Here is a 56419-nt window from a genome sequence, read left to right as displayed (position 1 = left end):
CGCCGAAGGTGAGCGGTTTCAGGTGGCCGATGGTCTCGCGTAAGGTGCTATCCAGTGCCAGCCCGCCGAGTGAAACCCGGGTAATAATCTGGGGGTAGAGATTTTTCCAGACCATGCCAAAGCTCTGTTGCGGCAGACGTTCGCTCAGCAGGCTCACCCTCATCAGCTCTTCAGTGGGCAAAGTGGATAGTGAATCTTCCCACGTCAGCGGCACACCGTGCAGGGCAGAAGCAGCCTCAATGACAAAGGCACGCAGCTCGGCGCCCGTGGTGACCCGAGCCAGGGGAGCTTTAAACTTCTCTAAGAGGTCCATTTCGCTCTCGGTGGGTTGCGGGGGCTTCACCTGAATGAAGCGACCACTGCGCGAGAAGGGCATCATGGTGGCAGGTTCAAAACCGCTGGGCTCATAGGTTGCTCCGGAGAAGTTGCCGCCCCTGCCCAGCGTCAAAGCCAGCACCGTATCAATACAAGAAAGTGCTGCCCCGCGCAGGGCCACACTGGAGCCGGCAGCTACCGCACTCAAGTCGCCGTATGATCTCAGCACCCCGTCACTGCTAGGCAGGGGGTTATGTCCGGTGACCGACAGCACCGCATCATAATCAGCCAGTTGGCCGATATCGGTAACGCGCTGTTGCACATGGCGCACGGTGAACCCGGTCGGCAGATTTGCCAGAAGATGCTGCCAGGAGAAGTGGAAAAAAAGCCCCACGGTGCGGCGCGGCGGGAAGGTGGTAAGCGGGTCTGTCTCACCCAGCACCTGACGCCGAAATTCATTCAGCAGACCCCAACCGGTAGCAACCCGGCCAGCCTCCACGTTCAGCAGGTAGTAGGCGGGCTGGTCCAGGCTGTAGGCGGCGCCCCTGCCCAACTGTTGAGGGTCAAAGATCGTCACCTCACAACTGAGGTTCTGCGCACGTGCAACGCGAGCAAGCTCTTCAACTGCCCATAGACCACGCGGGCCGCCGCCCACGATTGCAACCCGCACAACCCTGCTCACGGGGTTACTTTTGAGCCGAAGTCAAAGTGACCAGCACGGCTTCAGGCGGGCAGAAGAGGCGTACCTGCGCATACCTGCTGGTGCCCAAACCGGCTGAAACCTGTACCGGAACACCTCCCTGTAGAGAAACGCCCTTGGCACGTTCCGGGGGCAAATCGCAGTTAGAGACCAGCGCATGACCGCCGGGAAGGCAGACCTGACCACCGTGAGTGTGACCCGCAAAAATTGCCTGTGCGCCATCATCCACAAAGCGCCCCAGAGTGCGCATGTAGGGAGCGTGGCAGACACCTAGCCGGACGCTAGGGGCTGGCTCAGCCTCAAAAGCTGTGGGGGCAAAGCCAGGGTGCTGATCGTAATTCAGGTGCGGATCATCCACACCAGAAAATTCTAGCCTCAAACCATTGATGGTCAGGGTGTCATGGCGGTTAATAAGACCTACCCAACCTCGGGCATCGAAGGCATCGTGCATGTCTTGAGTAGGGAGTAGGTCGCGCGGTTCAGTGCCAGCCTCATCCCCGGTATTCTTCTTCCAGAGATAGCGGGCGGGGTTCTTAGAAACGGGGGCAAAGTAGCAGTTAGAGCCGGGTACGTAGACACCGGGGAAATTAAAGAGCGGGCCCAGAGCCTCTAAAAGAGCGGGAAGACCGCTCATGTGGGAGAGGTTATCACCGGTATTGATAACTAAATCAGGCTGCAACTCCGCTAGGGAATGCATGAAAGCTGTCTTCTGCTTCTGCCCCGGGATCATGTGCATATCTGAAATGTGCAACACCCTAAAGTCGGGGCTGCCAGCGGGAAGAACGGGCAGAATTTCTTGCCGAACCCCAAAATTGTTGAGCTCGTAAAAACGTGCATAAGCTGCCGTAGCGGCTCCCGCAACCGCACCTGCAGCTAGAACCGCCGAAACAGTCTTAGAAGCGGAGCGGATCGAAGCTGCTACATCGAAAGAACTTAAAGAAGTCATAGTGTAACCCTTACTGGCTCGTGCCGAGAACAGAAGCTGAGGGATTCTCAAACCTGTCCGTATTGTAGTTTGTAGCCTCAGCCTGCATGTAACGCTGCCACTGCAGGCCCGCGTAGGTCGCGCCGTCCACGTAGTCCAACGACCTACCGTTGATGGAGAGGCCATTGAGTGAACGTGAACCCCAGTTCATGGAGCCTACCCAGGATGCAGTTGACAGGCCGCGGGTATAGCCCACGGTCCAAGTCTGGGTTGAATTATCGGTGGTACCGGTTTTAGCTGCCGAAGCATCGGTAAGACCAATGCCTCGCTGGTAACCGGAGCCATCAACCAGAACCTGTTTCAGCACGTAGTTAACACCGTTAGCGACGTCCTCTTCGAGAACACGTTCACAGCTAGCCTCGTAGGTTTTGACTTCCTCGCCGGTCTTACCGCTTTCCACCTTGTTCAGAGATTTGGGCTCACAGTACATACCGCCGCTCGCAAAGACAGCGTAGGCAGAAGCCATAATCAGGGGAGTGGTACCGTTACGCCAACCACCGATGTAGGCCGAGGGCTGATTGAGGCCGTAAGGCTCATCATTGCCAGCACCGTCGGTGATATGCATGGCTGAACGCAGGTCGTTGAGGGCACAGGCATCGGTCACGGACGCCATCTTCATGGTGTAGGAGTTGATGGAGTTCTTCATGCCGTAGGCTACGGTGCCCCAGGTCTGGGCTCCACCCTCAGCGTTTTGGAACTTATAGCCTTCGGTGTCAGGGGTCTGGGTGAAACCGCCTTCAACACAGGACGCAGGCCAACGGAAGGACTGGGGGTAGTGCAGGGAGGTGCCATCAATGTAGGCGTTGACACCCTTACCATCCTTAATCCACTGGGCAAGCAGAACGGGTTTGAAGGTAGAACCCGGCTGGTAACCGGCTGTACCACCGTGGGAGGTGCCGGCGTTAAAGTTGTAGTAGGAGCTCTGGTTGGTCTCGTCTTGCTCACCGTACGCGGAGTTCTGAGCCATAGCCACGATGTTGCCGTTGGAAGGCTCCACCGATACCAGAGATGCGTTGACGTCATCAACGTTGTTGCTGGACGGCTGAGTTGCTTCAACCTGCTTCTTGGCTTCTGCCTGCGCGCCGGGATCAAGAGTGGTAACAATCTTGTAGCCGCCACGGTAAAGAGCGTTGGCACGGTCGTCCTCGGTTGCTCCGAAGGTTTCATCATTCAAGAAGTCAGTGACCGCGTAGTAGCAGAAGTGCGCTGAATCGCCAGCAGTAGAGCAGCCCATGGGCGTGTTATGAATATCCAGCTCAATGTCTTCGTTCAGAGCGTCAGAGTATTCTTCCTCAGTAATTTTTCCGTCACGGAACATAGTGCCTAGCACAATATCCCGGCGCTCTTTAGAAAGCTCAGGGTTTACGTCTGGGCGGTAGATATTAGGTGAAACAACCATGCCCGCCAAAATAGCTGACTGAGAAATATCAAGCTCTTTAGCGGAGATACCCCAGTAATAGTAGGCTGCTGCCTCTACACCGTAGTTGGAGCCGCCGAGGTTGATGATGTTAAGGTAGCCCTCCAGAATGTCATCCTTGGAGAGGTTCTGCTCCATCGAGATCGCAAGTTTAATCTCTTTGATCTTGTCGAGGTAATCCTTGTTGGCGCCCAAAGTGCCGGCTTCTGCACCGCTTTGCTCTGCCGCGTCGATCAACAGGTTATTGACGTACTGCTGGGTGAGGGTTGAAGCGCCCTGGCGTGCACCGGGGTTAACGATGTTATTGACCACCGCGCGTGCAATACCCAGGGGAGACACCGCACCGTGCTCATAGAACTTGCGGTCCTCAGACGAAAGAATGGCATCCTTCATGTGCTGAGACATGTCATCGAGAGTAATCTCGGTGCGGTTCTGCGAGTAGTAGGAGGCGAGCTCGGTCTTGCCGTCCTTGGCATAAATGACCGAAGGCTCAGATAGGGGCCCTTCGCTGAGGGTATCGGGCAAGCCCTTGAACCAGTTCAGCGACGCACTGGCGGTAGCGCTCAAGGCGGTAGTCGGAGGCACAAGAATAAGAGCCGTCACAAAGCCAGCGATGATGCTGAGTGCAATGAACTGCAGAAAATCGCCGGGTGTGCGGTGTCTCTTGCGAAGATTCTTAGATGAAGCCATTGCATCAGTTTATCGGCTGATGGGCAAAAGTACATGGGCTTGCCCCCGTTGACACCGCAGAAGTGTGGCGACAGCTGGTTAGAAAGACCACATAGCAACGGTTTATCTACGGTATGTGTAGCTTACCCAGAACTTTCGGAGCTGATCCTTTCACCGTTTACCCAGCTTTAGTGAGCCCTCCGGCACATAGCTAGTTGCCCTCGTTGTTCGTCTTTTAGGGCGGGGTGGTCTAGGCTGGAGCTATGGAAAAATGGGAATACGCAACTGTGCCCCTGATGATTCACGCAACCAAGCAGATCCTCGATACGTGGGGTGAAGATGGTTGGGAGCTCGTCACTGTTCTTCCCGGCGCTGCACCTTCTGGTGCAACTCCTGCCGGCAATATGGTGGCACCGACTCAGGGTAATCCGATCGCCTACTTCAAGCGTAAGAAGTCAAACTAGCGATTTGGTTGAAAGCCGGGTTTGCAGCCTGCACTGTGCAGCGCTTGCAGACCCGGTTTAATGCTTTTTATCCATACGGTGGCTCAACCAGCAACCTTTTTAGTTTTAGGGGTTGTTGAGTGCATGCTACCCAGTGAAAGGTGATGCGATGTCAACGATTGAAGACCGCATTAGAGAACTCGGCTACAACCTACCCGAGCTAGCAGCTCCTGTGGCTGCTTACGTCCCGGCCGTCACCAGCGGCAACTACGTCTACACATCTGGCCAGTTGCCCTTCGTTAAGGGTGAGCTACCTGCTTGCGGCAAAGTCTCCGCCAGCGGGGACGCCGCTTACGTGAGCTCCGAGAAGGCTCAGGAGCTTGCAGCTCTTAGCCTGCTCAACGCTTTGGCCGCGGTTAAGTCTGTCATCGGCGATCTTGATCGGGTCACCAAAGTCGTCAAGGTCGTCGGTTTCGTCGCCTCTGAACCAAACTTCACAGCTCAGCCTGCCGTTATCAACGGCGCCTCTTTACTGCTGGGTGAAATCTTTGGTGAAGCGGGCCAACACGCGCGCTCGGCGGTAGGGGTGCCAGTGCTTCCCCTTGACTCGCCGGTCGAAATTGAAATTATCGTTGAGTATGCCTAACCAGGGAATGTACACCGGGGCACTCAAAACCGTGCCTCGCTCAGGTGCCCCCACACCTAGCGCCAGCGTGCCTGCCGCGCGCTACTTCAGGGTGCCACGCGCCCTGCAATCGGCGGCACGCTCTTTTATAGAGACCGGCGCGGTAGCGGGGCGAAGCCTGCGGCAGGCAGCCTCAGTTGTCTTTGTTCGTGATGGCGCAAACGGGCTTGAGGTACTGCTCACCTACCGAACCGGTGTATCCCCCCTGGGTGTTGTAACTTTCCCCGGTGGTCTCATTACCCCTGCGGACGCCGAGCCGTTGCCCTGGGTTGGCCCATCACCAGCACAGTGGCAAGCCGTTCTGCAAGCAGAGGACGCCGGAGCAGCTCATGCTGCTGTTACCGGGGCTATCCGTGAAGCTTTTGAGGAAACCGGGATTCTGCTGGCAGGGTCTGACTCAATGAGCGTCACCGAGCACTCAGACGGGTTAGAACAGATGGATGCCCGTGAAATGATTGCTGCCGGTGATAAAACCATGGCGGAATACCTGGGCAAACGCGGCTTGAAACTTCGCACCGACCTACTGCGCCCCCTGGCACGCTGGCAGTCCCCAGACTTTAGACACCAGCGGTACGATATCCACTACTTCGCCTGTGCGGTACCGGTGGGGCAAAAGTTTAGTTTACTGGCGAGCAAAGGCTCCTGGGGTGAATGGCTCAACGTGAGAGAGCTGCTGGCAACCTCAGGTCAGACCTGGCTGGGGGATCGCATCGGGGCTGACAGCACCCGTTCCCTGCCGCTGGAAGAGCTCCTTACCCCTGGCGTCCTCTGCATCTTGGAGAGCCTAGCGCGGTCCTCCAACGCTGTTGCCTTCTTAGCGCAGAAGCGCAAGGTCGAAATAAAGAAGGCAGAGATTGTGCAGGTCGACGGTGAATACATGCTTGCCTTTACCTCGCCTACTGCACCCGGAACCTGGGAAAAGTGCTCAAGCCAGCTTTACCGTTCAACGAGCACCTAAAGCCTAGCCACGAGTGACGACAAAAAGGTGGGCACCCCAGCTGGGGTGCCCACCTTTTTTGACCGGTAACGGTTGAAGTGTTTAGCGTGAACGCTGACGCAGACGCTGCAGATCAAGGATGACCACTGCGCGTGCTTCGAGGCGGATCCAACCGCGTGAAACGAACTCAGCAAGAGCCTTGTTCACGGTTTCGCGGGAAGCGCCAACCAGCTGTGCCAGTTCTTCCTGGGTGAGCTCGTGAGCAACCAGGACGCCGTCGGTGGCGGGGCGACCGAAACGGTCAGCCAAATCAAGCAGTGCCTTAGCCACGCGACCGGGAACATCTGAGAAAACCAGGTCAGCCAGGTTCTCATTGGTGCGACGCAGGCGGCGGGCTAGAGCCTGCAGCACCTGAGCTGAGATGTTGGGTGACTTCTCCATTGCCTTGCGCAGGGACTCGTGCTTAACACCTGCCAGTCGGGTTTCAGACACAGCGGTTGCACTGGTGGAACGGGGTGAGGGATCAAAGAGCGCCATCTCGCCGAAGATTTCACCCGGGCCCATGATGGCTACCAAGTTTTCACGGCCGTCAGATGCGGTGCGTCCCAGCTTCATCTTGCCTGAGATGACAAAGTAAAGCTGGTCGCCCTGATCGCCTTCGTAGAAAAGGGTAGCGCCACGGGACAGGTCAACTTCGGTGATGTCCTCGGTCAGGGCTGCAAAAGCTTCATCATCGAGTGATGCAAAGAGGGGAGCGCGGCGTAGTACTTCAATATCCATAGTTCAAAAACTCCTAGAACAGTTCTAAAGTGGAGAGCAAAAGTGCGAGAAGCAACTTGTATGGTGCTACCGGGCAGAGTACTAAGCATAGTATGAGCTGTTTCAATGCGCGTCACATTTGCTTGTGACATATTCAACTACTAAAGAGACTACATGATATTGGGTGCTTTCAAAACCTTTTTTGGAGTATGCGGGGAGTTCCCAGGGATTTTTGGCGCCTGTTTACTCGCTGTTCTCCCAGGTTCAGACGGTAACCTTTATTCTTCCGCATCGGGGCACTACCCCCGCTGTTTAGATACATGACCTATCCGAGGGATGGGTGCAGAAACGGAGAAGGCGATGAGCGCTGCGACCGTCCTTGATATTGCGGTTCTGGCCGTCATTGGGCTGTATTTTCTGACAGGTCTACGTCAGGGCCTTTTCGTTGCCCTGGGCACACTGGTTGGCTTTGTGATGGGTGCTGCTGCGGCGGTCTATGCCACCCCCTGGATGATTGACCAGGTGGGATCACAATGGCACCTGCTGGTGGCGCTGGGTACCGTTATTGTGTGCCTGGTACTGGGGCAGACCATCGGGATGGCCTTGGGGCGCTCCTTGCGCCGTATCACGGATGCCACTCCTTTACGCGGCCTAGAACGTCTAGCTGGTGGTGTGCTGAACCTGTTGCTCAGCGCTCTGGTAATCGTGACTATTGTGCTGTTGGTTCGCCCGCTGGGTCTCCCAGCCGTTACGGCTGCTACCACTGAATCAAGGGTCATTTCCTGGATGATGTCGGTAACTCCGGCTACCCTGCAAGATAAAGTCACCGAAATTCGCGGGCAGGTCATTGATGCGGCAGCGCTGCCCGAAGTGACCAACCTGATCTTCCCTGAGCAGGCTGCCCCCTCTGAGCCACTGTCAAACCCCGTTCTAGAAAACGCGAGCTCCTCAGTAGTGCAGGTAGTGGGTGCCGCCCAAGCGTGTAATTACACTTCGGAAGGCTCTGGCTTCGCTGTGGACGGCGGGCTGGTCGTGACAAATGCTCACGTCCTTGCCGGCGTCACTACCCCCACTCTGCTGGCGCGGGGCGGAGAGGCAGCAACCGGTGAAGTCATCTACTTTGATGAAGCTCTCGATATTGCCATCATCGCAGCCCCCGATTTGGCAGTGAACCCCCTGCCCATCGATGGCACCGAAATAGCGGCGGGCACTACCGTCTCCTTTATGGGCTACCCCGGTGGTGGAGGTTTCCAGAGCAAACCTGCCACGGTACAGGGGCTGGGAATCACACAGACCGTTGACGCTCAGACCGGCCAGACCAACCCCTCCCGCCTGGTGTACCAGCTGGCCGCTGACGTTCAGCAGGGTAACTCCGGTGGCCCTGTACTGACCGAAGATGGCACGGTGATGGCCATGATTTTTGCTAAAGCTACCCAGGGGCAAAGCGGCTACGCTGTGCCAGCATCAAGCATTATTGACGCGCTGAATCAGGTAGAGAACGGGGCGCAGACTGTAGCTACCGGGGCCTGTGCCGCCTAACTTCTAACCGGCTCCTGAGTCTGCCGCCGCGCTAAGAGCAGATAGTAGAGCAACCCGAAGGCTAGCAATACTAGACCGCCGATAAGGGAGGCGAGTGGCAGCGTCCAGACCACAATGAAACAGCCTGCTGCACCGGTGACCTGGAGCCAGCGAGGGTAGCGGCGGTGTGCTGCACCCTGCGTAAAAGCGGCGCAGTTAGCCAGGAAGTAGTAGAGCAGGATGCCGAAGGACGAAAAGCCGATCGCCCCGCGCACATCAAAGAGCAGGATGAGAAGGCAGACAGCTACCGCTACCGTCATTTCGAGGCGGTGGGGCACCCCAAAACGGGGGTGTAGAGGAGCAAAAACTGCTGGGAGGTGTTTGCCTACCGCCATAGCGTGACCGGTGCGGCCGATACCTGTAATGAGCGCTAACAGTGCGCCCAAGGCTGCCAGGCTAGCGGCTAGGGAGAGCACCCCGCTGGCAAAAGCTGACCCTCCAACGGCATCAGCCAGGGGCGCTGCGCTGCTGGCTAGCTGTGCCGGACTGAACTGTGACAGTACAACAAGGGCAACTGCCAGGTAGAGCAAGCCCACTAAGCTCAGCGCCCAGAGAATAGCCTGCGGGATAGTGCGTTCCGGCTGTTTAACCTCACCGCCCATGGTGGCGATGCGTGCGTACCCGGCGAAGGCAAAGAAGAGCAGACCGGCACCCTGTAGAACCCCGTAGATACCAGGGGTTGCTGAGTCAATCGCTTCTAAGGGCGCTGGTGAAGTACCGGTCAAGATCGCAAGAAAGAAGACCGCTAAACCGGCTAACACCAGGGTTACCAAAAGTTTAGTCAGGGCAGCGGTGCGGGTAATACCCCGGTAGTTGACGGCGGTAAGGGCGAGAACCGCACCAATAGCCAGAGGCTTTTGCCAGGACGGCGCGGCGTAGGCGGCGAAGGTCATAGCCATAGCAGCGCAGGAGGCTGTCTTGCCGACCACGAAGCACCAGCCGGCGAGAAAGCCCCAAATATCACCCAGCTGTTTCTTGCCGTAGATATAGGTGCCACCAGACTGCGGGTGCTGGGCGGCTAGCTGGGCGCTGGAGGTGGCATTAGCAAAGGCAAGAAAAGCGGCGATTGCCAGTGATACCAGCAGGTATTCACCGGCTGCCCGTGCTGCGGGGGCAAAGGCTGCAAAGAGCCCTGCGCCAATCATAGAGCCAGCCCCAATGAAGACTGCATCGGCCAAGGTTAGCTTGCGCTGGGGTGTGGTGCTCATACCGTATGACCTCGTGAGATGTAGGACGCTAGCTTGGGTTTAACGGGCTGGTTGAAGCTGGCGAGCAAGATAGGACAGCGCCAGCTCGTAGCCCTGAGCCCCAGCTCCGGCAATCACGGCGGTTGCCTGCAGAGACACGTAGGAGTGGTGGCGGAAGCTCTCGCGGCGGTGCACATTAGAGAGATGCACTTCAACGATGGGCAGCTCGGCGGCCTCTAGGGCGTCGTGGATTGCGACCGAGGTGTGCGTGTAGGCAGCGGGATTAATGATGATTGCCGAGCCTTCGGTGCGGGCCCGCTGAATTTCGTCGATGAGGGCACCCTCGTGGTTGGACTGCATGAATTCGATGTCCAGACCCAGCTCGGCTGCTTGGGCGTGCAGGCTCGCCTCGATATCTGCCAGGGTGATGTGCCCGTAGATGTCGGGTTTGCGGGTGCCCAGCAGGTTAAGGTTGGGCCCGTTGAGAACAAAGATGGGTTTAGGTGCAGTCGCGGTAGTTGCCATAGCTCCTAGTTTTTCACAGTAAAGAGCCCGCCTCCAGTTTTCTGCGGAAACGTGAGAAAACTGGAGGCGGACTGCGGAAACCGGCTAGTGACGCATTTCTTGCCCTTAGCCCTGCTTGAAGTTAGCCTCGATCGACTGCATAACGGTGGGGTCAGCCAGAGTGGTGGTGTCGCCGACCGGTCGGTCTTCTGCGACGTCCTTGAGCAGGCGGCGCATGATCTTGCCGGAGCGGGTCTTGGGCAGGTCGTCCACAATCAGCACACGCTTGGGCTTGGCGATGGGTGAGATTTCCACACCGACGTGGGCGCGAATCTGCTCTGCCAGTTCGGCAGGGTCATGGTCTTCTGCTTTGGCGCTGTCATTGAGGATGACGAAGGCCATGACTGCCTGGCCGGTGGTTTCGTCGGCAGCACCAACTACTGCGGCTTCTGCTACGGCGGGGTGTGAGACCAGGGCGGATTCGATTTCCGGGGTGGAGAGGCGGTGGCCGGAGACGTTCATGACGTCGTCCACACGACCCAGGACCCAGAGGTCCCCGTCGGCGTCGCGCTTGGCGCCGTCGCCTGCGAAGTACATCTTGTCGAAGCGTGACCAGTAGGTGTCGACGAAGCGGTCGTCGTCGCCCCAGATGGTGCGCAACATGGAGGGCCAGGGCTCGCGGATGGTGAGGAAACCGGACTGCTCGTTGGGCAGGGAGTCGCCCAAGTCATCGACCACGTCGATGGTGATGCCGGGGATGGGCTGCTGGGCGGAGCCTGGCTTGGCGTGGGTGATGCCGGGTAGCTGGGAGACCATGATGGCGCCGGTTTCGGTCTGCCACCAGGTGTCCACGATGGGGCACCTGCCGCCACCGATGACGCGGTGGAACCAGCGCCAGGCTTCGGGGTTGATGGCTTCACCCACGGTGCCCAGGACGCGCAGACTGGTGAGGTCGAACTTGGCGGGAATGTCCTCGCCCCACTTCATCATGGTGCGGATGGCGGTGGGGGAGGTGTACATGATGGTCACCCCGTACTTTTCTACGATTTCCCAGAAGCGTCCGCGGTGCGGGGCGTCGGGGGTGCCTTCGTAGATGACCTGGGTGGAGCCGTTGACCAGGGGGCCGTAGGCGACGTAGGAGTGGCCGGTGACCCAGCCGACGTCGGCGGTGCACCAGTAGACATCGGTCTCGGGCTTGAGGTCAAAGATGTTCTTGTGGGTGAAGGCGCCCTGGGTGAGGTAGCCGCCGGTGGTGTGCAGGATGCCCTTGGGCTTGCCGGTGGTGCCTGAGGTGTAGAGGATGAACAGGGGGTCTTCGGCGTTCTGCGCTGAGGGGGTGTGGTCGGTGGACTGTTCTGCGGTGAGCTCGTGCCACCAGACGTCACGGCCTTCAACCCAGTTGACCTCTTCGCCGTTGCGCTTGACGACCAGCACCTTCTGGATGGTCTCAGCGCCCTTTTCTAGGGCGGCATCAACGGCGGGCTTGAGCATGGAGGGCTTACCGCGGCGGTAGGAACCGTCAGCGGTGATGACCAGCTTGGCTTCGCCGTCCTCAATGCGGGAGCGCAGTGCGTCGGCTGAGAAGCCGCCGAAGACTACTGAGTGAACGGCCCCTACGCGGGCGCAGGCCAGCATAGCGATGACGGCTTCAGCGATCATGGGCATGTAAATGGCAACGCGGTCGCCCTTGGTGACGCCCAGGGACTCGATGCCGTTGGCGACGCGGGAAACTTCGTCCTTGAGCTCGGCGTAGGTATAGGAGGCGGTGTCGCCGGGTTCGCCTTCAAAGAGGATGGCGGTGCGGTCGCCGTTGCCGGCCTCAACGTGGCGGTCTACTGCGTTGTAGCAGGCGTTGAGTTCACCGTCTGCAAACCACTTGGCGAAGGGAGGGTTAGACCAGTCCAGGGTTTCGGTGAAAGGCTTGCACCAGGTCAGCAGCTCACGAGCCTGCTCTGCCCAGAACTCGACCCCTTTTTCTTTGGCTTCTTCGTAGATGCCGGGCTGGGCATTAGCTTGGGCTGAGAATTCTGCGCTGGGAGCAAAGACGTTGGTTTCGGTCATGGGCTCTGCCTTTCCTATGTGAAAGTTCATGGCGTGGCTCATTGATGTGAGTCACACGAATATTTATCTAACACCATAGTGCACCGTGTAGCGGCTGTCACAAAATCACTGTTCGTGTTGCGTGAAATGTGACGGTATACCCGGTGTGGCTATGACTGGAACTGCCGGTGCGCTATGCTCTGACAACCGCTTTTGGGTAGGCTCATTCCTATGGTTGAATCACCCTCATCGATAGAGCTAACCCCTGATAAACGTTCTCTGCTTGAAATCCGTACTGTGCCTGCCCCGGTGGCAGAGGCAGCAGCTCGCAAACGCTCCCGCGCCGCGGCTAAAGGGGAGAGCGAAAGCCCACTTGCCCTGGTGCGTCGTGCCCGAAAAATCAACCGAATTTTGGGGGAAACCTACCCCTACGCCGTAGCTGAACTCGATTTTGCCAACCCCTACCAGCTCTTGGTGGCAACCGTGCTCTCAGCCCAAACCACCGACGTCCGCGTCAACGCCACCACCCCCGAGCTCTTTGCCCGCTACCCGGACGCCGCGGCCCTGGCTACAGCGCGTATTGAAGAGGTCGAAGAAATCGTGAGGCCGCTGGGCTTCTACCGCTCCAAGGCAAAGGCAATTGTGGGGCTTGCCGAGCGGCTGGTCGCTGATCACGGTGGGGAAGTGCCGGGAAAACTAGAGCAACTGGTCAAACTCCCCGGCGTAGGCCGTAAAACTGCCTTTGTGGTGCTGGGTAACGCCTTTGGGCGCCCCGGCATCACCGTGGACACCCACTTTGGGCGCATGGCCCGCCGCTTCGGCTTTACCGACTTAGAAGACCCCGTCAAGGTGGAACACGCCGTCGCCGCTCTCTTTGAGCCCAAGGACTGGACCAATCTCTCCCACCGGCTGGTCTACCACGGCCGGCGTATCTGCCACGCCCAAAAACCGGCCTGCGGGGTCTGCCCCGTTGCTGACCTCTGCCCCTCCTATGGCACCGGCGAAACCGACGAAGACAAGGCCCGGGCACTGATGAAATACGAGATGGCGCCCGGGCGCGAACACCTGCACCTGCGCTTTCTACAGGGAGCCACCCGCCAAGAACTCCGAGCAGAAGGGCACGGCCTCAATGCCTGAGAATATTTCGCACAGCCACCCCACACGCACCCAGCTCCTTGAACTACTGGAACGTAACCCATCGGCGATAGAAGGCGCAGATACCTGGCGCATTGGCCGCATCGACCCCGAAAAAGCCCGCGATGCTGCCGTGCTCATCCTCTTTGGTGTGCTCGATGACAGCCCCTCGGAGAGCCACTGCGGAGCGGTAGGGGATGACATAGACCTGCTGATACTGGTGCGCTCTGACCGGTTGCGTCACCATGCCGGTCAGCCTGCCTTCCCCGGCGGACGGGTAGACCCAGAAGACCACGACGAGGCAGCTCGACTAGGCGTCCCCGTTGCCCAAGTGGCTGCCCTGCGCGAAGCGGTTGAGGAAACCGGGCTGGATGCCAGCGGGGTAGAGATACTAGGCCAGCTAGAACCCGTTGCCCTACCGGTCAGTAACTTTATGGTGACCCCGGTGATTGCCTGGTGGACGCTGCCCACCCCCGTCGCTGCAGTGGATACCGACGAATCCACTCTGGTAGTGCGCGTGCCGGTAGCAGACCTGCTAGACCCGCAAAACCGCCACACCGCCGCCGTCAACAGCGCCTATAAGGTGCACAAGTCACCCGCCTTCGATGTGCACGGAGACCACGAAACCTTCACCATTTGGGGCTTTACCGGCTTCATTCTCTCCAACCTCTTCAAAGAACTCGGCTGGGAGCTACCCTGGGACCCCAAAAAGATGCGGGATATCGGAGTCTAGAGAAATGTCGTTAAGCTGACTAGGTGGTTGAGCAGGTGGGAGCTGTAAGGGCCTGCTGACCCTCTCGCCCGGTTCGCTAGCGCTCACAAGGCGATTCACGCCCAGCCTCACAGGTTCGGCTGATTCCGCAATTTTTTCATTCCTCGCGCGCTCGGAAAAATTTGCTTCATCGACCAGCATGCCCTTACAGCTCCCACCTGCGTGACCGCACACATCACGCGCCCCTTACTTGGCCTGGGAGTAGTCGTCGGTCGTTACTGCCGTGACCGGGAACTCTACGTCGGTAGGGCCAAAGATGAGTTCAGCGGCGGTCTGAGCGCTTTCCCTTACAATCTTGGCGCACAGTGCCGCCTCGTTCTGCGGGCCGTAGATCATGATTTCGTCGTGTAAAAAGTAGACCAGGCGGGACCGTAGACGGTGGCCGAAGCGCCGTTCGGTGCGCAGGCGGCGGCGGATCTGCGCCATCCAAATCACCGCCCATTCAGCGGCGGTGCCCTGAATAACGAAGTTACGGGTGAAGCGGCTGTGGGAGCGCGCTGCCGTTGCAGCAGCTCGCTCTTTTTCTGCTGAGGATCGGTCGCGCTGAGCCTCAAACCAGGCGTGGGAGGGGGCGGGGGACGTCCTACCTAAGAAGGTCGTGACCTGACCGCCGCGCAAACCGATTTCTGCTGCCTTTTCGGTGAAAGCGATGGCTTGGGGAAAGAGCTTTTTGAGGTGGGGCATGAGCTGCCCTCCCTCACCGGTGGTGGCACCGTACATGGCAGCTAGCAGAGCAATCTTGGCGTGGGAGCGGTCTGCCAGAGCGCTGCCAGTACGTTTGCCGATTTCTGCGATACCCAGGTAGAGGTCGGTGTCGCGGCCCGCTACAGCTAGAGCTCGGTCCCCACTCATAACCGCCAGAATACGGGGTTCGATTTGGGCGGCATCTGCCACGGTAAGCAACATACCTTCTTCGGCGTGCACGGCGGCGCGGACGTCCTTGGGGATCTGCATGGCACCGCCCCCGTGGGCACCCCACCTGCCAGTAGCGGCGCTCGCCACCTCATAAGCAGGATGAAAGCGGTTGTCCGTTACCCAGGCGTCCAGCCATGCCCAGCCGTTAGCGGTATAGAGCCTTGCCAGACGTTTGTACTCCAGCAGGGGGCGTACCACCTGCCAGCGGGATTCGCGCAGGTGCGGGGCGGAGTTCGCCCATTCGGTGAGCTCCCACTTGCGAGTGCTGGTGACCGAGAAGCCCGCGGACTGAAGTGCTCGCAATACCTCATGAGGGGAATCCGGGTTGAGGTTGGGTGCCCCCAATTCTTGGCGCAGACGGGCAGCTAACTGTTCGAGCTTGTAGGGGCGCTGATAGCCTGCCGGGCGGGCACCAAGCTGGTGCTCTAAAATCTTTTCGTGGATAGCCCGGTTCCAGGGCATCCCGTAGTGCTTCATTTCTGCGGCAATAATGGCACCCTGGGATTCGGTGGCTGCCAGCAGGGCTAACCTCTCCGGGTGAGGAGCCGTTTTGATGGTGGAGAGCTGGGCCTGCAATTCCTCGAGAAGTAGGGATGCCGTAGGGGCAGGTGCCTGTTCGTCACGGCTGGCTGTTGCCTGCGGGGCATCGAAGAGAGACTCCTGGCCCTCAATCTGGCGGCGGGCCGGCAGGGCTCCGGCTGGCTGAGCTTCCTTACTGAGATCCAGTACCGGGGTGAAGCTGATGCCGTTTTGGGCTCTGGATGCGGCGGTCACCAAGAGGCGCTGAACCAGGCGCAGGTCGTGGCAGCTGCTGGGGCTGGCACCGGCCTGCAAGAGCATGGGCATCATTGTGCGGGCATCTGCCCATGCCCAACGGATTGTGCGGTGGGTGTTGTGCTTTTCCACCGTTTGAACAAAGTCCGCTATTTTTCCCAGAGGAAAGGTGCGGTGGGTACCAGAGCCGGTGTCATTGAGTGTGATGGCCTCCCAGAGCGCATCACCTGCCCCACCGAGGTTCTCCCCGGTGGAGGTGTCTGCGGGCCCGAGCACAATATACATTCTTCTATTATTCCTGTTTTTCTAGCCGCAGGTGTAGACAGGGCACAATTCCTGTGGCATAAAGAGGGGCAGAAAAGGAATTCGCCCGGGGCGCTTAAGGATAGCCATGCGCCATGCAAGCCAATCACCTGCCACTGAGCTGGACGCTGACGATCAGTTAATTGATACCGATCAGCTACCGCAGCTCTACCAACTGGCACGGAAAGGCACGCCGAAACTGGGCAGAGCAAGGGAACCGGGCTCTTCGAGTGAAGGCCCTTCCCATCAGCACGCCGTTGACCAGCCCCCAAACGTAGACCGTATTGAACTATCAGTGCGCAAGGCCCGCAGCCGCTTCTTTGAGCTGCCACCCGAAGAGGTAGGAGCCAGCGCTGAGCAGCCCACCCTGCCCGCACCGGCTCCAGCCCCGCGTCCCCACACCGTGGCTGCTCTTGCCGGTACTATCACTGATTTTCGGCCCCTAAAGGTAGAGACAAAAGAGCCTGCTGTGCCCGCGTCTGACTCAGCGCACCTGGGTGCAGGGCCGCAAACTCAGAAACCTAGGACGCCAGAGAGCAGACGTAGCAAGGCGCCGGAAGCTCGCCTGCTCAACCCCACAGACCCGGTAAACTTACGCGGCCTTTTGGACGCTGTTGACGTCTCTTTGACTCCGGTAGAAGAAGACGCTGCCCAGAGCCGTCTCAGAGCAGAGTTAACCGGGCTGGGCCCCCTTGACCCCCTGCTGGGGATCCCTCAGCTGACCGATATTTTTGTCAATGGAACCGAGGTTTGGTACGAGGCCACGGGGCTGCTGCAGCGCTCAGATATTTCCCTTACCGATGAAGAAGAAGCTCGTGCTCTAGCTACCCGTCTGCTGAGCGCTGCCGGTGGCAGGCTGGATGATTCCCACCCCATCGCTGATGTCCAAACCGACAACGGGCTGCGTGTGCACGCCGTGTTACCACCCCTCAGTCGCGGTGGCACTCTGCTCTCTATTCGCCTGCGTGCCACCGGTGCCCCCACCCTGGCTGACCTGCAAGAACGGGGTATGTTGACCGAGGAAACCGTCCGCGTACTCACCCACCTGGTGCGGCAGCGCGCTAACTTTCTGATTAGCGGTGGCACCGGCAGCGGGAAAACCACTCTGCTCTCTGCCCTGCTGGCAACCTGCGGAGCGGACGAGCGGCTACTGCTGGTCGAGGACACCTCCGAACTCGCCCCAGACCACCCGCATACCGTCAGTCTGCAGGCGCGTGAGGCGAACACCGAGGGCAGGGGAGAAGTTACCCTTTCAGAGCTGATCCGGGCAGCCTTGCGGATGCGCCCCACCCGCCTCATCGTGGGGGAGTGCCGCGGCGCGGAAATCGCAGATATGCTCTCGGCCATGAATACCGGCCACTCGGGCACCGGCGGCACCGTGCACGCTAACTCCACTGAGGCGGTGCCTGCCCGCCTCTACGCTATGGGTGCGCTCGCCGGGCTGAGTGAAGCGGCACTAACTCTGCAAGCGGCGACCGCCCTGGACTACATCATTCACATCGATAGGGGCAGTGGTCAGCGTCAGGTGCGGGAGATTGCTCGGCTGACCCAGCAATCCGGGGCGTTGGTCGTCAGACCGGTGTGCCGGGTCGAGACAGGGCGCCGGGGCAGCTATCTTGCCTGGCTACCGGCGGGGGAAGAACTGCGCCAAGCAGTTCAGAGCGCTGCGGGTGAGAGCTCGTGAAACTGTTGCCTACCCGCCCTGCTGCCCGGCCGGGGATTGATGAACTCGAACTGTGGCCAGATCTCATGTGGCACCTGGCTGCACTGCTCAAAGCAGGGGTAAGCCCAGCTTTTGCCCTGGCAAAAGCCGCTGAAGAAGCAGCAGCGCGCCAGCGCCACCTTGAACGGCAACCGCAGGGCTTACTGGCTCGCTGGGATAGGGAGGCGACCGGGCTGCTCGCCGCAGTCGAAGACCTGCACCGCCTTCTGAGTACCTGCCTCATCGCTGCAGAAAGAGGGACGCCGGTCTCGCAGGCCTGTTTACACAGCGTCCAAACCATGGTGCGCCCCACCTCCCTTGAACGAACTCGGAGCTTGGCGGCCTGCTGGCAGGTCAGCGAGCGCACCGGTGCGCCCCTCGCTGAGGTGTTGGAACGGTTTGCCCGCTATTTGGAGAACGATATAGACCTCCTGCAGATGAGGGAGGCTGCCATGGGCGGCCCCAAAGCGACAGGTCGCATCCTCTCCTGGTTGCCCCTGTTGGGGCTGGGCTTGGGGTTGGTGATGGGGACGGACCCGCTAGGCGTCCTCTTCGGTTCGGTATTGGGCGCTCTAATCTGCTGTGTTGGTCTGACCCTTGCACTGGTGGGTAGCCGCTGGACAGCTCGCCTGATTTGCCGCGCTGAGAAAGGGGAGCTCTAGTGGAGGTGCTGATACTAGCAGTTAGCTCTTTTGCGTTGGTTGCGTCCTTTCTGCTGTGGCTCTTGAAGCGCAGGGATGCTCGCCGGGCTCAGGCGCAAGAACCTACCGCCGGTGCTAGTTCAGCGTCTGACGTTGCCCCTGGGGACACTTTGGACGCTGCCCTCTACCTGGATTTAGCTGCTTCTATGCTGGCTGCCGGGTTACCCGTACGTGCTCTACTACATCACTTGGGGCAGTTGGATGGCGGGCGCTACCATCTCTTTCTGGGCGGGGTGGTGATCAAGCTGGACGCCGGTGCCACCTGGTCCCAGGCCTGGGGTGAGACCGTGCCTAGATCTTTGACCGGTGTTCACTCAGCCCTGGGGCTGAGCCTGGAAACCGGTGCCCCCAGCGCTGATTTTCTGCGTATTCTGGCCGACCGGCAGCGTCGGCACCGGCAACGCTCCCTAGAAAAAGCTGCTGCCAAGCTGGGCGTAAAGTTGGTGGTGCCCCTGGGGCTCTGTTCCCTGCCTGCCTTCATCTGCCTGGGCGTGGTGCCGGTCCTTATCGCTATGATTCCCTCCCTGCTCTAAAAGGCGTGTACACAGGCTCGAAACCCAGCAAATCTTTCTGTCACAGTTGCTTCACACTTTCACCCATTACCGGGTAGCCGCACCGGGGCGAGGGGTGTAGTCTCAGCAAATTTTCCACAGCTTCCCTCAACCCTGGTAACCATCGATGACCTGCACGAAACTGGCAGTAGCCCGCTGAGGTGGTGAATTCCTTTTCCACCCTTTTCCTCTTACCCTTTCGCCCCGCAGCGGGCTAACACTCACCCTTTGACCTGAAAGGACGGCACCATGTCGCACCCTATACCAACGCCTTCTCACTCACTATCTTCTGCTGAAGAGCAGGACGGGAAACCCCTCACCGATCAAGCTCTTACCGGGGAGCTAGTGACCTCTTTGGATGACCCAGAAGCCGGTGCAACCACCGCTGAATACGGCATCGTCATGCTGGCAGCAGTTGGCTTTGCCGGTTTGTTGGTAGTGATCTTGAAGTCTGATGAGGTGCGCGAGCTCCTGCTAGGGATTGTGCGTAATGCGCTCTCGACCGGCGCCTAAAACTCACCCACGGCCTCTCGCCTGTGGCATCTGCCCCTGCGCTCTTCTGGAGCGGAGGAGCGGGTGCCGCCAGCGCGGGTCTGTCACCGCTGAATTTGCGGTTACCCTACCCGCCGTGGTGTTTGTTCTGGGGTTGGTTCTGGGTGCCGCTGCCCTGGGAATCGTGCAACTGCGTCTTGAAGAGGGCGCCCGTCTAGGGGCCCGAGCCGCTGCTCGCGGCGAGGGCGCAGAGACCGTTACCCGCATCGTCCAGGAAATTGAGCCTCGGGTAGCCGTATCGGTGAGTACCAGCGGGGAATTCACCCGGGTTGAAGCTAGCCGCACTGCGCCGGGTCTAATTGGTCAGCTCACCGGCTGGCAACTTGTCGCTGACGCCCAGGCGCTCACCGAAAGCGGTGGGCAGTGAGCCTTCGGCAGTCAAGCTTCTACCTTCCCCGTGAGGACGCCGAGCGGGGCAGTAATACCGTGGCATCTTTGGGGTTGATTTGCGTGCTACTGGTTCTGGGGCTTACCCTGGCAGGGCTGGTCGGTGTCGTGAGCGCCAACCACCGGGCCGCTACCGCTGCTGACCTAGCAGCCCTAGCCGGTGCCGATGCCGCCCGAGGGCTAACCAGCGGGCACCCCTGCTCCGTGGCAGCTGATGTGGCGGGGCGCAATGGGGCTAGTCTGGCTGGCTGTGCCCTCCCCTCGGATTTGAGCGGAACGGTGGATGTCCGCGTAACAATTCCTATAGAAGGGCCGTTCGCTTTCTTGGGGTCGGCTGAAGGTCTTTCACGTGCTGGGCCTCCCTCCGTGACGGTGAACAAGGGTTCCTAGCTCACCTAAGATCAAAGCCGCCTACCCTGGCTAGCTCTCCCAGCTTGGCCGTGAGAAAGCCGGAGGGCTAGAAAGGTGCCTCATTACTGTGCTGACCGGTCAGCGCTTCAACCGCTGAAACCACCGGCTGCGGTGCTCGCCCTGCATCGGCCTCCCTCTGAATCAGGGGTTTGAGGTGCGCCCTATTTTCATCCTCCGTCACCGCACCGGCATGGACCAAGAGAGCTCCCAGTAGTCGGGCCGCGGCGTCCTTCTCTAGAGGCTCGTTGCGATTGCCGCATTTGGGGCTCTGGACGCAGGAGGGGCAGCCGCGCTCGCATTCGCAAGCCAGAATGGTGTCAAGGGTGGCTCGCAGCCAGTGCTCGGCGGCTTCGAAACCGCGCTCGGCAAAACCTGCTCCGCCCGGGTGTCCGTCGTAGACAAAGATGGTGGGTTGCTCGGTATCAACGTGCAGGGCAGTAGAAAGCCCGCCGATATCCCAGCGGTCGCAGGTAGCGGTGAGGGGCAACAGACCGATGGCGGCGTGTTCTGCGGCGTGCAGGGCACCTGGCACCTCGCGTTCGTGGATTCCGGCTGCGTGCAGGACGGTGGCGGGGATGGTCCACCAGATAGCGCGGGTGTTGAGGCTCTGAGGCTCTAAGTCCAGAGGCTCGTCGCCCAGTACCTGCTGGCCAATCAGCGACTTGCGCTGATAGCCCACCACCTGGGAGCGCACCCGCACCGACCCAAAGTTCATGGTCACCGGCCCCTGTTCCACCGTCTGATCGGTGGCCAGCACGGTTACTTCGGTGATGTCCCGTGCTTGCGTGTAGTAGTCGGGGGTGGCTCGGCTTACGGCAATGACCCGGTTTTCCTCATCGAGGTCTTCCACCAAGAAAGTTTCACCCTGGTGGGTGTAGATCGCTCCGGGGTGCCCTTGTGCGTGGGCTGAACCGCCGTCCATGGTGCCCACCACTGCGCCGGTTTCTACCTCAATAATCTGCAGCGGTGAACTGCCACCGCGCAGTGAGACCAGGGCGGACGCTGATTCTGGGTGGGTCCAAAACCAGCCGGTGGGGCGGCGGCGTAGGTAGCCTTGCTCTACTAACTTCTCGAGAAGTCTGGGGGCGGTGGCTCCGAAAACAATCAGCTCTTCTGGGCGCAGGGGCAGCTCAGCGGCGGCTGCACAGAGGTGAGGGCTAAGAACGTAGGGGTTTTCAGGGTCAAAGACCGTCTTTTCAACTCCGGTCTCAAAGATGTCAGCCGGGTGGTGTACCAGATAGGTATCCAGCGGGTCCTCGCTAGCCACCAGCACCGCGAAACTGTCCTGCCCAGCGCGGCCGGCACGTCCAATCTGCTGAAAGAAGGAGGACCGGGTGCCAGGCCAACCGGCCACCAGCACGGCGTCCAGCCCAGCAATATCGATGCCCAGTTCTAGGGCAGATGTTGATGCCACCCCCAGCATCTGGCCGCTACGCAGGGTGCGTTCTAGCTCCCGGCGTTCTTCTGGCAAATAACCTGCACGGTAGGCACTCACCCTGGATGATAGACCGGGCTCGACCTCATCCAGGAAGCGCCCGGCGGTCTGGGCAATAGCTTCTGCCCCACGTCTCGACTTGATGAAGGCGATAGTGCGGGTTCGGTCAATCACCAGGTCTGTCAGCATTTCGGCGGTTTGAGTGATGACAGACTTACGGACGGGCGCTCCATTCTCACCAGGCCCGTTTTTACGGCCTCCGCTTCCTCCGGGGGCTTGGCTTGCACCCTGACCTGCAGATAGCCGGTCAGTCACCTGCTGGCTCTGGTCAAACTCAGGTTCCCAGAGCACCACATGGGTGGCACCCCGCGGTGCCGTGCTTTCGGTAACGGCGGTGACTGCCTCCGGCCGAGAACCAATTAAGCGGCTGAAGGAGGCGGCTGGCTCAGCACTGGTGGCTGAGGCGCCAATAAAGACCGGGGTGACACCGTAGTGCCGGCAGATTCTGCGAAGGCGCCGCAGGAGCACCGCCACGTGGGCACCGAATACGCCGCGGTAGCTATGAGCCTCGTCGATAATCACGTAGCGCAGCTTGCGCAGAAAAACGGACCAGTGACCGTGGTTGGGCAAGATAGCGTGGTGTAGCATGTCTGGGTTACAGAGCACCAGGTTGGCGCGTTCACGAATAAAGCGGCGGTCAGCGGCAGGGGTGTCGCCGTCGTAGGTTTCGGGCACCAGGCCAGGCAGATTGAGGGAGCGAAGTGATGCTAGCTGGTCGGCAGCTAGAGCTTTGGTGGGGGAGAGGTAGAGAGCTGTTGCCCTGCCAGAAATAAAGCCTGCCCCGCCCTCGCCGATTTCCCCTCGGTAGATAGCGTCCAGCGCCGGTAGCTGGTAGCCAAGCGATTTACCCGAAGCTGTGCCGGTGGCAAGAATAACGTGCCTGTTGCCAGGTGAGCTGTGGGCGGCATCTGCGGCCTCAACCTGGTGCCGGTAGGGCTGGTCCACACCCAAAAATTGGTAGGCTTCTACGACTCGGGGGTGTGCCCACTCGGGCCAGGGGGAGGTCACAGCTTCTTGGGCTGCTAAGGTCTGCACATGCGTGATTTGAGGTGGATGGCTGCCGTACCCCAGTCTCTGCAGCATCTCCCGCAATGCAACCGGGGCTGCGTCCACGGGGTGAGTGCCGGACGCCGGGCTAGGGGCTACTGGCGATTCACCGGGTGCGGGAGTTGGAACAGACATACCTCCCATTATCACCCCTGACCGCAGAGCACCCGTGCTGTTACCTGAGAATCAACCCCTTCTCCAGCAAACTTATACCGAGCTATGTGCCTAAGTCGCCGAAATAAAGTGCCACCTCTGTGACTTAGGCAATAGGGTGCGTGATAATGGAGGTATGAGTATTCCAATGAACATTCAAGACCAAAATCAGCCCGCTGAAAAGGAACCGGCGATCACAGTGCTCGACGATGAGCAGGTATGGGAGCTCATTAAGAGCACCAGGTTTGCCCGTCTGGGGACGCTAGGCGAGGACGGTTTTGTGCACATCACCCCTCTCAACATCGTGACTGACGGGGAAAAGATTTATTTCCGCACAGCAGCCGGCTCTAAACTAACTCAGCTGATTCTTGAAGAGAAAGTTACGGTGCAGTTTGATCGCGCCGAAGGTCATCATGCTCACTCAGTCAATGTTTTTGCTACCGCCCGCCTTCTCACAGGCTCCCAAGAAATTGATGAGGTGAAGAAGCTCAATCTGGCGCCGTGGCTGGATACCGAAAAGCTGGAATTCGTGGAACTAACCCCGCAGAAGTTAACCGGCCGACGCTTCCGTCTGGGGTACTAGAGTGCCCCATGCCAGTTAGTCTTTAGGGTGGGATAGGGCTACTCTTGCGCGCACGGTGCGGGTTTCCTTATCCCACCGGGTGAGGGCTACCAGGGCTGAGAGAGCAAGAGAGATGGCTACCATTTCGAGGTACTCTTCAGCGTGGGTAACCAGCACATAGGCAACCGGGTTGGTGGCGGTGTCTCCGTCCATAAAGAGACCTGAAATTGCTTCCAGAAAAAGCACTGCGGTCAGAAATATCAGCCCAGCTATGATCAGTGTTTTGCTGACGGCTGTGGGCAGAGAGCGCAAAAGAGGAACGGTAATCAGCACGACGGCCAGCGCTACGGGTGCCCCAAAAAATACCCAGGGCCAGGTGCTCACCGTTAGCCCCCAACGGTCAGCGAGCGCCCAGCCAACATGGTTGAAACTTTCATGGATTGATGCGGTTTCATCCATTGATGCTAGAAACCCGACCGCTGATAGGACGAACATGCGCCTGTCACCTAAAAGTACGCCTAACCCGGTTGCGGTAAGACCCAGAACCAGCCAGAGGCCGGCAGTGAACCAGACAATCAGGTTGCCTTCTCCATTAACGTCCAAGAGTCGGTGCAGCTCTCCTGAATGAAGCCAGGTCATCTCTGGTGCAATACGGTAGAGCAGGTGGCGTGCTCCCGAGAGAGCAGCGAGGATGGTGGCGGCAACTAGGAGGTAGGGGAAGAGAGCTAGTACAGGGTATTTGCCCTCCCTGTAGCTAGGGCGACCGGTAGACCTGCCCGGGGGCTCAGGTGCGCTATGCGAGCTTGCTGTATTCATGGAGTTTCTCCTTTTTCTGATGATGTTCCCTTATAGAGGTGGGCATCGTCGGGGTTACAACGACGTTCTAGGGACTCCCAGATAAAGCGGCCACCGATACATAACAGCATATGGGTCAAAGATTAAAATCACGTGAGTCATTCAAATATGTAATTATCGTGAGGCTGGGGACTGGGTGCTGGTGCCAAAGGAGCCTTTGGAGTTTGTGCCTCGGGTAAGCCCATATCGCGGTGAGACTGCCCTAGTTTTCAGGAGCTACGGGGGCAGGGGAGTAGAATGGGTGCGTGGCTCAAGAACGAATTATTCTCTATTACTGCTTTGCACCCGTGACCGATCCCAAGGCGGTCATGCTCTGGCAACGTGCCCTGTGTGAAAAACTGGGGCTGACCGGTCGCATCATCATCTCTAAGCACGGTATCAACGGCACCCTGGGCGGTGACATCAACGCGCTCAAACAGTACGGCAAGACCACCCGCCAGTACCCTGGCTTTGAAAAGCTGGAACTCAAATGGTCTGACGGCGGCGCGGCTGACTTCCCCCGGCTGTCCGTTAAGGCACGCGATGAAATCGTAGCTTTCGGCACCCCTGATGAACTGGTCGTTGATGAAAACGGTGTTGTGGGCGGCGGCGTCCACCTCAAGCCCGAAGAAGTCAACCAGCTGGTTGAAGAACGCGGCGATGAAGTGGTTTTCTTTGACGGGCGCAACGCTTTTGAAGCGAAGATCGGCAAGTTTAAGAACGCTATTGTTCCCGATGTTCGCACCACCCACGATTTCATCGAAGAAATCGAATCGGGCAAGTACGATGACCTCAAAGACAAGCCCGTGGTCACCTACTGCACCGGTGGCATCCGTTGCGAGATTCTCTCTGCTCTGATGAAGAACCGCGGCTTCAAAGAGATTTACCAGATTGACGGCGGCATCGTTCGTTACGGCGAAAAATTTGGGGATAAGGGCCTCTGGGAAGGCTCCATGTACATCTTCGATAAGCGCATGCACGTGGAATTCTCACCGGACACCGTCACCATCGGCCAGTGCGAGCACTGCGGTGCCCCTTCTAACAAGTTTGAGAACTTGGATGTAGACGGCAAGCGCGATTTGGTGTTGCTCTGCGGCGACTGCGCCAAGAAGGCACTAGCCGAGAGGGACGCGGTCAGCGCCTAGTACCCTTAGCGGCAACTGCCAGAAAGCCCACCTGCTCTAATGAAAGGTGGGCTTTTCTGTATTTGAAGCGCCCCTGGGCTAGAGTGGATGTCTATGAATAGCCCTGCCTCTACCTTTGAAACAGCCCTGATTGAGTACGGCACCTTTATGGTTGCCGGCGTGGCCGCACCTGCCAGCGAGCAGAGCGTCTTTAGTGACCGGTGGCAGGAGCTTTACGAAAAACTAGAGCAGGGCGAGAACGGCGCCGCAAAGCTGGCTGCGGTTGAAAAACTGCAGCGAGTGGGCGTCATCATGCCCGACGCTGATGATGCCGGAGTCACCTACACCGCTGGTTTCATCGTGCCCGGTGGAATCAAGGACGTCGCTGCCCTGGGACTAACCGGGGTAATGGTGCCTGCCGCCATGTATGCCACGGTTCTGGTTCAAGGAGCTGTACTGCCCGGTGAGAACCCCCAGCACATCAAAGAAGGCTTTGAACACCTGCATACCGAGTTTCTGCCCTCAAAAAACCTGGTGCCTACCGGCGTCCACCTGGAGGTGTACGGGCCTGGTGAGATGACCAGTGAGAATTACCGCATGTACCTGTGGACAGCCACTACTTCTGCATAAATAAAGGTATGGCCCCTACACCAGTCGGTGCAGGGGCCCTTTGAGCGGTGTATCCCTCAGACGCTGAGGGTTACTTGGTCTGTGGTAGTTTCTCCCAGGGCTCTATGCCTCCGGCAACCTCATAGAAGAGGGGGTGCAGGCGCTGTGCCGGTGGATTGGAGAAATGGTCCAGGCGCGGGTGGTTTTTTACCCCTTGGTGAGGCCCTGCAGAACTTTCTGCGCCAGCAGCGTTTCACGCCAGCAGGCGACCAAGCCCTTGGCATCCAGCAGGGAGGGGTGCACTGACCAGATACGCACTTAGGAAGCCTCGGACCTACGGGCAAGAGCAGCTTCAAGACGCTCAACTTTTCCCGTGAGCTCGCCTGAGTCATGGCCGGGGCGAATGTCAGCTTTGAGCACCAACGACACGCGACTACCGTGCTTACCGACTGCTTCGGTGGCTGCCTTGATGACGGCCATGCACTCATCCCAGTCACCTTCAATGGTGGTAAACATGGAGTCAGTCTGGTGGGGCAGACCGGAGTTACGGACGATTTCCACGGCCTCTGCGACGGCGTCGTGCACTGAACCGCTGGGATCGCCCCCGCCGGTGGGGGCTACTGAGAAAGCAAACAACATAGGAATTAGCCTAGTGCAGTCTGCCGCAGCCGTACAGGACCACCTACCACCGTTCACTTCCTGCGGTTCAGTGAGCCTGGAGGTGCGAAGATAAGCGCCCTCCGGGAACAAACCTGACTGCTTCCTGAGATAATGGGGGTGTGACTGATTTTTCTCGTATTGATAACGCCCCTGTTAGTGCCGATCCTGCCGCGCTCGCAACCCTTAACGCTGCTCTGAAAGCGGTGAACTACACCTATGACGGTGTTCAGGAGCTACTGGGCGATGGTCCTTTTGATGCCATGGCCAGGGACCAGGTGGTTCCCGGTGTGTACCGCATTGGCCAGGTGCTGGGGCGGGAAGCTACATCTGAGAGTTTCACCGCGGCTGACCGCGCTCTTGCTACCGTGGTTAGCCTCTTTTTGCTGGCTCAAGAATGCGAGGTAGCTGATCTTGAAGCTGCCCTTGGTACGGGCTCTGCGCAACTCCTCGCTGAGCTGGGCTTGGCAGTCAGGACGGCGGGTGGCGCTCTTGCCACGGTAGACCTGCGCCCTCATGCGGCCGATGATGGCACCGAAATTTATGTGGCCAGTGATTTGGGCGCTCATCAGCGTGAGGGTGTGCTGCGCCGTGACCATGTGCTGGGCATTGGGCATGCTTCGCTGACTCTGGCGCAATTGACCGAGCGCACCCCGGTAAATCGCGCTCTTGACCTGGGGACCGGGTGCGGTATTCAGGTCTTTCACCTGCTCGCCCACGCCCAGCATGTAACCGCGACCGATATTTCTGAGCGGGCACTCGCTTTTACTCGTTTTAACCTGCTGCTCAACGCTGAAGCGCTACAGATTGATCCCCGCAACATGGAGGCTCGCGTGAGCCTACGACTAGGGTCCCTGCTGGAGCCGGTGGCTGGCGAAACTTTTGACCTGGTGGTCTCCAACCCTCCCTTTGTGATTACTCCACGCCGTGAGGGCGAAGTGGTCGCTGATCAGTACACGTACCGTGATGGTGGTATGGCTGGTGACGGTATCGTTTCCACTCTGGTAGAACAGCTCCCCAGGGTGCTTACCCCCGGCGGGCGTGCCCAGATGCTGGGTAACTGGGAAATACCGGTTGCTACTGCCGAGCAAGAGAGTGACTGGTCAGCGCGTCCCCGTGCCTGGGTAGGGGAGCAGACTGAGGCCTGGTTTATTCAGCGTGAGGTGCTGACCCCTGAGCAGTACGCAGAAACCTGGTTACGCGATTCTAGTGAGAACCGCGATGCGGCTGCTTATACCGAGAGCTACACGGCTTACTTGCGAGACTTCGCGGCGCGCGGTGTGGAGTCGGTGGGTTTTGGCATGATCTGGTTGCGCAAGCCTGCTGCGGCTGCCACCGGCGAGCGCCTGCATCGTTTTGAAGAAATTACTTACCCCATCCAGCAACCTATTGCCTCTTTCATCACCGAGGCAGTCGCCCATTATGATGCGGTCACGGCCATGACCGATGAACAACTGCTGGCACAGCATCTGGTGGTAGCGGGGGATGTAACTGAGGAGCGACACGCTACACCGGGTTCAGAGCACCCCTCCGTCATTTTGTTGAGGGCGGGCGCCGGGCTGCGTCGCACGATTTTGGAGACCACTGAAACCAGCGGCTTCGTCTCAGCATGTGATGGTGATTTGTCCGCTGGTCAGATTGTGAGTGCACTTGAAGCCTTGCTGGCTTGGGAGGACGACCAGCCACGTCGCGTATTAATAAGTAATATTCGGGAACTCTGTGAGAAAAGTTTTCTGCGGATTGACAGCTGAGATTTAGACTGGGGCAATGAACGAGAACCCCATTAAAACTCTGGATGAAGACCGCTGCTGGGAACTGTTGAACCAGCATAAAGTAGGCAGGCTAGCCCTGGCAGCTGGCGGTGAGATTGATATCTACCCTGTAAATTTTGTGGTGCACGAGCGCAAAATTTATTTCCGCACTGCGGCTGGCCAGAAACTCTCTGAAGTGGTCATTAGCCGCAAGGCAGCTTTTGAGATCGATGAGATCGTTGATGGGGTGGCACGGTCGGTCGTGGTGCGCGGAAACGCCAACTGGTTGACCAGCGAAGCCGATATCAGCGCCGTTGAATCGCTGGGGCTCAAAGCCTACGCGCCAACCTACAAAACCAACTGGGTTGAGATCGAACCTACCGGGGTTTCTGGCCGTGAATTTGAGATTGGGGACGAGCCAGATCACGATGAGCTTATCGTTGGCTAAGATTCCTCGCCTGCCCACCGTTCGGCGAGTAACAAGCTAACCTCACAGTGGGTACTGTGTAGGCGGCGGTGGGCAAGTGAGTTATTGTTGTGGGTATACGCGCAAAAACGGCGCTAGGACTGTCTGAACACTAATCCAAGGAGCACAGTTGCCCACTAAGGCTACCTCTGAACACGGCAGGTCACTGCTGATTGTGGAATCCCCCTCAAAGGTAAAAACGATTAGCGGCTACCTTGGTGATGCCTTTATCGTTGAGTCTTCCATGGGGCACATCCGCGATCTGCCTCAGCCTTCAGAACTGCCGGATGAGCTCAAAAAGAGCCCGGTGGGTAAGTTCGCCGTTAACATTGATGAGGGTTTTACGCCCTATTACGTGGTGAATTCAGACAAGAAGAAGAAGGTCACCGAGCTTAAGCGCCTGCTTAAAGAGTCTGATGCTCTTTATCTGGCAACTGATGGGGACCGCGAAGGTGAAGCTATCGCCTGGCACCTTCTTGAGGTGCTTAAGCCCAAGGTCCCGGTTTATCGCCTCACCTTTCCTGAAATCACCAAAGAGGCCATCGAGCGCGGTTTTGAGAACCTGCGTGAAATCGACAGTGACCTGGTGGATGCCCAGGAAACCCGCCGTGTACTCGACCGTATTTACGGCTATGAGCTTTCTCCGGTGCTTTGGCGCAAGGTATCCCGCGGCCTCTCTGCGGGCCGTGTGCAGTCGGTGGCAACCCGCTTGGTAGTTGAGCGCGAGCGTGAGCGTATGGCCTTCCGTTCCGCAACCTACTGGGACCTGACCGGTACTTTTGCCACCTCAGACAATCAAGCTTTTACCGCCAAACTTTCAGCGGTTGATGGCGCTCGTGTTGCAACCGGCAAGGATTTTGCTGATAGTGGCGAATTGAAGCCGGCTTCAGCTGGTAAGGTCGCCCACCTGGATGAGGCCGCCGCCAGTTCATTGGCAACCGCCCTGGATAAGGCAGCCTTTAGCGTCCGCTCGGTTGAAACCAAGCCCTACACCCGCCGCCCTGCCGCGCCTTTTACCACGTCGACCCTGCAGCAGGAAGCGGCGCGTAAGCTGCGTTTCTCTTCCCGCTCCACCATGCAGGTAGCTCAGCGGCTCTACGAAAACGGTTACATCACCTACATGCGAACCGACTCGGTAGCCTTGTCTGACCAGGCCACCAAGGCAGCACGCAAGCAGGCAACCGAGCTCTACGGTGCTGACTTTGTGCCCGCGTCCCCTCGCGTTTACAGCTCAAAATCAAAGAACGCCCAGGAGGCACACGAAGCAATCCGCCCTGCAGGCGATTCCTTCCGCACACCAGATGCCGTCAAAAATGCTCTAAGCATTGATGAGTTCCGCCTCTATGAGCTGATTTGGAAGCGCACTGTGGCCTCCCAGATGGCCGACGCTAAGGGCTCCACCGCCTCCATTCGCCTGGGCGCAACCGCAACTGATGGGCGTGACGCTGAGTTCTCTGCATCCGGCACCGTCATCACTTTCCGCGGCTTCTTGGCCGCCTATGAAGAAGGTAAGGACGTAGCCCGCGGCGAAGAAGGAAACGCCAAGGACGGTAAAGAAGATAAACGCCTGCCCAACCTGGCAGAAGGTCAGGGTCTGACCGGTAGCGACATCGCAGCCGCCAAACATGACACGTCACCGCCTCCGCGTTATACCGAAGCCTCTCTGGTCAAGGCGATGGACGAGCTGGGTATCGGCCGCCCCTCCACTTACGCGGCAGTTATCTCAACCATCATGGACCGCGGTTACGTTAATAACCGTGGCGGCGCCTTGGTGCCCTCCTGGGTTGCTTTCTCAGTGGTGCGCCTGCTCGAAGAGCACTTTGCTAAGTACGTAGATTACGAGTTCACTGCAGAGATGGAAGAGGACCTGGACCGCATTGCTCGCGGCGAAGAGGCCCGCACCACCTGGCTGAGCAACTTCTACTTTGGTGGTGATGCCAAGCGCGGTCTCAAGCCCATCGTAGATAACCTGGGCGACATTGATGCCCGCGCTATCAACTCCATCGAGGTGGCTCCCGGCATCAACCTGCGTGTGGGTAAGTTCGGCCCCTATCTTGAAGCCGGTGGTGAAGTTGATACCGAAACTGGCGAAATCAAAGACCCCGTGCGCGCTAATGTGCCTGCTGACCTTGCCCCCGATGAGCTGACCGAAGAAAAGGTCGCTGAGCTCATGGAACAGGGTAAGAACGATGGCCGCGAACTGGGTGTAGACCCCGAAACCGGACGCACCGTGGTAGCGCGCGATGGCCGTTATGGCCCCTACGTCACTGAGGTCATTCCCGAGATGACCGAAGAGGAAATCGCTGCCTGGATGGAAGCGCAGCCCACCGAGTACTACAAGAACGGCCGCGCTAAGCCGAAGAAGAAGCCCAAGGCGGAAAAGCCTCGCACCGGCTCCCTCTTCAAGTCCATGGACCTTGCTACCGTCACTCTTGAAGATGCCCTCAAGCTCATGAGCCTGCCCCGCGTGGTCGGTACTGATGCTGAAGGTGTTGAAATTACCGCGCAGAACGGCCGCTTTGGCCCCTACATGAAGAAGGGAACTGACTCCCGCTCACTGGAGACCGAGGACCAGATCTTCAGCATTACCCTGGAACAGGCGCTAGAGATTTACTCCCAGCCTAAGCAGCGTGGCCGTGGCACCGCTAAGCCACCCCTGGCTGAGCTGGGTGTTGACCCGGTTTCTGAGAAGAAGATTGTGGTGAAGGACGGACGCTTTGGCCCCTACATCACTGACGGCGTCACCAACATAACGGTACCCCGCAGCGAGACCATCGAGTCACTGACCCACACCCGCGCGGTTGAACTGCTAGCTGAGAAGCGCGCCAAGGGGCCGGTAAAGCGCAAGACTGCGGCTAAGAAGCCTGTTGCCAAGAAACCGGCAGCTAAGAAGACAACCGCCAAGAAGGCTCCTGCAAAGAAAAAATAATATTCATCTGACTCATGAGAGAGGAACACACAAGAGCACGCTGCAGACCCTCTTGCCCCGGCTCGCAAGGGCAATTCACGCCCAGCCTCGCATGCTCGGCTGATTCCGCACACTTTTTGTTTCCTCGCGTGCTCGGAAAAGTGTGCTCCCTCGAACCAGTAGCGTTCTCTTGTGTGTTCCTCCTCTGGTAGACGTCTGATGGTACTTGCAGGAATAATACGTCCCGCGGGTACCAGACCAGTCACCCCAACCGGCAGCAGGGCAGTAGACTAGTCCTAGCTTTTTTCACTCACTACTGGGGGTTGCCATGCGCTTGGGCGTACTAGACGTTGGATCCAATACTGTTCACCTGCTGTTATTGGACGGTAGCGCGGGGAGCCGCCCTGAGCCTTATGCCTCCCACAAGATGGGGTTGCAGCTGGTTCGCTATATTGATGCGGACGGCAATATCAGCGATGAGGGGCGTGATAAGCTTACCGAGTTTGTGGGTAGCGCCCTTGATTTCGCGATTGAGAACAACGCTGAGGATCTGCTGGCTTTCGCCACCAGTGCTATTCGTGAGTCCACTAACGGAGCTGCTGTTTTGCAGCACGTGCAGAATAAAACCGGAGTGACCCTCACCGAGATTTCCGGTGATCAGGAAGCTGCGATTACCTACCACGCTGTGCGTCACTGGCAGGGCTGGGGCGCTGGCCGCATCCTGAACTTTGATATTGGCGGTGGCTCTTTTGAGTTCTCTACCGGTGTGGACGCCTTCCCCGATGACGCTATTTCAGTGCCGCTGGGCGCAACCCGCCTGACCGGTGACTGGTTCAGCGGCGAAATGCCCACTCCTAAAGAAGTGAAGAAACTGCGCAAGTACACCCGCGAGGTGCTGGAACCCGTTGCTGAAGATCTGCTGGCCTACGGGCAGCCCCATATGACGGTGGGAACGTCCAAGACCTTCCGCTCTCTGGCGCGTATTTGCGGCGCTGCTCCCTATTCTGCCGGCCCCCACGTCAAGCGTGAGATGCGTTTGGAAGACCTGCGCCTGTGGGCCCGCCGTATGGAGGCCATGTCACCGGCTGATCGGGTTGATCTACCCGGAGTCTCTGAGATGCGCTCACGTCAGATTCTTGCCGGTGCTATTGCTGCGGAAGCCGCTATGGAGGTCTTTGGTATTGAGGTGATGCGTGTGAGCCCCTGGGCACTGCGTGAGGGGCTCATCCTGCGCCGCCTTAACCATTTCGCTACCCAGGGCACCGCTAATATGATTAGCCCTAAATCGATCGCTGAGGGTGCCCGCCGCTAGCCGGGGGCTCTCCCTATCTCACGGTGGTTGGCCCATGCTGATAAGCGGAGGGACCGGTCAGTGCCCTTGCCCATCGGTGAGAAGTTCTAGAATGGGTACAGACACCGTCACCGGGAGGTAACCATGACCGAGCAGAACAGCGCCGATCTGCAGGCAGTAGAGCAGAGCCAAGCTGGAGAGAGCACACGCCAGCAGGTTCCAGTGGCTCTCTCTACCTCTTGCCTCTTTCCTCTGGGTGTGCCAGAGACCTTCCAGACTGCGCTGGAACTGGGTTATGACAGCGTCGAGGTCATGATTACCCACAACGTGCTGAGCCAGGAGCCTCACGACCTGCTGGATTTGATTCAGAAGTATCAGTTACCTATCTCAGCGATCCACGCCCCCACTCTGTTGCTGACCCAGCAGGTTTGGGGCAGGGCTTGGAACAAGATGCAGATGGCCGCCAAGATGACCAAGGCAGTGGGGGCTGATGTGGTGGTAGCTCACCCGCCCTTCCGCTGGCAGAAAACCTACGCTAAGAACTTTGTGGCGGGGGTCCGCGAGATTTCCCAGCTAGAGGGCGTCAAAATTGCGGTGGAGAACATGTACCCCTGGTCAGTGAAGGGTAAGGCCGTAGAGATGTACGCCCCGCACTGGGACCCCTCCAAGTTTGATTATGACTGGATGACATGGGATTTCTCCCACGCTGCCGCCGCTAATGATGATTCGCTAGAAGCCGTCAAACGTATTGGTTCCCGGCTAGGTCACGTGCACCTGACGGATGGATCCGGTGACAAGGTCATGGACGAGCATCTGGTGCCGGGTCACGGTTCTCAGCCGGTTGCTGAGACTCTGCAGTACATTGCAGCCAGCGATTTTGACGGCGTAGTGTGTGCAGAAATTTCTACTAGTAAGGCTAAGGGCACGGCTGCGCGCGATGAGATGCTGGCAGAGACACTTGCCTTCGCCCGCAAACATTTAGCGCGCTAGATTCATTCTTCGACAGGACGGCGGGTCGCGGCTGAGAGCTGAAATCAAACAAGGTCACCCCGTGGCATGAAAAAATGAAACCTGAGTCACACTAAGGAGATGAGGTTCTAATGACCACGGTAGCTTTTATCGGTACAGGTTCTATGAACGGTGCCATTGCGTCTGGCCTTCTGGCGTCCGGCTTTGACCCTGCTAAGATGCGTGCCACGGTGGGTTCTCATGCCAGCATTGAGAAATTGCGTGCCCGCCTGGGGGAAGGGTCTGAATCTGTCACGGTTCTGGCGGGTGAAGACGATCCCCAAGCTAATCTGAGCGCAGCCCGCGGTGGAGATATTATTCTGCTGGGCGTCAAACCCTACGATATTTTGGAGCGTGCCCGCGAGATCGCGCCGGTGCTTTCCCCCAACGCAGTCGTTGTTTCGGTGGCGGCTGGCATAACGCTTGAAGCATTAGAGAAGGCTCTGCCTGAGGGACAGCCTGCCGTGCGCTGCATGCCCAACACGCCCTCGCAGGTGGGCAGCGGCGTTCTGGCTGTTTCGATAGGGCAGGCGGTTACTGAAGACCAGCAGGAGGCTGTAAAACAGGTGCTGGGGTCGGCCGGTACGGTGGTTGAAGTGGCTGAAGAGCAGATGGGTGCTGTCACTGCGGTGTCTGGCTCAGGGCCTGCCTATGCCTTTCTGCTAGCGGAGACCATGGCTGCTGCCGGGGTCAAGCTAGGGCTGGATGAAAAAACTGCTACCGAGCTCGCTGCAGCAACGGTTGCTGGAGCTGGTTATCTCTTGGAAGCTGACCCCAACCCCCAAAAGCTGCGCAAAGCGGTGACGAGCCCTCAGGGGACCACCGACCGCGCTATCAGCACTTTTATAGACCGTGGAATCTTTGAGCTAACAGAATCTGCTATGCGAGCCTGCGCTGAGCGTAATGAAGAGATGACAGCGGAGTTTAGCCGGTAAACCGGTTCATCAAAGCTGAGTGAGCATTAGGTGTGGAGCCTAAATGATTAAACGCTGAAGGCCAAGCCGTAGGGAATCGGCTTGGCCTTCAGATTCCTGTTTCTGAAGAAATCAGAAGCAGGAAGTGCTCTCCGCTGAGGCTAGACGGCATTAGGGGGAACCGTCAGTGAGCCAAAGCTTCGAGCTACTTGAACGGGTTCGCGGACCGTTCAGTAATCACTCGCACCTTTAGAGGTAGTTATAACTATATGTCATATATGGCAAAAGCGCACACTGGCCTGCAAAAAAATGCTCAACAACTTAACATAGGTAAATATTTTAATTTCTAAGCTGTGCAGGGAATGGTGGGTTATCATTCCGCTACTTGGTATATAGAGTTCAATTAGGGTCTTGCTGCAAAGCGCTCAATCAGATCAACCTGACCGGAAACAATCAACAAATCCCTTGATGAGACGCGGGTTTCGGGGGTTGCGTAGGTAATTTCTTCACCGGGAGATTTGACCCCCACAATGGTCACACCGTACATAGAACGTACATCAGATTCAGCCAGGGTGAACCCGTGGGTCTCCTTGGGTGGGTACATTTTGACAATGGCAAAATCATCATCCAATTCAATGAAATCTAACAGCCTTCCCGAGAGAAGGTGGGCTACACGAGCGCCAGCGTCCGATTCAGGGTAGACCACCTTGTGCGCGCCGATACGGGAAAGGATTTTGCCGTGAGAGGGGGTTATGGCCTTAGCCCAGATTCGTTCAATGCCTAGATCGACCAGGTTTGCGGTAATCAAAACAGAAGCTTCCACCGAGGTTCCTACGCCAACCACTGCTGCGGTGAACTCGTGTGCCCCTAGCTGTCTCAGGGCATTCATGTCGGTGGCGTCAGCCTCAACAATATAGGTCAGATCCCCGGACCACTTTTGAACCAGGGCGGGATCTTTTTCTATAGCGAGAACCTCTTGGTTCTGGCGTACAAGTTGCGCTGCTGTGGCTGTACCAAAGCGCCCAAGCCCGATAACGAGCACGGGGGCACTGTGGGGGTGCTGAGGGTCTTTTCTAGCCAATGATGGGCCTCTCTTCTGGGAACTTGTAGAGCCTGCGGCGAGAACGCATAGCAAGCCCCGTTGCAACGGTGATGGTGCCGACGCGGCCGATGAGCATCAGGATGGAGAGTAGGTATACACCGCTGTGAGGTAGCTCGGCAGAGAGCCCGGTGGACAGGCCGCAGGTTGCATAGGCTGAGATGACCTCGAACAGAGAACGATCAAATGATGCTCCACTCATGAGCATAATTGCTGCGGTGCCAATGAAGACGAAGGTCGCGCTCATCATAATGACCGAGATAGCGATACGTAGGACGGTGTCCGGGATGGTTCTTCCGAAGGCAACCACGAACTGGTCACCGCGGGCCTCTGCCAGAATGGCGAGGAAAACCACGGTAATAGTGGTGATTTTAATGCCACCGGCGGTGGATGCTGAGCCGCCGCCGATAAACATCAGCAGGTCGGTCAGTAGCGCGGTAACCGGGTTGATATCGCTCATATCAACGAGGTTGAAACCACCGGAGCGCGTCATGATGGAGGCAAAGGTTGCGTTCAGAACCTTGTCGGCGACGCTCAGTTCACCAATGGTTTTGTTGTTGTTCCATTCCAGCGCTCCCCAGGCGAAGGAGCCGGCGATAAAAAGTACCAGGGTGCCGATGACGGTGAGTTTGGCGTTGAGGTTCCAGCGGCTAAAAACTGCCAGGTTCTGTTGGAGAACCAGAATGACGGGGAAGCCCACCGAACCGATAATGACGCCAAGGGAGATGGGTATAAGAATCCACAGGTCATGGCCGTAGGGCACGATTCCGTCTGAGTGCGGGGTGAAGCCGGCGTTATTGAAGGATGAAACGGCGTAGAAGATGCCGTGCCAAATACCCTGGTCCAGCGACTCACCCAGCAGGAGAAATCGGGGTATTAAGACCAGCGCAATGGTGCCCTCAATGACGATTGAGGTAACGGCAACGGTGCGCAGCACGGACCCTACTTCACCCAGTCGCCCGATGTTCATTGATTCCTGCGTGATAATTCTTGACCGCAGCCCCAATTTTCTACCAACAGCGAGAGCCAGGATTGAGGTCAGTGTCAGGGTGCCCAGCCCGCCAATTTGGGAGCCCAGCAGGATCATGAGCTGCCCGAAGAAGGTCCACTGTTCAGCGGTGGATACCGTAGTAAGGCCGGTAACGGTCACAGCGCTGGTGGCAGTGAATACAGCGTGGTGAAGCTCCACCCGGTGGCCGTCCTGAGAAGCGATGGGCAGGGAGAGCATGATCGAGAAGAAAGTGATGACGAGGATGAAAGCCGCTATTGCGGTACGGGAGGACGAGGAACCCACGACCCGGTCTATCAGGTCGCGCAGGCTCTCAAAGCGCTGAATCAACAGCTTAATCCCGGCTGAGGACCGCGATTCCTTACCCTCTCGGGCGAATTGAGGTTGCTCCTTGAGCTCTCCCTGCTGTGGTGTGGGCACCTTCCACCTCCTTCAATGCTCGACGTTTCTAAGCGTAGTCTGCGTGTCATAAAACCGCCGCATCAACGGTTACGAGTTTTATTGTGTTTAATGGTATTTGTGACCCAACTTACCTATAGGGAGTAGTGCCAATGGCGGCTATTGAACGACTGAAGCCCACTGATGTGCGCGTGCTGTGGAGCCCCGCCATGGCCAACTATTTTTTTGGTGACTACCACCCCATGCATCCCAGCAGGCTCGATGCCACAGCGTCCCTCGCTAAAGACCTGGGGATTTTTGACCTGCCTCAGGTTCAACTCGAAAAGCCAGAAATCGCCACCGTTCAACAGCTGATGCTGGCACACGACTACCCCTATATTGACGCCGTGCAGAAGATTAGCGCTGACCCATCGCTGGTTATCGCTAGCTGCGGTTTGGGCACCGAAGACACCCCGGGCTACGAGGGGGTCCACGAGGCTAGCGCTCGACTAGCGGGCGGAACCTTTCAGGCGGCTCAAGCGATCTTGGATGGCAAGGTTAAGCACGCGGTTAATTTTGGCGGGGGTATGCACCACGCCTCCCGGGACCACGCCAGTGGCTTCTGCATCTACAACGACTGTGCAGTGGGTGTTAGCCACCTGTTGGAGCAGGGTGTTTCACGCGTGGTCTATATTGATGTGGACGCCCACCACGGCGATGGCACACAGAGTATTTTTTGGGACGACCCACGCGTCATGACCATCTCCATTCACGAAACGGGGATGTCCCTCTTCCCCGGCACCGGTTTTTCCAACGAGGTTGGCCCAGAGGGTGAAGCCGCTGGAACGGCGGTGAATATTGCTATGCCTCCTACCACCACTGATTCGGGGTGGCTGCGCGCTTTCAATGCTGTGGTTCCCAGCCTCTTGCGGGAGTTCCAACCAGAAGTGATCTTGAGTCAGCACGGTTGCGATACTCATATGAATGATGAGATGTCCCACATGAGTATTAGTATCAACGCTCAGCAGGAAATTGCGGCTCAGATTTCCTTGCTGGCTGATGAGCTTTGCGAGGGCCGCTGGATTGCTACCGGCGGGGGTGGCTACTCGGTTTACGATGCTGTACCTCGTTCGTGGACCCACCTGATGGCGGTTGCCGCCGGGCAACCTCTGGATGTCTATCAGCCCACCCCTGCGTCCTGGCAGAAGTACATGCTTGAAACCTACGGAACCAAAGTTCCGGCTGCTATGGGTGATCCCGTTGATTTATGGTGGCGTTCATGGGAGATAGGCTTTGACCCGGGCGACGATACCGATCGCACCATCATGGCGACCCGCAAAGAAGTTTTCCCGCTGTGGGGCCTCGATCCCTGGTATGACTAGTCATCCTGTATATAACCCGTCGGATATTTTCACCAAAAAACTTAGTGCTGACTGAGTATTGGGTATTAACCTGAAATATAGCAGCGACAATATGCGAGCAGGGCTATATATGTGTATATGATGATGGGCATGAAGGACGATCTTTTTGCTGTCATTGCTGACCCCACACGGCGCCATATTTTAGAATCTTTAGCCATCGAGAGACTCGCTGTTGGTGAGTTGGTTGAGGAATTAGGCGTCAGCCAACCTACCGTGTCAAAACACCTCAAAGTTCTGCGCACTGCTGGGCTGGTGGAGACTGAAGCTGTTGGGCAAAAGCGTTTTTATTCTTTGGTGCCTCAGCCCCTAGAGCGGGTTACCGACTGGGTAACATCTTTACTGCCGTCGCCATCTGATGCACAGTACGACGTGCAGCACCCCCCGCTATCTGCGCTATCTGCTGAGGCGCGGCCAGTAGAGCCAGAAGTTAGCCTAAGCAAGCCTGCCGCATCGGTTAAAGAGAAGGACAAGCCGGAAAACTCGGTGGAACCCCAGCTGACCGAGCAGCCTGTGGAACAGGTCGAAGTTGAGGAACCTACTGAAACTACCGAACTTGCTGAAGTGCTTGAATCTGTAGAAACTGATTTACCTGAAGCAGCAGACCCCGAGGCCTCGCGTGCTCAGGAGCCGCAGCCTTCTTCCCCTGCGATTACCTTCACCCCCTTCACTCCTTTTACCCCCTCTGCAACCGTAGCCGCTCAACCCACCTCACCTTCGGCGGCAGAAACACAGATGGCTTCTGCCGCTTCTGAAGATCCACAAGAAACTCTTTCGGTGGATACCCCGGAGGTCACAGCCCCCGCTGAAATCGAAGACCAAGAAGTAGCTCAGAGTGAAGAACACACCCAGCCTCTCTACGCTGAGGATAAGCTAGCCGTGCCTCAAGATGACACCGATGAACGTGGGCTCTTTGCAAAATTAGCGCGTCTGCGCCGCCGTTCGCGCTAAATACTTCCCCCTCACTCAACCTCAGCAGAGAAATAACCCCGAAACATGTCTAAACATCAGAAGTTACTCGACTGGATCGAGAGCGAACTGATTTCACGTACCCTCCACCTTGGGGATCAACTCCCCGATGATAGGGAGCTAGCTCGCGTTACCGGTCTTAGCCAACATCAGATCCGTGAGAGCCTCAAGCACTGCGAAGAGATTGGTCTGCTGCGCCTATACATGGGTAAACGCAAAACCATCCTGAGCGAATTACTGCGGGAACCAGCAGTCTCAGCAGGGCCGGCTATCGGTCTTTCTCTAGCTAGCTCTGCTTCACCCCAGCGGGATCTCTTTCAGACCTGTCTGCTGCTGGAGTCACATGCTGTCTCAACAACTCCTGCCCATCAGGCGGCCTACCCTGAGCTAGAGAGAATCCTGCAAAAGATGTCAGACCCGGCGACCAGCCTGAGCGATTTTCACGATCTTGAGGCAGATTTTCATATTCAACTCGGTCAGCTTTCTGGCAATACCCTTATCTCAGCTTTACTGGCTACGATGAGGGACTCCATGATTGAAGCGAGGTTTGACCTGGTATCACAGGTGCCGTTGTGGAGTGCCACGGCAACGCGTCTGCGTATGGAGTACCGCGCAATTCTTGATGCCGTGAAATCCGAAGACCCGGCTCTGGCCCGCACCCTGCTCATCGCTAACCTTAAAGAACGATTTGCTGAAGCCCAGGTACCCTTCGATCTTGAAGCACCAGCCCCTGAGGAACCAACTCTGAGCAGTAACCTGGTGCCGGTCGATATTGAAGATCAAGACTTAGTTCCTGAGCAGTGGGGTGGCCCCATTACCCCCGGGCTCTTTGATGCTTTGCAGAACATTCAGCCTAGAGAAGCTGACCGCGATAGGCAGCAGACCCTGCCCGAGCCCAACGAGGAAAAACCGGAGGGCTCCCCGGACGCTCAGGGGGTGCTGGAAGCTCGTCAGGAACCTGAACCTAGAGCAGATTCTGTATCTGAGCCCCAGGCTGCATTGACTTCGTCAGTCCCAGAACCTCTGGAGGACCCTGCTCCGCAGCCACCTACCGTGTTGCGGGCTGTTCCCACGGGGAGTGCAACGCGCCGCCGCAAGGGGACAGTGAGCCCGGTAGTTCACGCAACTATCATCACACCTCCTGTCCGCCAACCTCTTGCTACCCCCGAAGAAGGAAGTCGCCAAGATGAGGGGCAGGCAGGGGCAAGCGCTCCCACTTCTCGCGTGCTAGCTGATCAGCAAGATGAGCTGAACCGCATTGAACGTGCCCAGTCAATGGCGAAAGCCCGGCTGGCTGCTGCCGCTCAAAAACGGCAGGAAGCACGTGAGCGTGCAGAGGCCCAGGCGGCTGAACGCGCGGCAGAAGAAAAAAGGTTGGCTAAACAGGAGGCCGAGCGTCAAGCTCAACAGCGGGCTGAACTGGAGAGGGAAGCGCTGTCTCAGGAGCTTGAAGCTAAACTGCGTGCCGAAGAGCTAAGGCTGGCTGCCCTGGCTGCACATCCCCAAGAGACAGAGAATCAGCAGGAAACAACCCAGGAAGAAGTGGATTCAGGGGAACAGAATCAAGCTCAAGAATCTGAACCCAAGGATCGGCCCCACCCCGAGGCCCCTACTTCGGGCAGAAAGCGTTTTGCGGTCAGGGAATACTTTGGTTTTCTTTCCGCAGAACGCCGAAAACCACAGCCTTCAGATGAGGCCCCAGCCCTCGATGCTGGCCAGACTGACGGTCTCACCGTCCCAGAAGGGTATGAAGCTCTAGAGGAAGATCCTGCTAGCTCACCCCAGCATGCGGAGGAAATAGCGTCTGCATCAGAGCCCGGTAGGGACGCTGCTGAATCTGAGCTGGCAGCGACAGCAACCCAGCCCCACGGGGGAGCAAACCGGCACCCGGTGAAGAAAAAGAGGCAAAAGAGCCGTAAACGCTAGCTCTGGGTAGGCAGTGATTTTAGCCTCCCAAAACGAGAAAATGCTCTCATTCCCAGGTGAACAATGCGCGAAATGTAGGCATACCCTGTACTCTTGACTGAAGAGCGTTTTTTCACGCGCTAGGGTTATTTATGCCCAAAATAGCGTGTATTGGAGCGTTTATACCGGTATAACGCCCGGATAGCTACCGAAAGGCTTGCCGTGCGCGAGCATTGTTCGGCCGGGTATCGACCACTATTTAATAAGTGAGGTGAATCCGATGGGTTCAGTTATCAAGAAGCGCCGCAAGCGTATGTCTAAGAAGAAGCACCGTAAACTTCTTCGCAAGACTCGCCACCAGCGTCGCAACAAGAAGTAAATTCTTCACCGCGAGCCCCGCACAGTTTGTGCGGGGCTCGTGCTGTATAAGCCCCTAGCGCTACAGTGGTTCTATGGCTACTCCCACGATTGAACTGTTAACCAAGCCCGGCTGCCACCTCTGCGAAGCTGCGCGGCAGACTACAGGTGAAGTTGCCGCCCGCTTCGGGCTGAGTTTTACCGAAACTAATATCGAAAATGACCCCCAGCTTTTTGAACGGCATAAGAACGAAATCCCGGTCTTGTTAGTTGATGGGGAAGTCAAAGATTTTTGGCAGGTTAATGCTCGCCGCCTGGCTAAGCTACTGGAAAAGAAACTGGCAGCCTGAAATCTGCTGGAGACGGGAGTAATTACGAGGGCGTCACCGCTGGCACCGGCGCTCTATCTTTGAGACACTGGTTTGATGACTACCTCAGAAAAAGCACCGGTTACCGTTCATCTCATGCGCCACGGTGAAGTTCACAACCCCCAGCGCATTGTCTACGGTAGGCTGCCGGGTTACCACCTGTCAGAGGCTGGGCAGAAAATGGTGCGACTCTCAGCAGAAGAGTTTAAGCGCCGTGCTGATGCCGGTGCAAATATTGTGCATCTGGTCTGCTCTCCTCTGACTCGCACTCAGGAGTCAGCTGCCCCTATTGAGGAGCTGCTGGGCTTGACCGCGGTGCACGATGAGCGCGTTATTGAGGCAGATAATTATTTTGAGGGATTGCACGTCACCAAGGACGAACTGCTAAAGCACCCTGCCCACTGGCCGCACCTGCTCAACCCCCTGCGCCCATCCTGGGGTGAGCCTTACCGCCAGCAGATCACCCGTATGGCCGAGGCGATTAAGGATGCAGCTCGTACCGCTTATGAGAAGGGTGGGGCTGGTGCTGAAGCGATTATTGTGTCCCACCAGCTACCCATTTGGATGGCACGTACCTCTGTTGAGGGTGGGCTGCTGCCCCATGATCCCCGCAAGCGTCAGACTAACCTGGCCTCTATTACCTCTCTGCACTTTGACGATATTTTCAGCCCCGGTACACCGAGTCTGACCTACACTGAGCCTGCTGCCGAGCTGTACTCAGGTGTCATTCAGCTACCCGGGTCATAATAGAGTTTTGGCTAAATCTACCGTCTGGTTTTACTGAAGAGAGCACCGCACCATGCCTTCACCAATCTCACCGCGTTTCAGCCGTAAACAGGCACTCAGCCTGGGTCTTTTGGGCGGCGCAGCTCTGCTGACCGCTTGCTCATCTGACGAAGATTCACTGGCAGCCCAGGCTAACGCCGGAGATTCTAAAGGCTATATTGCCGGAGACGGCAGCGTGACGGAGTACGCTGAGGCAGAGCGCGGCGAGCCGGTTGAATTCGAAAATGAGCTCTTTGACGGTAGCACCCTCAGTGCGGCAAGTCTGCGTGGCAAGCCCGTGATGCTGAACTTCTGGTATGCAGGTTGCGCACCCTGCCGTAGTGAGGCCCCTGATCTCAACTCCCTGCACCAGACTTTTGGCGATAAGATCACCTTCCTGGGTGCCAATGTACGCGATGAAAAGGGCACGGCTGAAGCCTTTGAAAAGAACTTCGGAGTTGAATACCCCTCTTACCGCGACCTCAACGGCAAGGTGCTTCTGGGGTTGAGCAAGTATGTGCCCGCTCAGGCCGTACCAACCACCGTAGTTTTGGACGCCCAGGGCAGGGTGGCCGCGCGAATCCTGGGTCAGATTGACCCCTCAATTCTGCGCACCATTCTTGAAGAGCAGGCGAATGCCTAACTTCGGGGAAATCGTTTTAGACGGCTCGCTCTGGTTGGCGCTGCCCATTGCGTCGCTAGCCGGGCTAGTCTCTTTCGCTTCCCCCTGCGTCCTGCCACTGGTGCCCGGCTACCTGGGGTACGTTAGCGGTCTCTCCGGTGCTGAGATGAGCCCGCGAGCCCGTACAGCCCGCACCGTGACCGGTATCGGGCTTTTCGTACTGGGGTTCTCCTTTATTTTTGTGCTGATGTCAGTGGTGCTGGCGCAGTTGGGGGCCGCCCCCTGGCTGCGGGGGCAGACCTGGGTGAACCTGGTTCTTGGTTTACTGGTCATTCTCATGGGTCTGGTCTTCATGGGCCGCTTCAATTTCTTTCAGCGCGACCGAAAGATTGAGAGAAAACCACCTGCCGGGCTCTGGGGAGCGCCCATTCTAGGTATTACCTTTGGGCTGGGCTGGGCCCCCTGCATTGGCCCCACCTTTGCTGCCGTGCAAACTCTTGTCTACACCGGTGGGTCTGATAACACCAAGGCCATTGCGCTCACGCTAGCCTACTGCTTGGGCCTAGGAGTGCCCTTCCTGTTGGTTGCGCTGGCTGTCAGTAGGGGAGTGAATACCCTGGGCTGGTTGCGCAAGCACAAACTAACGCTGCAGCGCTTAGGTGGTCTCATGCTGATCTTCATTGGCATTCTCATCGCAACCGGGGCCTGGACTAGCATGATGTCCTGGTTTCAGGCCACGATGCCGGTCTACCAACTACCGATTTAAACTTCACACTTCACACACGCTCCAAGGAAACCATGGCTGATACTAAAGACGCTGCAGCGCTCGGGCCTCTCGAAATGCTCCGCTGGGCATGGACCCAGCTGACCAAGATGAACACCGCGCTCTTCTTGCTCTTGCTGCTCGCTGTTGCAGCTGTTCCCGGCTCCATCTTCCCGCAGCGTATTCAAGACCCCGCCAAGGTCAACGACTACATCGAGGCGCACCCTACCTGGGGGCCAATTGCTGACTTTCTGCAGCTCTTTGATGTGTTCTCTTCCGTGTGGTTCGCCTCCATTTACCTCCTCCTTTTCATATCGCTGATTGGCTGTGTGCTACCCCGAGCGGCAAAACACTACCGCTCCATGAAAACACCCCCTGCCAGAACTCCCAAGAACTTTGGCAGACTTCCTCAGCACCGAACCCTGACGATCCCTGCAGGCGCTGGAGATCTAGATGCGAACAGGGCTATCGACGACGCTGCGGCGGTGCTCAAGAAGCGTGGCTACCGCGTAGAAACCCGTGAAGATGCTCCCGGTGTCTTGAGCGTGGGTGCTGAACGCGGTTACCTGCGGGAGTTCGGTAACATCCTCTTCCACGTAGCCATGATTGGTGTGCTGGTGGCGTTCGGGGCGGGTTCGCTGTTTGGTTACAGTGGGCAGAAAGTAGTGGTTGAAGGCGAGACCTTCGTTAACTCCCTTATTAGCTATGACTCCTTCGATCCTGGTACCAACTACAACCCCGACTGGCTCAACCCATATTCAGCAACTCTAGATAGCTTTGAGGTTGCCTACGACCGACAGGAGGGGTCACCCACCTACGGGGACGACATTGGCTACACTGCTGAAATGACCTTGACGGACAGCAAAGGCGAAACTAGCACTGAAACCCTGAAGGTGAATGAGCCTATCTATATTGAGGGCACCAGTATTTACCTCTTGGGCAACGGGTATGCCCCCATTGTGCGCGTGACTAACGACGATGGCAGCATCGCCTATGAGGGGCCCGTTGTGGGGTTGACCTCTGGCATGAGCTATCTTTCCTCCATTGTGCTCAAGGTGCCGGATGCCCACCCCGGCCAGCTGGGTTTTGTGGGAATGTTCCTGCCTACCGGTGAAACCGAGTACGGTGCACCCACCTCTATCGACTCAGATCTCTATAACCCCATGCTGGTACTCCAGTCGTATACCGGCGACCTGGGGCTTGATGATGGCGTCCCTCAGAACGTTTATGTACTGGATGTTGACAGCCTAGAAGACCTCAACACCATGGCTAAGGGCAACGGTATTGTGCTCGATGGCTCCAGACCATCAGTACAACTGCCTGAAGGTCACGGCACCATCGAAATGCTGGGCGTCAAACGGTACGCCGGCCTTGAAATTCGCTCAGACCCCGGTCGCCCCATTGCGCTGGTTTCCTTTATCCTGCTCTTCATCGGTCTTATTATCTCCCTCTTCGTGGCACGTCGTCGTGTCTGGGTGCGCGCTTCCAGCAGCGGCGAAGGCGCAGACCGCGTGCTCACCGTTGAATACGCCCTGCTCGCTCGCGGTGAAGACCCGCGACTTGCGGACGAAGCCGACCGCTTGACCGACCTCTTTGCATCCGCTTGGGGGCTAGAATTTGATGAAGCATAAACTAAACCACCCTGCTCACAGCGCACCGACGTCCAACGCCTGCCTTCCCAACGAAATGAGTGACTATGCCTGAAATTAGCGAAAACCTTGCCCAATGGAGCGAGCTTTTCATGTACCTCGCCGCCGTTACCTACATGGTGGCGTTTATCGCCTTCGCCTGGGACATCGCCTCTAACTCCCGCACCACCCAGCGCCTTGAAGAGGCACAGGTGAGGGGACGTGAACTGGTGGGCGCAGGTGCGCTTTCAGGCTCCGCAAAGTCTGCTCGTATTAGCGGTATCGAGCAGGGGACCGGCGAACGAGGAATGAGCTATAAGCGCTCAGCAGCCAAGAAAATCGAGGCCCACGTAGCCGATGCAGATATGCGCTACACCGGTGCCCGCCGTGCCGCTGCCCGCGCCGCTGTGGTGATTCTGGCGCTGGGTGCTGCTATTCACTGTGCGGGTGTGCTAAGCCGTGCCCTGGCCGCTAACCGCGTGCCCTGGGGCAATATGTACGAGTTCTGCACCACCGGTGCTTTCCTCGTAGTTACAGTCTTCTTGATCTCTCTGATTTTCCGCGACCTGCGCTTTGTGGGCGTGCTGGTCTCTGGCCTGGCGCTAACCATGATGACCGCAGCAACCATCGGCTTCCCAACGCCCGTGGGTCAACTCAAGCCCGCGCTGCAGTCCTACTGGCTGGTGATCCACGTATCGATTGCGGTGCTGGCATCAGCAATCTTTACCATTACTTTCGCTATGGCAATCCTGCAGCTGGTGCAGACCTCACGCGAACGTCAGATTATTGCTGACCAAAGCACCAAGCTCACCCGCCTGGGTTTTATGCGACTGATTCCCTCATCTACCGCCCTGGAAAATTTCTCATTCCGCCTCAACGCCGTTGGGTTCGTGATGTGGACCTTCACCCTGGCCGCCGGTGCTATTTGGGCTGAAAAGGCTTGGGGACGCTACTGGGGCTGGGACACCAAGGAAGTATGGACCTTCATCATCTGGGTGGTCTACGCAGCCTACCTGCACGCCCGCGCCACCCGCGGCTGGTCCGGCCCTCCCTCAGCCTGGCTGTCCATCGTGGGTTACCTCTGCATTATTTTCAACTTCACCGTGGTGAACGTTTACTTCTCTGGCCTGCACTCCTACTCAGGTCTATAGGCCCTAGCGCTTGCTAGAACAGAAAAATACCCGCTGACCTTTGGGGAGGTCAGCGGGTATTTTTCTCGGTCTGAGATTGGCTTAGGCATCCGGGGCGGACGCCTGGCGGCTACTGCGGTAGGTTGCCCAAGAGGCCTTGGCTTCAAGCGTCAGGATGATGAGAACAAAGAGGCCAAGCGGCACCCGCCACCAGACACTTCCATCACCAGCAGTAAGAGCTGAATAAAACCAATAGATACCTGCAGCCACCATGAAGAAGGCATAGAGCATTAAGCGGTAGGGCTTAACGCTGCTTTGTTCTGCCAGGCTACGAGCGTAGGTGACGGGGTGGCCGAACTCTTCATCAAAGGTCGTGCCGGTTTCCCTGCTATGCGCTAGGACCAGGGCAACTTCGTCTCGGACGCGGGCGCCCGTCATGTCATTGCGTTTATTCAGCTCTGTTCTAAACGTTCTAAGCCAGGCATGCTGGTCAGAGGGGTCGTAGTTGGTTTCCTCACGGCGATGAGCAGGCTCAGGCACCAGCTTGTAGAAAAGAACAATGAGGGCAAGCATTCCCAGAGCAACAACTAGGTGCCACCAGATAGGAACTGGTCTGCTGAGGTGCTGGGCCTGTTCGAGCGCAAATGCTAGAGAAAAAGAGAGCCCCACAGTGGTTGCACCGCCTGCAGCTATAGCCCAGGCAAAGCCACGGCGGGGTAGCACCTGTGCATAGACGTAATAGATAAGACCCAGCATAAGGCCTATACCCAGACTGAAAATCACCATGTTTGAGCTGGTTGTTTCGTGGCTTAGTAGACAGTACAGCCAGAAGAGTACGGATGTCTTTGCAGCGCCGAAGAAGGATAGGAGGCAACACCACCACCAGTTCATGGGTTCGTTCGGCTCGAAGGCCTGAGTGCCTTTCTGCCGCCAGCTAGCGGTTTTCTTAAAGACCCATTCTGAGGGGTCGCCGAAAAGCTGGTGGGCACTCTCGCCAGTGTCAGCGATAGCGCGGATGCAGCCATTGATAGCACTTTCGGCACGTGAGGGGCGAACATTCTCTTTGAGGAACATGCCAAAGGCAACCTGAACCCAGTCCAGGTCTTCTGGGCGGTTGCTGACTTCTGCCAGGTTCTGACTGATGCGGTCAAAGGGTCTCTCTGTCATTGCTGTATCCCCTCGGTGAGATGGGCTGGTTGTCCTAGCGCCAATGCCAGAGCAGAGAGGCTGGCGCGTTCTTGAGCCAGTTTGGCGCGTCCCTTGGGCGTGATGCTATATTCACGGCGGGCTGGGCCTCCGCTGCCTTCAATCCATCCAGCGGTGACGGCGCCGGCGTCCTCTAGTTTTGAGAGCGCCGGGTAGAGTGAACCGCCTTTGAGCCTGCCAAAGCCCAATTCTTCAAGACGGGCGGCGATGCCGTAGCCGTGCAGATTACCGGTTTCAAGGCAGGTTAGGACGCCGGTGGGCAAGAGTGCCCGGAGCAGGGCGGGTGGGTGGGTGCTAGCTGTCATAGGTATCTCCCTTCCTACCTAAGTACAACATGTACCTAGGTAAGTTTTCAAGCAAATGTAAAGAGTATCCACAGACCAGATGGAGCATCACCCCTTGCCTGGCAGCATCTCCAGGCTGCCATCGCCCCATGGGGGCAGAAAAATACCCGCCTTGCACAGCAGGCACCCACGAGAGGGGTGCTTTCAATACAAAGCGGGTACTCTCAAACAGAGAAACTAGGGGCGCTCGCCGGGCTGGCTGCCACTATCTGGCTGCTCACCGTCGCCCTTGCCCTGAGTCTCGTCATCGTCACCGCGGTCTGTTGCGCGGTTCTGGCGCTCGCGGTCCTCGCGTTCACGCTTGGCGCGAGCCTCAAGAAAGCGAAGGTACTCGGGGTCATCGTCCGGAGCGACCGGGGGCCTTTCAACCGGTGCACCAAAAGACCCAAACTTATCTTTGCGGGGCCGCCCCAGCCAGAACCAGAGCGCCGATCCCACCAGCGGGAACAAAATAGTGACCGCTACCCAGAAGCCCTTGGGCAGGGTACGCACCTTTTGGCTCTCCGCCTGCGCAGCGTCAAGAATTGCATAAATCCAGATAGCTAGTAGCAGGGCGCCACCGGCAATAATTAATATAGCTCTACCCATACCTACCAGTGTGACACGAGAGCAAAGTCTAGGGCGCCTTTGTGCGCTCACAGCGTTGCCGACAGTGCCCCGGGTACGTCAGCTAGAATGGAACAGTGAATTTTCTGAAGTACACCCTCATCCGTCTTGCCCTAGTTACTGCGGCTTTCTTTGTAGCCTACTATTTCGGTGCAGGGCTTTACCTATCGATTCTTGGTGGCGCGGTCATCGGCTTCGCCGTCAGCTATCTGGCTTTCCCCAAACTCCATCTGGCAGCTGCTAAGGACTTCAATGGCTGGTTCAAGCGACGCCCAGCCAAGAATAAGGTTGAGGAGGAAAACCAGGCCTTTGAGGATGAGCTAGATGAAGGAACCCGCAAACAACAGGGCCTAGATTTCTAAGACCTGGGCACTTGCCCAAGGCGCACAGAGCTGTGCGCCAACCTCAGAAAAGGTGCACCTGACCGGTGCACCTTTTCTGTTGTTGAGTGAGGTTTTAGTAACCGGTGAAGACTGAAATTTGCTCGGTGAATACATCGAGCGGCGCCAGCGCCACAGCTAGGGCAGCAAGCAAGCTGTAAGCAAGTGCTACAAAGCCTGCCTGCTTCAAGATGGGGATTAGGGCAAGGCCGCGGGCGCCGGACAGAACCGTCATTGAGGAATGCAGTACCGGGCCAATCAAGATAAAGACCAGGGCGAACCAGGGGTTGTTGGGCACTAGCACCACGGTGAGACCCAGCCCCAGCATCATCTCAGCCGCGTAGGTTCTGCGAGAGATGGTATCTCCCAGGCGGACGGCGAGGGTGCGCTTACCGGCGTCTATATCGGTGGGGATATCACGCACGTTATTAGCCATCAGCAACCCGCAAGAGAACAGGCCCATAGCAACTGCCAGCACAATGGATGTCAGGGTGAGCTGGGCCGTCTGGGTGAACATAGTACCCAGGGTGGCGACCAGACCGAAGTAGATGAAGACAAAAACATCGCCCAGACCCATATAGCCGTAAGGGTGTTTACCGCCGGTGTAACCCCAGGCAGCCAGAACTGCTGAAGCTCCGATTGCAAGGAACCACCACTGCTGAGAAAGATAGACCAGCCCCAGACCCGCCAGCATCGCTAGCCCAAAGCAGATAAAGGCAGCTATCTTGACCGAACGGGGGGAGGCTACACCGCTGCCGACCAGACGCAGTGGGCCGACCCGAACTTCGTCCGTGCCCTTGATGCCGTCTGAGTAGTCGTTGGCATAATTGACGCCCACCTGCAAGAAGAAGGCAACGAGGAAAGCGAGTAGAGCACGCCAATGGTGCAGTTCACCTACCTCGTAGGCAGCGGCTGACCCTGCGATGATGGGTGCAACGGCTAGGGGCAGGGTGCGAAGGCGTGCTCCTTCAACCCACTGTGCAACAGTTGCCACGTTATCTCGCTTTCATCGGTTACTGCCACGGGCACCCGTGGCAGACAAATACACACTATTGTCTCATTTTTGCCCCTGGACGCGCAGAATCGGCCGGGTAAGGCAGTTGGGGTCGCTCACTGCTGCCGGTGATACTGCTCAAGGTGAGAGGTGACGGTGGTTCGGTCTGGCTTGCCGGTGGAGAGCGTGGGGAAGTCGGTGTAGACCCGAGCGAGTTTAGGGACAGCGGCTCTGCCTAGCTTCTGGGTCACCAAATCAGAGAGCTGGGTGGCTAGCGGGCTGCCCGGGTCTAGAGGCCCAGGGATTTCTGTCTCGGGGTGACCGTGCCGCAGGGTTAGGCCCGCGGCTAGCACCTGCCCCCAGCGGGCGTCCGGCAGACCAACGACTAGCGCCTCGCGCACAGAGGGGTGGGTTTCAAGCAGGCGAGCCAGCACCCCGGCACTTATTTTAAGGCCTCCGGTGATGATGGTGTCATCAGCTCTTCCTAGCACCGTGAGTGAGCCTGTGAAGGTGCCGCGGTCATCAGTTTTGTACCAGCGGGTGCCATCGGGGCCCGTAAAGAAATGGGCAGCAGTGCGTTGCGGGTCATCGAGGTAACCGGGCGCTAGGGTGGGGCCGCCCAACCAGATACGGCCGCTACTAGAAGCGGCGTCCTCATCTGTTTCAGGTTCGATATGCACCTGGACGCCGGGTAGGGGCGCTCCCGAGTAGACGCAGCCCCCGGCTGTTTCTGCGCTGCCGTAAGTTGTCAATACCTTCACACCGAGGTGCTGGGCATGCTTGAGGAGGGCAGCGCTCGCCGGGGCGCCGCCTAGCAACAGGGCGTCAAAACTGCGCAGGGCATCCAGAATTTCACTGCTCATCTGGGGGTCGCTCTCCGCGGTTTCCAGCAGCTTATGCAGCTGGGTGGGCACTAGCGATGTCATACGGTGTTCGGCGGTCAGTGCGCTGGCACTGTTCACGAAGTCTTGCGCGTTAAAGGGGGCACCGTTACTGATGGACTTGGTAAGTACCGGGGTAGTGCCTGCTAAGGCTGACCGCGCTACAACCTGAGTGCCAGCGACGTAGCGTAGCGGCAGAGCTAGTAGCCATTGAGCGTGACTGGTGCCTGTAAAAGCCTCGGTGGCTCGTGCTGAAGCAGCAAGGGCGGCGGTGGTGAGGGCGGTTTGTTTGGGTGTTCCCGTTGAGCCGCTGGTCGTTACCACCAGTGCAAAATCATCCGGCCGGCTATCGAGTTGGCTGAAACTGGCAGTGAATTTTCCCAGTAGCGCGTTGGCATCCACGTGACCGCCCCCACCAACCACCGCTGTCTGCTCGGTGAAGCGTGCATCGGTGGAGTGCGGTGCTACGGCGGGGCTGAGCTGGGAGATAAGCATAGGGCTAGTTTACGCTGGCGCACTTTAGCCGCTTGGTGTGAACTGTTAGTGTTGTAGGCAACAGAAGGTACGCAGAGTAAAAGAGAGAAGGCTTCATGGACATGGCAACTGGCGGCGACCTCTTCCTTGTGCTGCTTTTTACCGGAATCTACGGGTTCCTGGTTCTGGGCGTCCTGGTGTTGGGCGTGGTAGTACTCATGGGTTTCCACAAAAAGAATAAGACCGAGATTCGGGTGATTCGTAAGCGCCTGGGCTTGGGCGAAAACGGTAAAGGCGGTGCAACATCATGATATTTACAGCTGTCAATAACCCGCTGGCTCCTAATGCTTTAGAAGCGAGCGTTACCATCATTGGTCTGCTGTACCTGGCGTTTATGCTCTTCCTGATGATTTTCGGCGTGGTGGTCATGCTGACCTGGCACCGCAAGAACAAGCTACGCATCATTGAGCTGGAGTTCGAGGAACGCGCTATTGACCAGCGCAGGGCGCAGAAGACTACAGAAATTTAGCAGTCGAGATAACTGCAAGAAAGCTCAGTAAATATGTATGGCCCGGTTTTCGATGCGAAAACCGGGCCATATTCATCCTTGGCTCAAGTCTCCCAGCCTCCTGGCCACCGGTAACGAGTTGTTTTGTTTTGGCGACTAATTATCGTTGAGCAATATCAACAAGTCAGGCTCACCAATTACCGCGATGCTTTGCCCTTCTTCAAGCAGCGATATAGCCTTTTTCTCTTTACTGTTTTCACCGAGTAAGGGTGGCATACTCTCACTCGCTCCAGCGCCAATTACTAAAACGGTGGTTTTCTTAGTCACTGATTTAGCAATGGAACCACCAGCGGTTTCAATAGCCGCCCAGCAATCTTCGCGTCGCATGGCCTCTAAAGCCCCGGTCAAGGTAAAAACCTCACCAGCTATGCCTTCAGGGGGCGCAGCAGTCTGAACCACAGATGGAAGATTGTTCTGTCGAACTTTCACCGGAACAGGAGCGCGGTGTGATCGTATCGGCCCCGAACTCGTTGGTCTACCCCAAGCCTGTTCAATAGTCTTCGAACCTGATATATCCATTAATTTGATGGCAACTTGCGCGGCAATAAGGGAGTCTTCGCCAGCTTCATGGTGGTGAACCTGCTCTAGATTGAAATGATCAGCAAGGTCATTCAAGCGATGAGTAACCAGCCCCTTCAAGGCGCCAGAAGATGTAAACCGGCGAGCAAGGCTGAGCGTGCAGAAAAAATCAGGTGCAAGTTCAGCAGAACCCGCAATGAGATTGGCATGGTTCCAAACGGAACGGTCAAAGCCAGAGTTATGAGCTACAACTGGGAAGTCGCCGATGAAATCCTTCATGCGCTCAATAGATTTTTCCCAAGAAATTCCCTTATCTTCAACCATCTTTGCAGTGATACCGTGAATGCTTACATTAATGGGGTGAAAGTCAGAAATTGATGCATGAGGCTTGATAAGCCATGAAACAGTCTCAACGACTTGTCCTGATTCGACCTTTGTTAGTCCCACAGCGCAGGCAGAAGCTCTGGAGGCATTAGCCGTCTCAAAGTCCACAGCCACAAAATTCAGACTTGGTGTAGGCATCATTGAGACCTCCTTTCACACTTAAAACAGTTACTAGAAGTAGTAGGGGTAGCTTTCCCAGTTGGGGTCGCGCTTCTGCAAGAAAGCGTCGCGGCCCTCTACCGCTTCGTCGGTCATGTATGCCATACGGGTTGCCTCGCCGGCAAAGACCTGCTGGCCCACCATGCCGTCATCCGGCAGGTTGAAAGCGAACTTGAGCATGCGGATAGCCTGAGGCGACTGGCGGGCAACATGCGCCGCGTATTCCAGGCCCTTGAGCTCCAGCTCCTCGTGGGGCACCACGTCGTTCACAGCACCCATCTCGTACATGCGCTGAGCATCATATTCCTTAGCCAGGAAGAAAATCTCGCGGGCAAATTTCTGCCCGGTCTGACGCGCCAGCAAAGCCGAGCCGTAACCGGCGTCAAAAGAACCCACGGTTGCATCGGTCTGCTTGAACTTGCCGTACTCCGCTGAAGCGATGGTCAGGTCAGCCACCACGTGCAGAGAGTGACCGCCACCGGCAGCCCAGCCCGATACCAGCGCCACAACAACCTTGGGCATGGTGCGGATCAGACGCTGCACTTCAAGAATATGCAGACGCCCAGCTTTAGCGGGGTCGATGCTGTCTGCGTTCTCGCCCTCTGCATAGCGGTAGCCATCGCGGCCGCGAATACGCTGGTCTCCACCGGAGCAGAAAGCCCAGCCGCCGTCCTTGGCGGAGGGGCCGTTGCCGGTCAGCAGCACGGTGCCCACGTTAGAGGTCATGCGGGCATGGTCCAGCACCCGGTAGAGCTCATCCACGGTGTGGGGGCGAAAGGCATTGCGCACCTCGGGGCGGTCAAAGGCAACGCGCACGGTAGGTAAATCGCGCACCACCGCACCTACCTCATCACGCTCAACCTGACGGTGGTAGGTGATGTCGGTGAGGTCTTCAAAACCTTCCACCAGGCGCCAGGAGTTGGGGTCAAAAATGTCAGATACTTTTTCGGGAAGAGCGTTAGTCATGCTCCCTAGTCTAGCTTTCAGAGCAGACAAAAGGACGCCGGTGGGCCAGCCGTTTTATTGGCCTGCCCACCGGTGTCCTGCCAGTTTGAACTCTTAGCTTAGCGAGTGAGTGCTACTGCGCGGTCGAATTCTTCGTTGATTTCAGCGGCCTCAACGGAGTTCGCCTTGTAGGTAATGAGCGAAACCACTACAGCGACCACCAGGTTGATGATGAAGCCGGGCACAATCTCGTACATGGTCGAGTGCAGTGCTTCGGTGTTGCCCCAGATGAAGACGGTTGACGACGCCGCGATGAGACCTGCGATAGCACCCCAGGCGGTGAGCTTGCGCCAGTAGAGCGAGAGTAGAACAAGCGGACCAAAGGCTGCGCCGAAGCCGGCCCAGGCGAAGGAGACCAGCTCAAGCACTGATGACTCGGGGTTCAGGGCCAGCAACGCTGCAACCAGTGAGACAGCGAGAACGCCAGCCTGGCCCAGGCGAAGGGACACCTTGTTGGAGAGAGTCTTGTGCGAAACCACCTTGTAGAGGTCCTCTGCCAGCGCTGATGAGCAGACGACCAGTTGTGAGGACAGGGTGGACATGATGGCTGCAAGAACTGCAGCGAGAACGAAGCCAGCAACCAGGGGATGCAGCAGAATCTGCGCTAGATCCAAGAACACTGATTCTGCTGAGGTGGTATCGGTGAGGGTGGCTTCGGGGTGGCGGGTGAAGTAAGCCAGACCGATGAGGCCAATAGACATAGCGCCAACCATGCTCAGGACCATCCAACTGATGCCGATACGGCGGGCAACGGGGGCGTCCTTGGGGGAGCGCAGTGCCATAAAGCGTACGATGATGTGCGGCTGCCCAAAGTAGCCCAAGCCCCAAGATGCCGCTGAGATAATACCGAGAGCGGTGGTTCCGGCAAAGAGTGACAGTGCCTGCGGGTTCTGGGTGGTAACGGTGGTGTAGAAATCGTCCCAGCTACCTACATAGAAGAAGGCCATGATGGGCATGGAGACAAGCGCGGCAAAAATGAGTAGACCCTGCACGGTGTCGGTGTAGGAGGCGCCCAGGAACCCGCCGAAGAGGGTGTAGAGCACGGTGATGCCGGTGACTAGGAGCATGCCGGTGAGGTAGTCGCCACCGAAGGAGGACTGGAAGAACTTGCCGCCAGCTACCATGCCGGACGAGGCGTAGAAGGTGAAGAAAACCAGAATGATAATGGCCGCAACGATGCGCAGGATGTGGGTTTTGTCGCGCAGGCGGTTGCCGAAAAAGGCGGGGACCGTGACTGAGTTGCGGGAA

General features: G+C 57.7%; 55 protein-coding genes and 1 pseudogene (2 of these 56 only partly in view). 34 read left to right on the top strand and 22 right to left on the bottom strand.

The window, feature by feature from the left end:
• The 3 genes in view from L6990_RS02115 to L6990_RS02105 are tightly spaced (at most 10 nt apart) and all read right to left on the bottom strand, a layout consistent with a single transcriptional unit that may run on beyond the window.
• Positions 1–997, bottom strand: the 5' portion of a protein-coding gene (locus L6990_RS02115) for an FAD/NAD(P)-binding protein (RefSeq protein ID WP_237202411.1). Its footprint begins 371 nt before the window's first position; only the first 997 of its 1368 coding nucleotides appear in the window; its start codon is at positions 995–997; the stop codon falls past the left edge of the window.
• 4 nt (positions 998–1001) lie between these two features.
• Complete coding sequence (locus tag L6990_RS02110; RefSeq protein WP_237202410.1) at positions 1002–1961, bottom strand: metallophosphoesterase; 960 nt, start codon at positions 1959–1961, stop codon at positions 1002–1004.
• A gap of 10 nt (positions 1962–1971) precedes the next feature.
• Complete coding sequence (locus L6990_RS02105) at positions 1972–4107, bottom strand: transglycosylase domain-containing protein (protein WP_237202409.1); 2136 nt, start codon at positions 4105–4107, stop codon at positions 1972–1974.
• 242 nt (positions 4108–4349) lie between these two features.
• Here L6990_RS02105 and L6990_RS02100 point away from each other — a divergent pair, with 242 nt between their 5' ends.
• The 3 genes from L6990_RS02100 (at position 4350) to L6990_RS02090 (ending at position 6172) form a co-directional block, all read left to right on the top strand.
• The gene (locus L6990_RS02100; RefSeq protein ID WP_237202408.1) at positions 4350–4550 is read left to right on the top strand and encodes a DUF4177 domain-containing protein; all 201 of its coding nucleotides are present in this window, start codon (positions 4350–4352) and stop codon (positions 4548–4550) included.
• 148 nt (positions 4551–4698) lie between these two features.
• On the top strand, positions 4699–5175 hold the full coding sequence (locus tag L6990_RS02095; RefSeq protein WP_237202407.1) for a RidA family protein: 477 nt from the start codon (positions 4699–4701) through the stop codon (positions 5173–5175).
• Complete coding sequence (locus tag L6990_RS02090; RefSeq protein ID WP_237202406.1) at positions 5168–6172, top strand: NUDIX hydrolase; 1005 nt, start codon at positions 5168–5170, stop codon at positions 6170–6172. Before L6990_RS02095 ends, L6990_RS02090 begins: the two co-directional genes overlap by 8 nt.
• Before the next feature lie 81 nt (positions 6173–6253).
• Here the strand turns inward: L6990_RS02090 and L6990_RS02085 are convergent, their stop codons facing one another.
• A complete protein-coding gene (locus tag L6990_RS02085; protein ID WP_083091991.1) occupies positions 6254–6931 on the bottom strand; it encodes a Crp/Fnr family transcriptional regulator in 678 nt (225 codons plus the stop codon).
• Between the two features lie 339 nt (positions 6932–7270).
• On the opposite strand from L6990_RS02085, the gene L6990_RS02080 reads away from it, so the two are divergent.
• Positions 7271–8449 (top strand): MarP family serine protease, encoded by a 1179-nt coding sequence (locus L6990_RS02080; RefSeq protein WP_237202405.1) that lies wholly within the window; start codon positions 7271–7273, stop codon positions 8447–8449.
• On the opposite strand, the gene L6990_RS02075 is transcribed toward L6990_RS02080, so the two are convergent.
• The 3 genes from L6990_RS02075 to acs all read right to left on the bottom strand — a co-directional run bounded on the left by L6990_RS02075 (position 8446) and on the right by acs (position 12282).
• Entirely contained in the window at positions 8446–9696 is a 1251-nt protein-coding gene (locus L6990_RS02075) for an APC family permease (protein ID WP_237202404.1), read from the bottom strand. The two genes, L6990_RS02080 and L6990_RS02075, sit on opposite strands and share 4 nt — an antisense overlap.
• Positions 9697–9735: 39 nt before the next feature.
• A complete protein-coding gene (aroQ, locus tag L6990_RS02070; RefSeq protein ID WP_237202403.1) occupies positions 9736–10200 on the bottom strand; it encodes a type II 3-dehydroquinate dehydratase in 465 nt (154 codons plus the stop codon).
• 105 nt (positions 10201–10305) lie between these two features.
• The gene (gene acs / locus L6990_RS02065) at positions 10306–12282 is read right to left on the bottom strand and encodes an acetate--CoA ligase (RefSeq protein WP_440480473.1); all 1977 of its coding nucleotides are present in this window, start codon (positions 12280–12282) and stop codon (positions 10306–10308) included.
• A gap of 168 nt (positions 12283–12450) precedes the next feature.
• Between acs and nth the strand changes: the two genes are divergently transcribed.
• Both nth and L6990_RS02055 read left to right on the top strand, forming a co-directional pair.
• A complete protein-coding gene (nth, locus tag L6990_RS02060) occupies positions 12451–13356 on the top strand; it encodes an endonuclease III (RefSeq protein ID WP_237202401.1) in 906 nt (301 codons plus the stop codon).
• Positions 13349–14086 carry an NUDIX hydrolase gene (locus L6990_RS02055; protein WP_237202400.1) on the top strand — a complete coding sequence of 246 codons (738 nt, stop codon included), beginning with the start codon at positions 13349–13351 and terminating at the stop codon, positions 14084–14086. Before nth ends, L6990_RS02055 begins: the two co-directional genes overlap by 8 nt.
• A 225-nt stretch (positions 14087–14311) precedes the next feature.
• On the opposite strand, the gene L6990_RS02050 is transcribed toward L6990_RS02055, so the two are convergent.
• The gene (locus L6990_RS02050; RefSeq protein ID WP_237202399.1) at positions 14312–16090 is read right to left on the bottom strand and encodes a bifunctional 3'-5' exonuclease/DNA polymerase; all 1779 of its coding nucleotides are present in this window, start codon (positions 16088–16090) and stop codon (positions 14312–14314) included.
• Between the two features lie 115 nt (positions 16091–16205).
• On the opposite strand from L6990_RS02050, the gene L6990_RS02045 reads away from it, so the two are divergent.
• The 6 genes from L6990_RS02045 (at position 16206) to L6990_RS02020 (ending at position 20400) form a co-directional block, all read left to right on the top strand.
• A complete protein-coding gene (locus L6990_RS02045; protein WP_237202398.1) occupies positions 16206–17801 on the top strand; it encodes a TadA family conjugal transfer-associated ATPase in 1596 nt (531 codons plus the stop codon).
• On the top strand, positions 17798–18481 hold the full coding sequence (locus L6990_RS02040; protein ID WP_237202397.1) for a type II secretion system F family protein: 684 nt from the start codon (positions 17798–17800) through the stop codon (positions 18479–18481). The genes L6990_RS02045 and L6990_RS02040 overlap by 4 nt, the downstream gene beginning before the upstream one ends.
• Complete coding sequence (locus tag L6990_RS02035) at positions 18481–19053, top strand: type II secretion system F family protein (protein ID WP_237202396.1); 573 nt, start codon at positions 18481–18483, stop codon at positions 19051–19053. The genes L6990_RS02040 and L6990_RS02035 overlap by 1 nt, the downstream gene beginning before the upstream one ends.
• Positions 19054–19320: 267 nt before the next feature.
• The gene (locus L6990_RS02030) at positions 19321–19584 is read left to right on the top strand and encodes a DUF4244 domain-containing protein (RefSeq protein WP_237202395.1); all 264 of its coding nucleotides are present in this window, start codon (positions 19321–19323) and stop codon (positions 19582–19584) included.
• Between the two features lie 115 nt (positions 19585–19699).
• Positions 19700–19990: a TadE family type IV pilus minor pilin gene (locus tag L6990_RS02025; protein ID WP_237202394.1), complete on the top strand. Its 291-nt coding sequence runs from the start codon at positions 19700–19702 to the stop codon at positions 19988–19990.
• Positions 19987–20400 carry an Rv3654c family TadE-like protein gene (locus L6990_RS02020; protein ID WP_237202393.1) on the top strand — a complete coding sequence of 138 codons (414 nt, stop codon included), beginning with the start codon at positions 19987–19989 and terminating at the stop codon, positions 20398–20400. Before L6990_RS02025 ends, L6990_RS02020 begins: the two co-directional genes overlap by 4 nt.
• 67 nt (positions 20401–20467) lie before the next feature.
• Here the strand turns inward: L6990_RS02020 and L6990_RS02015 are convergent, their stop codons facing one another.
• A complete protein-coding gene (locus tag L6990_RS02015; RefSeq protein ID WP_237202434.1) occupies positions 20468–22999 on the bottom strand; it encodes a Zn-binding domain-containing protein in 2532 nt (843 codons plus the stop codon).
• Between the two features lie 253 nt (positions 23000–23252).
• Between L6990_RS02015 and L6990_RS02010 the strand changes: the two genes are divergently transcribed.
• The gene (locus L6990_RS02010) at positions 23253–23699 is read left to right on the top strand and encodes a pyridoxamine 5'-phosphate oxidase family protein (RefSeq protein ID WP_237202392.1); all 447 of its coding nucleotides are present in this window, start codon (positions 23253–23255) and stop codon (positions 23697–23699) included.
• A 15-nt stretch (positions 23700–23714) separates the two neighbouring features.
• On the opposite strand, the gene L6990_RS02005 is transcribed toward L6990_RS02010, so the two are convergent.
• Entirely contained in the window at positions 23715–24494 is a 780-nt protein-coding gene (locus L6990_RS02005; RefSeq protein ID WP_237202391.1) for a hypothetical protein, read from the bottom strand.
• Positions 24495–24778: 284 nt separating this feature from the next.
• Between L6990_RS02005 and trhO the strand changes: the two genes are divergently transcribed.
• Together trhO and L6990_RS01995 are read left to right on the top strand one after the other, a co-directional pair.
• Positions 24779–25657, top strand: coding sequence for an oxygen-dependent tRNA uridine(34) hydroxylase TrhO (gene trhO, locus L6990_RS02000; protein ID WP_237202390.1), 879 nt, complete (start codon positions 24779–24781; stop codon positions 25655–25657).
• A gap of 93 nt (positions 25658–25750) precedes the next feature.
• Positions 25751–26266: a GyrI-like domain-containing protein gene (locus L6990_RS01995; RefSeq protein WP_237202389.1), complete on the top strand. Its 516-nt coding sequence runs from the start codon at positions 25751–25753 to the stop codon at positions 26264–26266.
• Positions 26267–26426: 160 nt separating this feature from the next.
• Here the strand turns inward: L6990_RS01995 and L6990_RS01990 are convergent.
• Positions 26427–26563 (bottom strand): annotated as a pseudogene (locus L6990_RS01990) (pyrimidine dimer DNA glycosylase/endonuclease V); the annotation flags it as partial.
• Complete coding sequence (locus tag L6990_RS01985) at positions 26564–26884, bottom strand: thiamine-binding protein (RefSeq protein ID WP_237202388.1); 321 nt, start codon at positions 26882–26884, stop codon at positions 26564–26566.
• 140 nt (positions 26885–27024) lie between these two features.
• On the opposite strand from L6990_RS01985, the gene L6990_RS01980 reads away from it, so the two are divergent.
• The 6 genes from L6990_RS01980 to proC all read left to right on the top strand — a co-directional run bounded on the left by L6990_RS01980 (position 27025) and on the right by proC (position 35261).
• Positions 27025–28653 (top strand): DUF7059 domain-containing protein, encoded by a 1629-nt coding sequence (locus L6990_RS01980; RefSeq protein ID WP_237202387.1) that lies wholly within the window; start codon positions 27025–27027, stop codon positions 28651–28653.
• Between the two features lie 16 nt (positions 28654–28669).
• Positions 28670–29101, top strand: a complete 432-nt coding sequence (locus L6990_RS01975; protein ID WP_237202386.1) for a pyridoxamine 5'-phosphate oxidase family protein — start codon at positions 28670–28672, stop codon at positions 29099–29101.
• Positions 29102–29249: 148 nt separating this feature from the next.
• Complete coding sequence (gene topA / locus L6990_RS01970) at positions 29250–32048, top strand: type I DNA topoisomerase (RefSeq protein ID WP_237202385.1); 2799 nt, start codon at positions 29250–29252, stop codon at positions 32046–32048.
• Between the two features lie 307 nt (positions 32049–32355).
• Positions 32356–33339 (top strand): Ppx/GppA phosphatase family protein, encoded by a 984-nt coding sequence (locus tag L6990_RS01965; RefSeq protein ID WP_237202384.1) that lies wholly within the window; start codon positions 32356–32358, stop codon positions 33337–33339.
• A gap of 123 nt (positions 33340–33462) precedes the next feature.
• Positions 33463–34308 (top strand): sugar phosphate isomerase/epimerase family protein, encoded by an 846-nt coding sequence (locus L6990_RS01960; protein WP_237202383.1) that lies wholly within the window; start codon positions 33463–33465, stop codon positions 34306–34308.
• A gap of 110 nt (positions 34309–34418) precedes the next feature.
• Positions 34419–35261, top strand: a complete 843-nt coding sequence (gene proC, locus L6990_RS01955) for a pyrroline-5-carboxylate reductase (protein ID WP_237202382.1) — start codon at positions 34419–34421, stop codon at positions 35259–35261.
• Positions 35262–35643: 382 nt separating this feature from the next.
• On the opposite strand, the gene L6990_RS01950 is transcribed toward proC, so the two are convergent.
• Together L6990_RS01950 and L6990_RS01945 are read right to left on the bottom strand one after the other, a co-directional pair.
• Positions 35644–36321, bottom strand: a complete 678-nt coding sequence (locus L6990_RS01950) for a potassium channel family protein (protein WP_237202381.1) — start codon at positions 36319–36321, stop codon at positions 35644–35646.
• Positions 36314–37768 (bottom strand): TrkH family potassium uptake protein, encoded by a 1455-nt coding sequence (locus L6990_RS01945; RefSeq protein ID WP_440480472.1) that lies wholly within the window; start codon positions 37766–37768, stop codon positions 36314–36316. Before L6990_RS01945 ends, L6990_RS01950 begins: the two co-directional genes overlap by 8 nt.
• Before the next feature lie 131 nt (positions 37769–37899).
• Between L6990_RS01945 and L6990_RS01940 the strand changes: the two genes are divergently transcribed.
• The 10 genes from L6990_RS01940 to ccsB all read left to right on the top strand — a co-directional run bounded on the left by L6990_RS01940 (position 37900) and on the right by ccsB (position 47672).
• Entirely contained in the window at positions 37900–39108 is a 1209-nt protein-coding gene (locus tag L6990_RS01940) for an acetoin utilization protein AcuC (protein WP_440480471.1), read from the top strand.
• A gap of 129 nt (positions 39109–39237) precedes the next feature.
• Complete coding sequence (locus L6990_RS01935) at positions 39238–40095, top strand: ArsR/SmtB family transcription factor (protein ID WP_237202380.1); 858 nt, start codon at positions 39238–39240, stop codon at positions 40093–40095.
• Between the two features lie 45 nt (positions 40096–40140).
• Positions 40141–42039, top strand: a complete 1899-nt coding sequence (locus L6990_RS01930; RefSeq protein ID WP_237202379.1) for a FadR/GntR family transcriptional regulator — start codon at positions 40141–40143, stop codon at positions 42037–42039.
• 259 nt (positions 42040–42298) lie between these two features.
• Positions 42299–42397 (top strand): 30S ribosomal protein bS22, encoded by a 99-nt coding sequence (locus L6990_RS01925; RefSeq protein ID WP_005504750.1) that lies wholly within the window; start codon positions 42299–42301, stop codon positions 42395–42397.
• Between the two features lie 73 nt (positions 42398–42470).
• Positions 42471–42725, top strand: coding sequence for a glutaredoxin family protein (locus tag L6990_RS01920; protein ID WP_237202378.1), 255 nt, complete (start codon positions 42471–42473; stop codon positions 42723–42725).
• Between the two features lie 75 nt (positions 42726–42800).
• Positions 42801–43490, top strand: coding sequence for a histidine phosphatase family protein (locus tag L6990_RS01915; RefSeq protein ID WP_237202377.1), 690 nt, complete (start codon positions 42801–42803; stop codon positions 43488–43490).
• Between the two features lie 52 nt (positions 43491–43542).
• Entirely contained in the window at positions 43543–44151 is a 609-nt protein-coding gene (locus L6990_RS01910; RefSeq protein WP_237202376.1) for a TlpA family protein disulfide reductase, read from the top strand.
• On the top strand, positions 44144–44896 hold the full coding sequence (locus L6990_RS01905; protein ID WP_237202375.1) for a cytochrome c biogenesis CcdA family protein: 753 nt from the start codon (positions 44144–44146) through the stop codon (positions 44894–44896). Before L6990_RS01910 ends, L6990_RS01905 begins: the two co-directional genes overlap by 8 nt.
• A gap of 32 nt (positions 44897–44928) precedes the next feature.
• Positions 44929–46524, top strand: a complete 1596-nt coding sequence (resB, locus tag L6990_RS01900; RefSeq protein WP_237202374.1) for a cytochrome c biogenesis protein ResB — start codon at positions 44929–44931, stop codon at positions 46522–46524.
• Between the two features lie 65 nt (positions 46525–46589).
• The gene (gene ccsB, locus L6990_RS01895; RefSeq protein ID WP_237202373.1) at positions 46590–47672 is read left to right on the top strand and encodes a c-type cytochrome biogenesis protein CcsB; all 1083 of its coding nucleotides are present in this window, start codon (positions 46590–46592) and stop codon (positions 47670–47672) included.
• A gap of 81 nt (positions 47673–47753) precedes the next feature.
• Here the strand turns inward: ccsB and L6990_RS01890 are convergent, their stop codons facing one another.
• The 3 genes from L6990_RS01890 to L6990_RS01880 all read right to left on the bottom strand — a co-directional run bounded on the left by L6990_RS01890 (position 47754) and on the right by L6990_RS01880 (position 49789).
• The gene (locus L6990_RS01890) at positions 47754–48818 is read right to left on the bottom strand and encodes a hypothetical protein (protein WP_237202372.1); all 1065 of its coding nucleotides are present in this window, start codon (positions 48816–48818) and stop codon (positions 47754–47756) included.
• Complete coding sequence (locus L6990_RS01885) at positions 48815–49162, bottom strand: PadR family transcriptional regulator (RefSeq protein WP_237202371.1); 348 nt, start codon at positions 49160–49162, stop codon at positions 48815–48817. Before L6990_RS01885 ends, L6990_RS01890 begins: the two co-directional genes overlap by 4 nt.
• Before the next feature lie 216 nt (positions 49163–49378).
• Entirely contained in the window at positions 49379–49789 is a 411-nt protein-coding gene (locus L6990_RS01880; protein ID WP_237202370.1) for a PLD nuclease N-terminal domain-containing protein, read from the bottom strand.
• A gap of 95 nt (positions 49790–49884) precedes the next feature.
• Between L6990_RS01880 and L6990_RS01875 the strand changes: the two genes are divergently transcribed.
• Complete coding sequence (locus L6990_RS01875; RefSeq protein ID WP_237202369.1) at positions 49885–50169, top strand: DUF4229 domain-containing protein; 285 nt, start codon at positions 49885–49887, stop codon at positions 50167–50169.
• A gap of 94 nt (positions 50170–50263) precedes the next feature.
• Here L6990_RS01875 and L6990_RS01870 read toward each other — a convergent pair whose 3' ends face one another.
• Both L6990_RS01870 and L6990_RS01865 read right to left on the bottom strand, forming a co-directional pair.
• A complete protein-coding gene (locus L6990_RS01870; RefSeq protein ID WP_237202368.1) occupies positions 50264–51181 on the bottom strand; it encodes a 1,4-dihydroxy-2-naphthoate polyprenyltransferase in 918 nt (305 codons plus the stop codon).
• Positions 51182–51297: 116 nt separating this feature from the next.
• Positions 51298–52557, bottom strand: a complete 1260-nt coding sequence (locus tag L6990_RS01865) for an AMP-binding protein (protein WP_237202367.1) — start codon at positions 52555–52557, stop codon at positions 51298–51300.
• Between the two features lie 95 nt (positions 52558–52652).
• On the opposite strand from L6990_RS01865, the gene L6990_RS01860 reads away from it, so the two are divergent.
• The gene (locus L6990_RS01860) at positions 52653–52847 is read left to right on the top strand and encodes a hypothetical protein (protein ID WP_237202366.1); all 195 of its coding nucleotides are present in this window, start codon (positions 52653–52655) and stop codon (positions 52845–52847) included.
• Positions 52844–53065, top strand: coding sequence for a hypothetical protein (locus L6990_RS01855; protein WP_237202365.1), 222 nt, complete (start codon positions 52844–52846; stop codon positions 53063–53065). The genes L6990_RS01860 and L6990_RS01855 overlap by 4 nt, the downstream gene beginning before the upstream one ends.
• Before the next feature lie 135 nt (positions 53066–53200).
• On the opposite strand, the gene L6990_RS01850 is transcribed toward L6990_RS01855, so the two are convergent.
• From L6990_RS01850 to putP, 3 genes are all read right to left on the bottom strand, one after another.
• Positions 53201–54148 carry an exonuclease domain-containing protein gene (locus L6990_RS01850; protein WP_237202364.1) on the bottom strand — a complete coding sequence of 316 codons (948 nt, stop codon included), beginning with the start codon at positions 54146–54148 and terminating at the stop codon, positions 53201–53203.
• 30 nt (positions 54149–54178) lie between these two features.
• Complete coding sequence (locus tag L6990_RS01845) at positions 54179–55132, bottom strand: 1,4-dihydroxy-2-naphthoyl-CoA synthase (RefSeq protein WP_237202363.1); 954 nt, start codon at positions 55130–55132, stop codon at positions 54179–54181.
• A gap of 98 nt (positions 55133–55230) precedes the next feature.
• On the bottom strand, positions 55231–56419 hold the 3' portion of the coding sequence (putP, locus tag L6990_RS01840) for a sodium/proline symporter PutP (RefSeq protein WP_237202362.1). The gene runs 308 nt beyond the window's last position; 1189 of the gene's 1497 nt are visible here — the last part of the coding sequence; its start codon lies beyond the right edge, outside the window; the stop codon is at positions 55231–55233.

It is taken from the genome of Rothia endophytica (assembly GCF_928381505.1).
In the GTDB taxonomy this organism is placed as follows: domain Bacteria; phylum Actinomycetota; class Actinomycetes; order Actinomycetales; family Micrococcaceae; genus Rothia; species Rothia endophytica_A.
This window is presented reverse-complemented; position numbering and strand designations above follow the sequence as displayed.

What these genes read in the sequence shown, in the direction of transcription:
- L6990_RS02110 (WP_237202410.1), bottom strand. Translation starts at nt 1,961, where the DNA reads ATGACTTCTTTAAGTTCTTTCGATGTAGCAGCTTCGATCCGCTCCGCT.
- L6990_RS02105 (WP_237202409.1), bottom strand. Translation starts at nt 4,107, where the DNA reads ATGGCTTCATCTAAGAATCTTCGCAAGAGACACCGCACACCCGGCGAT.
- L6990_RS02100 (WP_237202408.1), top strand. Translation starts at nt 4,350, where the DNA reads ATGGAAAAATGGGAATACGCAACTGTGCCCCTGATGATTCACGCAACC.
- L6990_RS02095 (WP_237202407.1), top strand. Translation starts at nt 4,699, where the DNA reads ATGTCAACGATTGAAGACCGCATTAGAGAACTCGGCTACAACCTACCC.
- L6990_RS02090 (WP_237202406.1), top strand. Translation starts at nt 5,168, where the DNA reads ATGCCTAACCAGGGAATGTACACCGGGGCACTCAAAACCGTGCCTCGC.
- L6990_RS02085 (WP_083091991.1), bottom strand. Translation starts at nt 6,931, where the DNA reads ATGGATATTGAAGTACTACGCCGCGCTCCCCTCTTTGCATCACTCGAT.
- L6990_RS02080 (WP_237202405.1), top strand. Translation starts at nt 7,271, where the DNA reads ATGAGCGCTGCGACCGTCCTTGATATTGCGGTTCTGGCCGTCATTGGG.
- L6990_RS02075 (WP_237202404.1), bottom strand. Translation starts at nt 9,696, where the DNA reads ATGAGCACCACACCCCAGCGCAAGCTAACCTTGGCCGATGCAGTCTTC.
- aroQ (WP_237202403.1), bottom strand. Translation starts at nt 10,200, where the DNA reads ATGGCAACTACCGCGACTGCACCTAAACCCATCTTTGTTCTCAACGGG.
- acs (WP_440480473.1), bottom strand. Translation starts at nt 12,282, where the DNA reads ATGAGCCACGCCATGAACTTTCACATAGGAAAGGCAGAGCCCATGACC.
- nth (WP_237202401.1), top strand. Translation starts at nt 12,451, where the DNA reads ATGGTTGAATCACCCTCATCGATAGAGCTAACCCCTGATAAACGTTCT.
- L6990_RS02055 (WP_237202400.1), top strand. Translation starts at nt 13,349, where the DNA reads ATGCCTGAGAATATTTCGCACAGCCACCCCACACGCACCCAGCTCCTT.
- L6990_RS02045 (WP_237202398.1), top strand. Translation starts at nt 16,206, where the DNA reads ATGCGCCATGCAAGCCAATCACCTGCCACTGAGCTGGACGCTGACGAT.
- L6990_RS02030 (WP_237202395.1), top strand. Translation starts at nt 19,321, where the DNA reads ATGTCGCACCCTATACCAACGCCTTCTCACTCACTATCTTCTGCTGAA.
- L6990_RS02015 (WP_237202434.1), bottom strand. Translation starts at nt 22,999, where the DNA reads ATGCTGCAGAGACTGGGGTACGGCAGCCATCCACCTCAAATCACGCAT.
- L6990_RS02010 (WP_237202392.1), top strand. Translation starts at nt 23,253, where the DNA reads ATGAGTATTCCAATGAACATTCAAGACCAAAATCAGCCCGCTGAAAAG.
- L6990_RS02005 (WP_237202391.1), bottom strand. Translation starts at nt 24,494, where the DNA reads ATGAATACAGCAAGCTCGCATAGCGCACCTGAGCCCCCGGGCAGGTCT.
- L6990_RS01995 (WP_237202389.1), top strand. Translation starts at nt 25,751, where the DNA reads ATGAATAGCCCTGCCTCTACCTTTGAAACAGCCCTGATTGAGTACGGC.
- L6990_RS01985 (WP_237202388.1), bottom strand. Translation starts at nt 26,884, where the DNA reads ATGTTGTTTGCTTTCTCAGTAGCCCCCACCGGCGGGGGCGATCCCAGC.
- L6990_RS01975 (WP_237202386.1), top strand. Translation starts at nt 28,670, where the DNA reads ATGAACGAGAACCCCATTAAAACTCTGGATGAAGACCGCTGCTGGGAA.
- L6990_RS01965 (WP_237202384.1), top strand. Translation starts at nt 32,356, where the DNA reads ATGCGCTTGGGCGTACTAGACGTTGGATCCAATACTGTTCACCTGCTG.
- L6990_RS01960 (WP_237202383.1), top strand. Translation starts at nt 33,463, where the DNA reads ATGACCGAGCAGAACAGCGCCGATCTGCAGGCAGTAGAGCAGAGCCAA.
- proC (WP_237202382.1), top strand. Translation starts at nt 34,419, where the DNA reads ATGACCACGGTAGCTTTTATCGGTACAGGTTCTATGAACGGTGCCATT.
- L6990_RS01940 (WP_440480471.1), top strand. Translation starts at nt 37,900, where the DNA reads ATGGCGGCTATTGAACGACTGAAGCCCACTGATGTGCGCGTGCTGTGG.
- L6990_RS01935 (WP_237202380.1), top strand. Translation starts at nt 39,238, where the DNA reads ATGAAGGACGATCTTTTTGCTGTCATTGCTGACCCCACACGGCGCCAT.
- L6990_RS01930 (WP_237202379.1), top strand. Translation starts at nt 40,141, where the DNA reads ATGTCTAAACATCAGAAGTTACTCGACTGGATCGAGAGCGAACTGATT.
- L6990_RS01925 (WP_005504750.1), top strand. Translation starts at nt 42,299, where the DNA reads ATGGGTTCAGTTATCAAGAAGCGCCGCAAGCGTATGTCTAAGAAGAAG.
- L6990_RS01920 (WP_237202378.1), top strand. Translation starts at nt 42,471, where the DNA reads ATGGCTACTCCCACGATTGAACTGTTAACCAAGCCCGGCTGCCACCTC.
- L6990_RS01915 (WP_237202377.1), top strand. Translation starts at nt 42,801, where the DNA reads ATGACTACCTCAGAAAAAGCACCGGTTACCGTTCATCTCATGCGCCAC.
- L6990_RS01910 (WP_237202376.1), top strand. Translation starts at nt 43,543, where the DNA reads ATGCCTTCACCAATCTCACCGCGTTTCAGCCGTAAACAGGCACTCAGC.
- L6990_RS01905 (WP_237202375.1), top strand. Translation starts at nt 44,144, where the DNA reads ATGCCTAACTTCGGGGAAATCGTTTTAGACGGCTCGCTCTGGTTGGCG.
- resB (WP_237202374.1), top strand. Translation starts at nt 44,929, where the DNA reads ATGGCTGATACTAAAGACGCTGCAGCGCTCGGGCCTCTCGAAATGCTC.
- ccsB (WP_237202373.1), top strand. Translation starts at nt 46,590, where the DNA reads ATGCCTGAAATTAGCGAAAACCTTGCCCAATGGAGCGAGCTTTTCATG.
- L6990_RS01890 (WP_237202372.1), bottom strand. Translation starts at nt 48,818, where the DNA reads ATGACAGAGAGACCCTTTGACCGCATCAGTCAGAACCTGGCAGAAGTC.
- L6990_RS01885 (WP_237202371.1), bottom strand. Translation starts at nt 49,162, where the DNA reads ATGACAGCTAGCACCCACCCACCCGCCCTGCTCCGGGCACTCTTGCCC.
- L6990_RS01880 (WP_237202370.1), bottom strand. Translation starts at nt 49,789, where the DNA reads ATGGGTAGAGCTATATTAATTATTGCCGGTGGCGCCCTGCTACTAGCT.
- L6990_RS01865 (WP_237202367.1), bottom strand. Translation starts at nt 52,557, where the DNA reads ATGCTTATCTCCCAGCTCAGCCCCGCCGTAGCACCGCACTCCACCGAT.
- L6990_RS01860 (WP_237202366.1), top strand. Translation starts at nt 52,653, where the DNA reads ATGGACATGGCAACTGGCGGCGACCTCTTCCTTGTGCTGCTTTTTACC.
- L6990_RS01855 (WP_237202365.1), top strand. Translation starts at nt 52,844, where the DNA reads ATGATATTTACAGCTGTCAATAACCCGCTGGCTCCTAATGCTTTAGAA.
- L6990_RS01850 (WP_237202364.1), bottom strand. Translation starts at nt 54,148, where the DNA reads ATGATGCCTACACCAAGTCTGAATTTTGTGGCTGTGGACTTTGAGACG.
- L6990_RS01845 (WP_237202363.1), bottom strand. Translation starts at nt 55,132, where the DNA reads ATGACTAACGCTCTTCCCGAAAAAGTATCTGACATTTTTGACCCCAAC.